The following is a 56,233-nucleotide window of genomic DNA, read 5'->3' on the forward strand; positions in this document are numbered from 1 at the left end:
AACATCGACCCGGGTCCGCTGCGTACCCGCGGAACGTTCGTCGTTTGAGGAGACGCCCCGGAGGGACCCCGGACCCCCACCCACCGGGCAGGCGCACACCCCACGGGGCAAGCCGCACCAATTGAGCCCGTCCGGCGATTGAGGACGGAACCCTGCGCCCCGGACCCGGGCGAACCACAGAGGGGCCCGCGCCCCGGACCGGGGAGCAGCACGGGCCCGCCCCGGACCGGGGCGCGCAGAACCACCCCGCCCCCACATACGGCACACTGGACGTTTGGCCGGTACACGGCCACCCCGCCGCAGAAAGGGCCGAAGCGCGTGACCGGACCCCTCATCGTCCAGAGCGACAAGACGCTGCTCCTCGAGGTCGACCACGAGCAGGCCGACGCCTGCCGCCGTGTGATCGCCCCCTTCGCGGAGCTGGAGCGTGCGCCCGAGCACATCCACACCTACCGGCTGACCCCGCTCGGGCTGTGGAACGCCCGCGCCGCTGGGCATGACGCCGAGCAGGTCGTCGACGCGCTCGTGAAGTACTCGCGCTACCCCGTACCGCACGCGCTGCTCGTCGACATCGCCGAGACGATGGACCGCTACGGCCGGCTCACGCTGTCCAAGCATCCGGTGCACGGGCTGGTGCTGACCTCCACGGACCGGCCGGTCCTGGAGGAGATCCTCCGGTCGAAGAAGGTCCAGCCGCTGGTCGGGGCCCGGATCGACCCGGACACCGTGGCCGTGCACCCGTCCGAGCGCGGGCAGGTCAAGCAGACGCTGCTGAAGCTGGGCTGGCCCGCCGAGGACCTCGCGGGGTACGTGGACGGCGAGGCGCACCCGATCGAGCTGGACGAGAACGGCTGGGCGCTGCGGCCGTACCAGCAGCAGGCCGTCGAGGGGTTCTGGCACGGCGGGTCCGGGGTGGTCGTGCTGCCGTGCGGCGCGGGCAAGACGCTGGTCGGGGCGGGCGCGATGGCGCAGGCCAAGGCGACCACGCTGATCCTGGTGACGAACACGGTCTCGGCCCGGCAGTGGAAGCACGAGCTGGTGAAGCGGACGTCGCTGACCGAGGAGGAGATCGGCGAGTACAGCGGTACGCGCAAGGAGATCCGGCCGGTCACGATCGCCACGTACCAGGTGCTGACGACCCGCAGGAAGGGCATCTACCCGCACCTGGAGCTGTTCGACTCCCGGGACTGGGGGCTCGTGATCTATGACGAGGTGCATCTGCTGCCCGCGCCCGTCTTCAAGTTCACCGCCGATCTCCAGGCGCGGCGCCGGCTGGGGCTCACGGCCACGCTGGTGCGGGAGGACGGGCGCGAGTCGGACGTCTTCTCGCTGATCGGGCCCAAGCGGTTCGACGCCCCGTGGAAGGAGATCGAGGCGCAGGGTTACATCGCGCCGGCCGACTGCGTCGAGGTGCGGGTCAATCTGACGGACTCGGAGCGGCTCGCGTACGCGACCGCCGAGACCGAGGAGAAGTACCGGTTCTGCGCGACGACCGCGACGAAGCGGAAGGTCACCGAGGCGCTGGTGCGCAAGCACAAGGGTGAGCAGACGCTGGTGATCGGGCAGTACATCGACCAGCTCGACGAGCTGGGTGAGCATCTGGACGCCCCGGTGATCAAGGGCGAGACGAGCAACGCCCAGCGCGAGATCCTCTTCGAGGCGTTCCGGCAGGGCGAGATCAGCGTGCTGGTCGTGTCGAAGGTGGCGAACTTCTCCATCGACCTGCCGGAGGCGACCGTCGCCATTCAGGTGTCGGGCACGTTCGGCTCGCGTCAGGAGGAGGCGCAGCGGCTGGGCCGGGTGCTGCGTCCGAAGGCGGACGGGCACGAGGCGCGGTTCTACTCGGTGGTCGCGCGCGACACGATCGACCAGGACTTCGCGGCGCACCGCCAGCGGTTCCTGGCCGAGCAGGGCTACGCGTACCGGATCGTGGACGCGGACGAGCTGCTGTCGGACAGCTCGGACAGCTGAGCGGGGCGGAGGGGGCGGGGCGTCGCGTTCAGCGCGTGCGGCGCACGCCCGCCTCCTCCGCGTACTCGCCGAGGACGACGACGCTGATCGCGGCCCGTAGGTAGACCTTGACGGCGCGCAGCGCGTCCGCGGCGCGGTGGGGGTGACCGGTGGCCGCCGTCGAGCCGTGCGCGGGGCCGGTCCTTCGTGGGTTCAGGGTGACGGTGCTCATGTCTTCCATGGTGCTCCGGTCCGGCCGCGCGGGCGTCGGTCCTCGGGTGGAAGCCCGTGGACGTGCCTCTACCCCTGTGGTCGCATGCCGTCCCCTACGGGATGGACCCGGGCGATATTCGTTCGCGCCGGGCGGGGGCGGCCGATACAATCGCCGGTCTGCCCGCCTCCCGCACCGTGGTACCGGCCGTCCGCAAGGGCGTGCGCCGGCAGCCGGGGGAGCGCCGCCGACCGGACGGAAACCGGCCGACAGCCGTGCGTACGCCCCGCGTGCGCACCAGTGATCGATCCCCGAGCGGACCGCGTCGCCCCCGAGCAACGGCCGGAGGCGAGGGGCGGTCCGTCGTCCTGCGTTGAATGCCGGAGGCAACACCGTGCCCGCGCACGAACAAGAAAGCGACACCACCACCGACCCCCTCGCCCATGAGCGCGCCCACCTCGCCGCGTCGCGCGCCGCGCTGCGCGCCATGCGTGAGGACGCCCAGGCCCTCAACATCCGTGACGTCACGGCGAACTGGGTGAACGCCGCAGTGCTCCAGGCCCAGATCGCCGACCGCATCAAGTCGCTCGCCGACCTCTCCCACACGCCGCTCTTCTTCGGGCGGCTGGACTACCTCCATGTGGTCGGGGCCGCGCAGGCGGAGGGCGCGGAGGGCGAGCAGTTCTACATCGGGCGCCGCCACGTCCACGACGCCGACGGTGATCCGATGGTCATCGACTGGCGTGCACCGGTCTCCCAGCCGTTCTACCGGGCCTCCCGCAACGACCCCCTGGACGTCGGTCAGCGGCGCCGCTTCGGGTACACGGGCGGTGAGCTGACCGCGTACGAGGACGAGCACCTCACCGATCCGACGGAGACCGCGCAGACCAGCAAGCTGCTCCAGGCGGAGATCGAGCGGCCGCGCGTGGGCCCCATGCGTGACATCGTCGCGACGATCCAGCCCGAGCAGGACGAGATCGTCCGCAGCGATCTCGGCGGCTCGGTCTGTGTGCAGGGCGGGCCCGGCACCGGGAAGACCGCCGTCGGCCTGCACCGGGTGGCGTATCTGCTGTACGCGCACCGCGAGCGTCTCGCCCGCACCGGCACGCTCGTCATCGGGCCGAACCGGTCGTTCCTCCATTACATCGAGCAGGTGCTGCCGGCCCTCGGTGAGCTGGAGGTGAAGCAGGCGACCGTCGACGACCTGGTGACGGCGCAGGTCGAGGTCCGGGGCACGGACGAGGCGCGGGCCGCCGTCGTGAAGGGCGACGCCCGGATGGCCGAGGTGTTGCGGCGGGCGATCCGTTCGCACGTGACGATGCCGGTGGAGCCCGTCATGGTGGTGCGCGGCTCGCGGCGCTGGCGGGTCCCGGCGTACGAGATCGAGGAGATGGTCCACGAGCTGCTGGCCCGCGACATGCGGTACGGGGCGGCGCACGAGGCCCTCCCGCAGCGCATCGCGCACGCCGTGCTGGTGCGGATGGAGGAGGCGGGCGAGGCGCCCGACGACCGGGTGCAGAACGCGGTGGCGCGCACCCCGGCGGTGAAGGCGGCCGTCAAGGCGATCTGGCCGGCGGTCGAGCCGTCGAAGCTGGTGCTGCGGCTGCTGTCGGACCCGGAGTTCCTGGCCGCGCACGCGGACGGGCTGCTGAGCGAGGACGAGCAGAAGACGATCCTGTGGACGAAGCCGGCCCGCAGCGTGAAGTCCGCGAAGTGGTCGGCGGCGGACGCGGTGCTGATCGACGAGGCGTCCGACCTGGTGGCGCGTACGCACTCGCTCGGCCATGTGGTGATCGACGAGGCGCAGGACCTCTCCCCCATGCAGTACCGGGCGGTGGGCCGGCGCTGCTCGACCGGCTCGGCGACCGTGCTCGGTGATCTGGCGCAGGGCACGACGCCGTGGTCGACGCAGAGCTGGGACCAGGCGCTGTACCACCTGGGGAAGTCGGACGCGGTGGTGGAGGAGCTGACGGCGGGCTTCCGTGTGCCGCGCGAGGTGATCGCGTACGCTTCCCGGCTGCTGCCGGTGATCTCGCCCGGCCTGGCGGCGGTGGAGTCGGTGCGCGAGTCGCCCGGTTCGCTGTCGGTGCGGGCGGTGGCGGGCGCGGACGCGCTGGACGCGGCGGTCGTCGCGGCGTGCGTGGAGTCACTGGAGCAGGAGGGTTCGACGGGCCTGATCGCCGCGGACGCGCGCATCCCGGCGCTCGCGCAGGCGCTGACCGCGGCGGGGCACAGCTACCTCTCGCCCGGCCAGGAGACGACCGCCGAGTCCCGTCTGACGCTGGTTCCGGCGTCGCTGGCGAAGGGCCTGGAGTACGACTACGTGGTGCTGGACGAACCGGCCGCGGTCGTCGACGGCGAGCCCGACGAGCGGACGGGGCTGCGCCGGCTGTACGTGGCGCTGACGCGTGCGGTGTCCGGGCTGATCGTCCTGCACGCGGCGCCGCTGCCGCAGGAGTTGGCCTGACGCACGCGGTGCCGCTGCCGCAGGAGTTGGGCTGACGCACGCGGGGCCGGCGGCCGCCCCGCCCTGACGCACGCGGGGGTGGGGCGGTCGTCCGCCCCCACCCCCGCGTCCGGTCAGCCGGCCGTGCAGGCCCTCCCGTTCAGCTTGACCGTGCCCGGGTCGGCGGCCGCGCCCGTGACGCTGCTGTTGAATCCGAAGTCGACCGCCGCTCCCGGGGCGAGGGTGCGGTTCCAGGACAGCGGGGTGGCGGTGACCGTACGCCCGTACTGGTTGATCGCGGCGCTCCAGGTGTGGCTGAGCTTCTGGTCGCCGGGCAGCAGCCAGGTCAGGGACCACGGGGTGAGCGCCTCGGTACCGGTGTTCTTCACCGTGACCGTGGTGGTCGAGCCGGTGCTCCACGGGTGCGAGGAGTACGTGACGCGGCAGGAGCGGGCCGGGCCCGTCCCGTCACCGGCGTCGTCCAGGTAGGAGGCGACGAAGGCCAGCGGCGCGTTCCAGTTGATGGCGACCTCGTTGGTGGCGTACGAGCCGTTGTCGTCGAGGTAGCACATCGCCGCCGCGCAGCCGCCCAGCTTCTCGGCGGCCGCCGGGTCCCCGGAGGTGGGGGCGGTGAGGTTCGGCCCGCCCGCGAGGGAGCCGGCCGGCGGGTGGGGCAGGTCGGGGTCGCTCTGGTGCGCCCACACCCGGTGGTGCTGGTTCTGCGAGCTGCGCTCGCCGTATCCGGTGACGTAGGACTGGTTGAGCGGGTTGCGCCCGAACAGGTAGTCCGCGCCGCGCAGCACCGCGTCGCGGTACTCGGCCTTCCCGGTGAGGTCGGCGGCGGTGGCGAGCACGATCATGTTGTTGAGCACCTGGCTGTTGGAGCCCCAGGCGTAGTTCTGGCCGGCCGGGGCGTACGGCACGCCGTACAGCTGGTCCTCGGTCTGCTGGGCGTAGCGTCCGGCGGCCGTGGTGACCACGGAGCGGACCTGGGCGAGCTGGTCGGCGGTCAGACCGTTGGGCACGGTGGCCAGGGTGAGGACGCCGAGTCCGGCCGTCCCGCCCCACCACATGCCGCCGTCGGCCGGGAACGCCGCGTCGGTGTCGCCGTGCAGCGGGGAGCCGAGGAGGGCCTGGCGGTAGGTGTCGGCGCCGGTGGTGGTGAAGAGTTCCGCGGCGGCCCAGTAGAACTCGTCGGAGACGTCGTTGTCGCTGTAGGTGCCGCCGCCCGTGCCGTCGGCGGGGTCGGCGAGCACGTCCGGGTGGGCCTTCGCCGCGGTCCACGCCGTCTCGGCGGCCGTACGGCACCGGGTGGCGAACTGCGCGTCGTACGGGGCGAAGAGCCGGGCGCACTGGGCTGCCGTGGCGGCGAGGTTGAGGGTCGCGGCGGTGGACGGCGGGTGCAACTCGCGCTGCTGGGGGTCCAGATGGGGCATCATCGGCAGTCCGGTCCACTGGGCGTCGTGCACCTTGTGGTGGACCATTCCGGCGAGCGGCTGCCCGGCGGGGACCTGCATGCGCATGAGGAAGTCGAGCTCCCAGCGGGCCTCGTCGAGGATGTCCGGCACCTGGTTGCCGTGCTCGGGCACCCGCAGCGCGCCGTCGCCGAGTTCGGCGGACTCCGCGCTGTCGGCCGTCAGGGTCCGCTCGTAGGTGTCCATCAGCTCGGCCACGGCGATGCCGCCGTTGACCACGTACTTGCCCTGGTCCCCGGCGTCGTACCAGCCGCCCCGCACGTCGAGCCGGTAGTTGCAGACACCCGGCTGACAGGGGACGTTCGTGTCGCCCTTGTTGGGCGCGACGTCGAGGTGCCCGGCCGGGCGGGCGTACTGCTCGCCGACGAGGTCCGCGTCGATCGCGATGCCGCTGCGGTTCTGGTAGAAGTACGCGAGCGAGTCGCCGCGCAGGGTGTCGTACAGATCGCCGCGGATCGAGAAGGGCTCGCTGACCTGCCCGTCCGCTTCGACGGTGTAGCCGTCGCCGGTGGTGGTAACGTCGCTGAAGTCGAAGGTGTGCACGTTCTGCCGCGAGGTCGGGTCGACGCCGCCGGGGACGGTCGTGCCGGTGGCCGCGGTCGATCCGTCGGCAGACTTGAGCGTCCAGGGCAGCGGCTCGGTCGCGTCGGTGACCAGGGTGCCGTTCTTCGGGCCCTGCGGGAGGTAGCCGACCTGGTTGACGCGGACGGGCGAGCCGGTGTCGGGCACGTACACGGGCGGTTCGGCGCCGCCGCGCAGGGACACGTCGTCGAGGCAGAAGGTGGCCGCCTCGTCGCTGCCGCCGATCTGGAAGGCGAGCTGGGCGGCGTCGCGGTCCGAGGTCGCGGTGAAGACGTGGGTGACGGGGGCCGCCTCCGTGCCGATCTGGTCGGTCGCGGACAGGTCCGTGGTCCACGGGTCGGTGGCCATCTGCACATTGGTGTGGATGGACAGCGGGGTGGTGGAGGTGGCCGTGTAGGTGAGGCTGTACGTCTCCCCGGCCACGAGCGGGATGTCGTTCTGGCCGACGATCACGTCCCACGGGTTGGCCGTTCCGGCCGGTACGTCGGTGCAGAGCCGGCCGTCCGTGACGGCGGCCGCGGTGTTGGCGGTCCACCACCAGGGCGCGGTACCGGCGGCGAAGTCACCGTTGGTGATCTGCTCCGGGGCCGGGTCGGCGTCCTCGGCGACGGCGCCGGGGGCGGTGAGGACACCGCCGAACAGTGCGGTGAGGGCGAGTGTCCCGAGCACACGGCGCCCGCGCCGGGCGCGGGCGCGACCGGTGGGGGGCAGGGGCGGAGAGGCGTTCACCGGGGGCCTTTCGGTTGGGGAAGGGTGGCGGTGCTTCGCGCGGCGGACAGGAGTGGGAACGCTCCCATAGGCAGTGAGCACAGCCGGGGAGACGCCGTGGGAGCGTTCCCACACCGCCGTGTCGCCATTGTGAAGCCGGGGGTCTTTGTTGCGCCAGGGTCATGACAGCACCAGCCTGACGGGACCGCGCTCGCACACCGGTGGCCCGGTACGCCGTGTCCGGGCTCCCACGCAACGGGCGGGGGCGGGACGCCGTCTCCGGCATCCCGCCCCCGCCCGTGTGAGCCCGCGTGCGACCGCTCTACGCGTCGAGCACGTTCCGCCACTCCCGCACCGCAGCGATGTCCGGGAGCCCGCGTGTCCCCGCTCTACGCGTCGAGCACGTTCCGCCACTCCCGCACCGCGGCCACGTCCACCGGCCCCGACCAGCCGCCCGGCCGGGCGGCTCCGCCGATGTGGAAGGCGTCGATACCCGCGTCCAGCAGCTCCGGCAGGTGTTCCAGCCGGAGGCCGCCGCCGACGAGGATCTGCGGCTCGTACCCCGGCTCACCCTTGCGCGCCGCCTCGGCCACCAGCGTGGGGACGCCCTGGTCCACCCCGGCGGGGGAGCCCGCGGTGAGGTACGTGTCCAGGCCCGGCAGGTCGGCGAGGGCCTTGCGCAGCGCGTCGCGGTCGGCGGTGCGGTCGATCGCGCGGTGGAACGTCCAGTTGCAACCGTCCAGTTCGGCGACGATCCGCTCGACCGCGACGAGGTCGGGGTGGCCGTCCGCGTCCAGGAAGCCGAGCACGAACTCGTCCGCGCCCTCCGCCCGCAGCTCGCGCGCCTTGCGTACGAGTACGCCGACGTCGCCGGCCGCGAAGCCGTCCGCCACCCTGAGCATCACCCGCAACGGAATGTCCACCGCCGCGCGGATCGCCGCGAACGTCGCGCAGGACGGGGTGAGGCCGTCCGCCGCCATGTCGGTGACCAGCTCAAGCCGGTCCGCACCACCCGCCTGGGCAGCGACCGCGTCCTCCGCGTCGAGAGCGATCACCTCCAGGACTGCACGGTTGCTCATGGGAACCCAATCCTCCAGGAGACATCTATAGGTCTAGTCCAATGCCAGCCTACGGGGCGGTAGGCGGGGGCGCAGCCTCACCGTGCACGTGAACATACGCGAGGCCGGGCGCCCGGCAGGTGACCGGCGGCGCGGATCAGGCCTACCGGACGGATCACCCTTGCCCCGGCATAGGGGCAGGGGGTATACCTGGAGGGAGAAGATACCCCCAGGGGGTATAAGCGCTCGGCTGAAGGAGGCCCTGTGTCCGCGCAGACCGCAGCTACCACCGGCACCACTGCCCCCAGTGGCCCCACCGGTACCGGCGTCGCCGCAGAGGTCGAGCTCGCCATCGGCGGCATGACCTGCGCCTCGTGCGCGGCCCGTATCGAGAAGAAGCTCAACCGGATGGACGGGGTCGAGGCCACCGTCAACTACGCCACCGAGAAGGCCAAGGTCAGCTACCGGGGCGAGGACGTCTCCGTACAGGACCTCATCGCCACCGTCGAGAAGACCGGCTACACGGCGCACGAGCCCGCTCCCCCGGTACGCACCGGCGACGCCCCCACCGAGGCGGACGAGGCGGACGAGCTCCGCCCGCTGCGGCAGCGGCTGCTCACCGCCGTCCTGCTCGCGGTGCCGGTCATCGCGATGTCGATGATCCCCGCGCTCCAGTTCGACAACTGGCAGTGGCTCTCGCTCACCCTCACCGCCCCCGTCGTCACGTACGCCGCCTGGCCCTTCCACCGCGCCGCGTGGACCAACGCCCGGCACGGCGCGGCCACCATGGACACGCTGATCTCGGTCGGCACGTCGGCCGCGTTCCTGTGGTCGGTGTGGGCCCTGTTCTTCGGCACCGCCGGGATGACCGGCATGACGCACCCCTTCGAGCTGACCATCGGACGCAGCGACGGCGCCGGCAACATCTACCTGGAAGCAGCCGCCGGAGTCACCGCGTTCATCCTGGCCGGGCGCTACTTCGAGGCCCGCTCCAAGCGGAAGGCGGGCGCCGCGCTGAAGGCGCTGCTCGAACTGGGCGCGAAGGAGGTCACCGTCCTGCGCGACGGCCGTGAGGTCACCGTGGACACCGCCGCCCTCCGGGTCGGGGACCGGTTCCTGGTCCGCCCGGGCGAGAAGATCGCCACGGACGGCACCGTGGTGGAGGGCGGTTCGGCGGTGGACGCGTCGATGCTCACCGGTGAGTCCGTGCCCGTCGAGGTCACGGTCGGCGACCCGGTGACCGGCGCGACGCTGAACGCGGGCGGCCGGCTCGTCGTGGAGGCGACCCGGGTCGGCGCCGACACCCAGCTGGCCCGGATGGCGAAGCTGGTCGAGGACGCGCAGAACGGCAAGGCGGCGGCGCAGCGGCTGGCCGACCGGATCTCCGCGGTGTTCGTCCCCGTCGTGATCGCGCTCGCGCTCGGCACGCTCGGCTTCTGGCTGGGCAGCGGGGAAGGCCTGACGGCCGCGTTCACGGCCGCCGTCGCCGTACTGATCATCGCCTGCCCCTGCGCCCTGGGCCTGGCCACCCCGACCGCCCTCATGGTCGGCACCGGACGCGGCGCCCAGCTCGGCATCCTCATCAAGGGCCCCGAGGTCCTGGAGACCACCCGCCGCGTCGACACCATCGTCCTCGACAAGACCGGCACCGTCACCACCGGCCGCATGACCCTCCAGACCGTCCACACCACCCCCGGCACCACCGAAACCGACGTCCTGCGCCTCGCCGGAGCCCTGGAACACGCCTCCGAACACCCCATCGCCCAAGCCGTCGCCACCGGAGCCACCGACCGCACCACAGCCCCCCTCCCCACCCCCGACGACTTCACCAACCTCCCCGGCCTCGGCGTCCAGGGCGTCGTCGAGGGCCACGCCGTCCTCGTGGGACGGGAACAGCTGCTGGCCGAGTGGGAGATCCACCTGCCCGCGGAACTGGGCCGTCGCAAGGCCGACGCGGAGGCCGCGGGCCGCACCGCGATCGCCGTCGCCTGGGACGGCGAGGCCCGCGCGGTCCTGGAGGTGGCCGACGCGGTGAAGGACACCAGCGCCGAGGCGATCGAGCGGCTGCGCGCGCTCGGCCTGACGCCGATCCTGCTGACCGGCGACAACCGGGCGGTGGCGCAGGCGGTCGCGGCCGAGGTCGGCATCGAGGAGGTGTACGCGGAGGTCATGCCGCAGGACAAGGTCGACGTCGTCAAGCGCCTCCAGGGCGAGGGGCGTTCGGTCGCCATGGTCGGGGACGGCGTGAACGACGCGGCCGCCCTCGCCCAGGCCGATCTGGGTCTCGCGATGGGCACGGGCACGGACGCGGCGATCGAGGCCGGCGACCTGACCCTGGTGCGCGGGGACCTGCGGGCGGCCGCGGACGCGATCCGGCTGTCCCGGAAGACGCTCGGCACCATCCGTACGAACCTGTTCTGGGCCTTCGCCTACAACGTGGCCGCGCTGCCGCTGGCCGCGGCGGGTCTGCTGAACCCGATGATCGCGGGTGCGGCGATGGCGTTCTCTTCGGTGTTCGTGGTCGGCAACTCGCTGCGGCTGCGGGGGTTCCGGGCTGGGGTGTAGGCCCCGCGGCCTGCCCGTCCGTCGGGCGGCCGGGCTCAGCTTCCGACCGGGAGCCGGGCCTCAGGCCGCCCGTTGCCGCGTCCGCGAGCGAGACGCTCCTCCAGCCGCGCCCGGCGGTCCGGCCACTCGTCCGCCGTCAGCGAGAAGATCGCGGAGTTCCGCAGCCTCCCCTCCTCACCCGGCGCCGACGACCGTGACCAGTTCCGCAGCACGCCCTCGAAGCTCGCGCCCACCGATTCGATCGCGGCCCGGGAGCGGCTGTTGCGAGCATCCGTCTTCAGGTCGACGCGCGCGACGCCCCACGCCTCGAAGGCGTGCCGGAACAGCAGGTACTTGGCCTCCGTGTTGATCCCCGAGCCCTGGGCGGAGGCGGCGAGCCAGGTGAAGCCGACCTCGATCGCGCTCAGCGTGTCCTCGTCCAGCCAATGCCGGGGCTCCCAGTACGCCGTGACCCCGACCGCGCGGCCCGACGCCCGGTCGATCTGCGCGTACGGACACAGTTTCCCTGAGGCGGCGCGGGCGAGCTGGGCGTCGATGTACCCGTCGACCTCACCGCGGCCGGGCACCCAGGTGAACCGGTACGAGCTCCGGTCCTCCTGGGAGGCCACCGCCAGATCCTCGGCGTGCCGGTGCTCCAGCGGCTCCAGGCGCACGCGCGCACCCTCCAGAACCGGCCCTGCCAGCGCGAATGCCATCGCCCCACCCATCCCGTCGCACGGACACCTCGCACGCGGACGCGGGTCCGCGTAGGGAGCGTTCCAGAGGTGCCCGGCCGTTGTCGCGCCAATATCACCTGCCGGGACGGCCGGCGGGCACCCCCACGCCAACGGGGCTTGGGCGCCCCCACGTTGTCAGTGGCTGAACTTACGATCTCCGCATGACCGACTGGATGGATCCATCGATTCCCGGCTACGAGGTGAACCTCGTGTTCTCCCGGGGGCTGTCCGTGGACGCCCTCACCACGGGACTGCGCGAACTGCGGCGGGAGCCGCTGGCGCAGGGCGAGGCGGGCGGGTGGGCCTGGGTGGCGCACGAGATGCTCAACCCCGAGATCGACGACTACGACGAGGTCGACTACGGGCGCGTCTGCCCGCAGGGGGCGGAGCTGGTGGTGTTCGTGACGGAGCCCTGCAGCGCCAAGGCGCACGGACCCCACTTCCACTACCTCCGCGACGGGCGCACGGTCCTCTTCTTCAGCTTCGAGGACATCGGGCAGCGGGTCGGCGAGAACCCCGATCACCTGTCGGCCGAGCTCCTCGCCGCGAACCTCATCGGCCCCGGGGCGGAGTGCGTCCAGGGGGAGACCGACGACGGCCACGACTGCTTCGACCACCACTACGACGACGAGAACCGCCTGGTGAAGACGGTCGCGGACTACTTCGGCCTGCCCTCGCCCCCGCTCGTCCTGGCGGTGGCCGCCCGGTGAACCCGGTCATCGCCCCGGACACGTACGTCATCTACGCCAGAGGCCTGGACCTGCCCACGCTCACCGCCGTCTGCGCCGACGCGACAGGACCCGCCGACGCGCGGGGTGCGTCGGACGGCTGGGCCTGGATCACCTACGCCGCCGCCCCCGGGCGCGGAGCGGCGGTGGCGGACCTCGCCCGCGACCTGACCGGATTCCGCTACGACGAGCAGTTCGGCGGGCCCGGGCGCGTGGACACGGTGTTCCTGGCCTCCACACCCGCGTGCGCCTGCCCGCACGGACAGAACTACATGGTTCCGCACTGCGACGACCACCCGTTCAACTTCGTGTACAACCGGGGCGGTTTCGGGCGGGTGTACTTCAACGTCGGCCGGCGCCGCGAGTCGCGACGCAGCGGCGACCTGCTGGTACGGGAGTTGCTGGCCGCCGGGATCGTCGGCCGGGAGACCCCCGCGTACGACGCCGATCCCGACTTCAACGCCGACGGCGCCGTGACGATGCGCATCATCGCCGACCACTTCGGGCTGCCCGCAACGACGTGACGGCCACGCCCACCGGGCCGGCTCCGGGGCTCACCCGCCCGCGCGCACGAACCGCACCACCGCCCCCGCGCCCGCCTGCGCCACGGCCGCCAGCGCGGGCTCGGGGACGACGGCCACCACCGGATAACCGCCGGTCGTCGGATGGTCGTTGAGGAACACCACCGGGCGGCCGTCCGGGGGGACCTGGACGGCGCCGAGCACCATGCCCTCGCTGGGCAGCTCACCCGTGCGGGAACGCTCCAGCGCCGGGCCCTCCGTGCGCAGGCCGATGCGGTTGCTCCGCACGGAGACGCGGTACTCCGCAGTGGTGAACATACGCAGAGCGGCGGGCGTGAACCAGGAGTGGCGGGGGCCGAAGTGCACCGGGAGTACGAGCCCGGCCGACGCGCCCGGCCACGGCACCGCGTCGACGGGTGCCGTCATGGCCGGGCGGGGCGGCCCCAGTGGCAGCACGTCCCCGACGCGCAGGGGTGCCGGGCCCAGCCCGGAGAGCAGGTCGGCGGATCTGCTTCCCAACACCGGCTCGGGCGCCACGCCACCCGCGAACGCCAGGTAGCAGCGCAGCCCGTGTACCGCGGGCCCCGCGTCCAGTACCGCTCCCGCCGGCACGTCCACCGCGGCGCCCCACGCCACCGGCCGCCCGTCCACAGCCACCCGGCACGGCGCTCCGCCGACGACTGCCCGCACCACACGGTCCGGGCGGACCGCGCAGCCGGTGACGGTGGTCTCCAGGACGGCGTCGGTGACCAGGTTGCCGACGAGTCGGTTGGCGAGCGCGGCAGCGGGTGCGTCGAGAGCGCCGGCGCGCCCGACCCCCAGATGGGCGAGTCCGGCGCGCCCCTCGTCCTGCACCGTGGTCAGAGCCCCGGCGCGGATCACTTCGAGGGACGCCGTCACCGCGCCGTCTCCACGAATCGCACCCGCACTCCCGGCGCCAGCAGTGCGGCGGGTTCGCGGTGCGGGTCCCACAGCGGGCCGGGGTCCGGCATCCGCCCGATGAGCTGCCAGCCGCCGGGGGACGGGCGCGGGTACACCCCGGTGTACGGGCCGGCCAGCGCCACCGCTCCGGCGGGGACCCGGGTGCGGGGTGTCGCCCGGCGCGGCAGGTGGAGGTGGTCCGCCAGTCCGGTCAGATAGCCGAAGCCAGGGGCGAATCCGCAGAAGGCCACCCGGAATTCTGTTTCGGTGTGGATGCGGGCCACGTCGGCGGTGGTCGCTCCCCATGCCTCGGCGACGTCGGCCAGGTCCGGCCCGTCGTAGACGACCGGCAGCTCCACGGTCCCGCCCGCGTCGCGGCGCGGCGGCGGTATGTGCCAGGTCCGCACTTCCCGGGCGAGCACGGCGGCGCCTCGCGCGATGCCGTCGAGCAGTACCGTCCGCTCGCCGGGCACTATGTCGCGCACATCCGGCAGTTCGCCCGCCGCGCGGCGCCGCAGCACCTCCGCGTGGAAGGCCTCCGTGTCCTGCCGGCCGTCCAGCTCGACGAGCAGCGCCCGTGGCCCTGCGGGCAGCACGACGAGCGGCGGACGGGCGCGGCGCCCCGTCCTCATGCGAACGCCCGTGACGCGACGCCGGCCTCTTCCGGCGCCGCCCCCACCCGAAGAGCGGGCGCGGCGGCGGCCGGGGTGTCGCCGTGGACGCACAAGGAGCGGGCGTCCACGGGTATTCGGCCGCCGTCGGCCGCGGTCACGCTCCGGTCCACGGCGAGGCCCACGCTGCGGCGTGCCCCGGATCGGCGTCGAGGTCCATGACCGCCACCGGCCCGCCCACCGTGCCTGGTCCGTCCGTCCTGCCGGGTTGCTGCGTCAGATTCGTCACGGGCGCACGGTAGTGCCCGTCCCGCCCCCTCTGTGCGGGCTGATTCAGTCGAACAGGCAGAGCTCGCGCTCCCGGACGCCCTCCAGTTCGTACCGCGTCCCCACCAGCGGGCGAGCCGCGCAGAGCCTGATCAGCGTCGCTCCGTCGCCCCGGTACCGGCCGGGGGCCCGGCCCTCCTGTTCCGCGCCGATGGTCAGCTCCTGCTCCTGGCCGCTGTCCGTGAGCTCCGCGACCAGCAGCGGCGTCTTCCGGCGCAGGGCGCGCGGGACGAGGAGGCGGAGTGCGTGCGGGAGCCCCGGGCCCTCGTACGCTCCGGGCAGCCCCCAGGCCGCGCGTACGTCCCCCGCGTGCACCCACTCCCCCAGCGCCACCGCGTCCAGCACGCCGCCCGCGGCGGCGATCGCGGGTCCGGCGTCGGTCATCCCGCGCTCCAGCTCGTCCACCACCTCGGTGTGCGTCCAGCCGGCCCGTTCGGCGATGTCCCGGTCGTTGCACTCGGGGCTGAACACGTCCGGCTCGAACCGGCTCTCCACCACCCGGCTCAGCACGGACCCGCAGTGCGCCACCACGTCCCGCACCGTCCAGCCGGGGCACGCGGTGCGCAGGGCGAAGTCGCTGTCCGCGGCGGACCGCAGCAGGGGGAGGAGCTCGTCGCGCTCGGTGCGCAGGAGGAGACCGGGCAGCTCGGGATCACGTTCGTCAGCCATGGCCCCAGCCAACCACCCCCGCCGCCGCCGGACTTGGGGTTCGGTGAACCGGACCCCGGCCATCCGGCGGCCCGACGCCCTACCCTCGGGTTCATGGACGACATGGACCGGACCCCTGGCAACAGCGCGGCCGACGCGCTCCGCGGCCGCTGGCGCGACTGCCTCGTCGCGGCCCGGGGCGGCGACGAGGGCCCCGACCCGTTGCCGTACGCCGACCACCTCCTGGCGCGGTGGGCCGAGCCTCAGAGGCGGTACCACACCACCGCCCACCTGGCGGCGGTCCTCGACCACGTCGACACGCTCGCCGGTCATGCCGCCGACCCGGACGCGGTGCGGCTGGCCGCCTGGTTCCACGACGCGGTCTACCGGCCCGACCGCTCCGAGAACGAGGAGCGCAGCGCCGCCCTCGCCGAGCGCGCCCTGCCCGAGGCGGGGGTGCCGGCCGCGACGACCGCCGAGGTCGCCCGCCTGGTCCGGCTCACCGTCTCGCACGACCCGGCCGACGGCGACACCGACGGCGAGGTCCTGTGCGACGCGGACCTGGCGATCCTCGCCTCACCGCCGAAGGAGTACGCGCGGTACGCGGCGCAGGTGCGTGAGGAGTACGGCTTCGTCCCCGACGAGCTGTTCCGGGAGGGCCGGGCGGCGGTGCTGCGGCAGCTCCTGGAGCTGCCGCGGCTGTTCCGCACGCCGCACGGGGCGGCCGAGTGGGAAGCGCGGGCCCGGCACAACCTGGGGACGGAGCTGGAGCTGCTCACGCATTGAGCGGACGCCCTGCCCCGGCCCGCCGCCGGGCCGGCGGCGGGCCGGCGGCGGGCCGGCGGCGGGCCGGGGGCGGGGAATGACAGGGACGCTTCCGCTGTTGGCACCTGTCATGCCCGAATCTCCCGCCAGCCGTTCCCGCATGCCCCTGGCCGTGTACATTCTCGGCCTCTCGGTCTTCGCCCTCGGCACGAGCGAGTTCATGCTCTCCGGGCTGCTGCCCCCCATCGCCGACGACATGAACGTGTCGATCCCGCGCGCCGGGCTCCTCATATCCGCCTTCGCGATCGGCATGGTGATCGGCGCCCCGCTGCTCGCCGTGGCCACGCTCCGGCTGCCGCGCCGCACCACCCTCATCGCGCTGATCTCCGTCTTCGGCCTCGGGCAGGTCGCGGGTGCGCTCGCGCCCACGTACGAGGTGCTCTTCGTGTCCCGGGTGGTCAGCGCCTTCGCCTGCGCGGGGTTCTGGGCCGTCGGGGCCGCCGTCGCCATCGCGATGGTGCCGGCGAACGCGCGGGCCCGGGCGATGGCCGTGATGATCGGCGGACTGTCCATCGCCAACGTGCTGGGTGTGCCGCTGGGGGCCTTCCTCGGGGAGAACCTGGGCTGGCGCTCGGCGTTCTGGGCGGTCGGCGCCGCGTCCGCCGTGGCGCTGGCCGGGGTGACGACGATGATCCCCCGCATCCCGCTGCCCGACGAGAAGCCGCAGCTCAAGCGGGAGCTCAGGATCTACCGCGACCGGCAGGTGTGGCTCTCCATCGTGCTGACCGCGCTCGCGGCGGGCGGGGTGTTCTGCGCGTTCAGCTATCTGGCGCCGCTGCTGACGGACGTCGCCGGGCTGGACTCGGGCTGGGTGCCGACCGTGCTCGCGCTGTTCGGGATCGGTGCGCTGGTCGGTACGACGATCGGCGGCCGGGTCGCGGACGCGCACCTCTTCGGGGTGCTGCTGAGCGGGATCGCCGCGTCGACGGTGTTCCTGGCCGCGCTGGCGCTGTTCGCCTCGAACCAGGCCGCGGTGATCGTGCTGTCGTTCCTGCTGGGCCTCTCGGCGTTCTACACCGCTCCGGCGCTGAACGCCCGCATGTTCAACCTCGCGGGCGCCGCCCCGACGCTGGCGGGCGCGACGACCACCGCCGCGTTCAACCTGGGCAACACCGGCGGCCCGTGGCTGGGCGGCACGGTGATCGACCTGGACTTCGGTTTCGAGGCCACCGCGTGGGCGGGGGCGGCGATGGCCGTGCTGGCACTGCTGACGGTGGTCGTCTCGCTGCGGCTGCAGCGCGCCCGCACCTCGTCGTCCCGGCTGGTGGCAGGCGCCCCGGCCGCCGCGTCGGGGAGTACGGCGGTGGAGTCGGCCGCCGCGTCGGGAAGTACGGCGGTGGAACCGGCCCCCGCGTCGGGGAGTACGGCGGTGGAGTCGGCCTGCACGACCGGCTGAGCGGGCTCAGCCGGGCGCGGGGCGGCCCTTGGGTCGGCGCAGGCCCGCCTCGGTGATCCGGCGGACCAGTTCCTTGGAGCCGATCTCCCGGGCCCCGGCCCGTACCGCGTCCTCGTACCGTGCTTCCGGTACGTCGTAGTGGTCCCGCTCGAAGGCGCGGGGCGGGCAGCCGATGGACGCCGCGAAGGTGTGCAGTTCCTCGAAGGACACATCGCTGACCAGGTGGGACCAGAGCCGCCCGTGCCCCGGCCAGTCCGGCGGATCGATGTAGACGGTCATGGCCGCAGTATCCCGCTGAGCGCACCGACCGGGGCCACGGCCACCGTCGCCTTCGTGCAGACCCAGTGCGGGTCCGGGCCCAGCTCCGGCTCGACGTCCAGGGCGTGCGGGTCGCCCGCGTCGCAGACCGGGCACAGCGGCCAGCGGCCGTACCGTTCCAGCAGCGCGTCCTGGACGTCCTGGGCGACGAGCCCGACGAGGAACTCCACCCCTTCCGGCCACTGCTCGACCCACCAGCGCCGGTGCGTCACCGCGTCCTCGACCAACGAGACGATCTGCGCCTCGGCGACGTCTCCGGCGGCCAGGTCGGCCATGACCAGTGCGCGGGCGGTGTGCAGTGCCTGCTCCAGGGGATTCAGCTCCATGCAGCCATTGTCCACCTGCCCGCCGCACACCCGTTCCTGTCCCGCCAGAGGTACGGACCAAAGGGGGGTTGACGGACACCGGGGTTGAAAATATCTTTCAAAGGTGACCAATGACCTGAAGGAAAGTTTCAGCGCGGATTCGCCGCCCGCCCCGGCCGCCCTCGCGGCGAAGGTGCGGACGCTCGCGCCGTCCATGACCCGCTCCATGCAGCGGGTCGCCGAGGCCGTCGCCGGCGACCCGGCCGGCTGCGCTGCCCTGACGGTCACCGGTCTCGCCGAGCTCACCGGCACCAGCGAGGCGACCGTGGTGCGCACCGCCCGCCTCCTCGGATACCCCGGGTACCGCGACCTGCGCCTCGCGCTGGCCGGTCTCGCCGCCCACCAGCAGTCCGGCCGCGCGCCCGCCGTCACCGCGGACATAGCGGTCGACGACCCGATCGCCGACGTGGTCGCCAAGCTGGCCTACGACGAGCAGCAGACCCTCGCCGACACGGCCGCCGGGCTCGACACGGTTCAGCTCGGCGCTGCCGTGGCCGCGGCCGCCACCGCCCGCCGGATCGACATCTACGGCGTGGGCGCCTCCTCGCTCGTCGGCCAGGACCTGGCCCAGAAGCTGTCCCGCATCGGCCTGATCGCGCACTCCCACATGGACCCGCACCTCGCGGTGACCAACGCCGTGCAGCTGCGCTCCGGCGACGTGGCCATCGCGATCACCCACTCCGGTTCGACGGGCGACGTCATCGAGCCGCTGCGGGTCGCCTTCGACCGCGGAGCGACGACGGTCGCGATCACCGGCCGCCCCGACGGCCCGGTCACCCAGTACGCCGACCACGTACTGACCACGTCCACGGCCCGCGAGAGCGAGCTGCGGCCGGCCGCCATGTCGAGCCGGACGAGTCAGCTCCTGGTCGTGGACTGCCTGTTCATAGGGGTCGCCCAGCGTACGTACGAGACGGCCGCGCCGGCCCTGGCCGCCTCCTACGAGGCGCTGGCCCACCGCCACAACCCCCGCACCCGCTGACGCGCACCACACACCCGCAGAACCGTACGAGTTCGAGAAAGCAGAGCCGCTCTCCATGACCTCCCTCACCGACGCCGACGCCTCCACCCCCGACGGATACGGCGAACTGCGCGCCCAGCTCGCCACCCTCACCACCGAGGCGTTCCGCCCCGAGCTCGCCGAGATCGACCGGCTGGCCACCGCCGAGATCGCCCGGATCATGAACGCCGAGGACCGGACGGTCCCGGCCGCCGTCGCCGAGCGGCTGCCCGAGATCTCCGCCGCGATCGACGCCACCGCGGCCCGCATGGCCCGCGGTGGCCGCCTGATCTACGCGGGCGCGGGCACCGCGGGCCGGCTCGGCGTGCTGGACGCCAGCGAGTGCCCGCCCACCTTCAACACCGATCCGGCCGATGTGGTCGGTCTGATCGCGGGCGGTCCGTCCGCGATGGTCACCGCCGTCGAGGGCGCCGAGGACAGCAAGGAGCTGGCCGCCGCCGACCTCGACGCGCTGAACCTGACCGCCGACGACACGGTGGTCGGCATCTCCGCCTCCGGCCGCACGCCCTACGCCATCGGGGCCGTCGAGCACGCCCGGGCCCAGGGCGCGCTGACCCTCGGCCTGTCGTGCAACGCGGACTCCGCGCTGGGCGCCGCCGCCGAGCACCCCCTGGAGGTCGTCGTCGGCCCCGAGCTGCTCACCGGCTCCACCCGCCTCAAGGCCGGCACGGCGCAGAAGCTCGTCCTCAACATGATCTCGACGATCACGATGATCCGGCTCGGCAAGACGTACGGAAACCTCATGGTCGACGTGCGCGCCTCCAACGAGAAGCTGCGCGCCCGTTCCCGGCGGATCGTCTCGCTGGCCACCGGTGCCTCCGACCCCGAGATCGAGGCCGCGCTCGCCGCCACCGACGGCGAGGTGAAGAACGCCATCCTCACCATCCTCGGCCAGGTCGACGGACCCACCGCCGCCACGCTGCTGTCCGCGTCGGACGGCCACCTGCGTGCCGCGCTCGCCGCCGCCCCCCGTACCACCTAGGGGCTTCCGTTCGGGTCAGGCCGGGCTCGCGGGGCATGGCACGCACATCTGCGGCGTTGTCGTCAATCAGCAACGCTCCGCGTTGCCTCAATCCTCCGCCTTGCAGCTGCACGCACCATGCCCCGCTCCCTGATCCGGCCTGACCCGAACGGAAGCCCCTCCCCCCGCTCCACTCCGCTCCCCCGCACAGCAAGGCACCACGCACCATGGCTACAGAAGACAAGAACCGCGCCACTGCCGCCGCGATCCTTCCGCTCGTCGGTGGCGCCGCGAACGTCAGCTCCATCGCCCACTGCATGACCCGGCTCCGGCTGGGCCTGCACGATCGTTCGCTCGTCCAGGACGAGGCACTGAAGGCCGTGCCCGCCGTCATGGGCGTAGTCGACGACGACACGTACCAGATCGTTCTCGGTCCCGGTACGGTCGCCCGCGTCACCCCGGAGTTCGAGAAGCTGGTCGAGGAGGGCAAGGCCGCGGCACCCGCCCCGGCCCCCGCCTCCGTCCCGCTCACCGCGGAGGAACTGGCCGCGCAGGGCGCCGAGATGAGGGCGGCCCGGAAGGCGAAGAACGCCACGCCGTTCAAGCTGTTCCTGCGCCGGATCGCCAACATCTTCGTGCCGCTGATCCCGGCCTTGATCGGCTGCGGCATCATCGCGGGCCTCAACGGCCTGCTGGTGAACCTGGGCTGGCTGACGTCCGTCACCCCGGCGCTGGCGGCGATGGCGTCCGGCTTCATGGCGCTCATCGCGGTCTTCGTCGGCTACAACACGGCGAAGGAGTTCGGCGGCACGCCGATCCTCGGCGGTGCGGTCGCGGCCATCATCGTCTTCCCGGGTGTCGCGAACATCGAGGCGTTCGGCCAGAAGCTCTCCCCGGGCCAGGGCGGTGTCCTCGGCGCCCTGGGCGCGGCGGTGCTCGCGGTGTACGTGGAGAAGTGGTGCCGGCGCTGGGTGCCGGAGGCGCTGGACGTCCTGGTCACCCCGACCCTGACGGTCCTGGTCTCCGGACTGGTGACGATCTTCGGCCTGATGTACGTGGCGGGCGAGGTCTCCACCGCGATCGGTACGGCTGCCGACTGGCTGCTCTCCAACGGCGGCGCGGGCGCGGGTCTCGTCCTCGGCGGCTTCTTCCTCCCGCTGGTCATGCTGGGTCTGCACCAGGCGCTGATCCCGATCCACACCACGCTGATCGAGCAGCAGGGCTACACGGTCCTGCTCCCGATCCTCGCCATGGCCGGTGCCGGTCAGGTCGGCGCGGCCATCGCGGTCTTCTTCCGCCTCCCGCGCAACGAGTCGATCCGCAGGACCATCAAGTCGGCTCTGCCCGCGGGCTTCCTGGGCGTCGGTGAGCCGCTGATCTACGGCGTCTCGCTGCCGCTGGGCCGCCCGTTCATCACGGCGTGCGTGGGCGGTGCGTTCGGCGGCGCGTTCGTCGGCTTCTTCAACCAGCTCGGCGACGCGGTCGGCTCCACCGCGATCGGCCCGTCCGGCTGGGCCCTGTTCCCGCTGCTGGACGGCAACCACGGCCTGGGCGCGACGATCGCGATCTACGCGGGCGGCCTGCTCGTCGGCTACCTGGCCGGCTTCGTCGCCACGTACTTCTTCGGCTTCAGCAAGGACCTGCTGGCGGAGTTCAACGTCTCCCAGGAACCGGCCGCCTCCCCGGTCGCGGCCACCGGCCCGGCGGCTCCGGCAGTCGGCGCCACCGGACCGGACCCCACCGCGAAGGAACCCGCGGGGGTCTGACGGACCACGGAACCACGCAAGGGCGGCCACCCCGCGGGGTGGCCGCCCTTGTGCCGCTGTGCGCCTCAGACCGGAAAGGCGTCCGTGGACAGCGTGACGTCGAAGGGCGCCGGCAGGACGAGCGGTTTGCCGAACGGCACCGGGTCGGAGCGCTTGTACGTACCGTCCTCGTTGGGCTCCGTGAACAGCGTGGCCATCGCCCCGCGCGTGTCGAATCGGTCGATCAGCAGGTACAGGGGCACACCTCCGCGCGCATAGGCGCGGTACTTCTTCGTACGGTCCTCGCGGGCGTTGCCCTTCGACGTGATCTCGACGATGAGCAACGCCTCGGAGGCGTCCACCGGATCGCTGGTCTCGGAGTCGGCGGTATCGATCAGCTCGGCCGGCATGACCACGAGATCGGGAACATACAGCTTGTCGAGGGGAGTCACGTGCACCCCCAGCGTCTGGTAGATCTCCAGCTCATCGGGAAGATTCGTGTAGAGGCGGCGCTGCACTTTGGCGGCGATACCGTGGTGATGCGCATGCGGCGGCGGTGCCAGGACGATGTGCCCTTCGTCGATCTCGGCGCGCCATCCTTCGGGCACGTCCAGTTCCTGCCAGGTGCGCAGCAGGTAGTCCCACGGGCGGCCTTCAGGTTCCTGCTGGTGCTCGACCATCGCGGCGGCCATCGCGGGTCCCTTCTCCTGAAGCCTGTCCTGTCCTGTCCTGTCCGGGGAGCGTAGATCGACGGTTGCGCGGCGCACGGCCGCATTCCTCAGCGTCCCACGATCGTGTGAGCGGCGCACCGAACACACCGCGTGCCGCTCACCGATCCGCAGCGGCGGCCTCGACGGGCCGCTCCGTCCGCACGGTCACGAGGGCGATCCCCCCGCAGCACACCGCCAGCAGCAGGAGTTCGGCGGCCGAGGGGGCGGGGGCGGTCCCCAGGGCCCAGTCGCCGAGGCGGACGGTGAAGGGGACCGCCAGTTGCACCGCGGCCGTGAAGACCGGGCCGCGGCGCAGGATGAGCCGGTGCTGTACGACGTAGGCGGGCGCGTAGACCAAGCCGCCCAGCACCACGATGCCGCCCGCCGCAGCGAGCGTGGGGGGATGCGCGATCAGCGCGGGCAGGGCCATCGGGAGCAGCAGACAGGTCGCGGCCGCGAGGAGCACCGGCAGCACGGCGAGCGGGGACTGCCCGGACAACCGTCGCCGGTAGAGGAATCCGTACACCGCGAAGGCCACGGTGGCGGCCGCCACCGGCAGCAGCCCCACGACGTCCAGGTCGTCCGCGTCCGCCCCCAGCGCCGCGTATCCGACGGCCGCCACGCAGGCCAGGACCGCGCCCGCCGCCTTGCGGGGCCCTGACCGTTCTCCGAAGAACAACGCGCCGACCGCCACCGCGGCGCACGGCAGCAGCGCGACGACGAGGTTGGCGAGCGAGGTGCCGATGCGCGCGATGGACAGGAGCGTGCCGGCCGCGTACCCGGCGAAGCCGAGCAGACCCAGCAGCCAGACGGTCCCCGGCCGCGCCGCCGCCCGCCGCAGATCGGCCCTGCCGTCCGGGGTGGTAGCGGCGACGACGGTCAGGACGACACAGCACACGGCGGTCCGGCCCACCGCCACGGTCAGCGGTTCCGTGCCGGTGACCAGGGCGCCGGAGAGCAGCCAGGTCCCCGCGAGCAGCAGCACGAGTACGACCGGCATCGCGGGCCGCCTTTCCACGACGAGGGCGAGGTGGGAGAGGAGAAAGGGAAGGGAAGGAGGGAGGGAGGGGGGACGAGAGGCTGCCGGAGATCAGCGGACGGCCGGTGCGGCCACCGGAGATCAGCGGACGGCCAGTGCGGCCACCGGAGATCAGCGGGCGGCCAGTGCGGCCACCGGAGATCAGCGGGCGGCCGGTGCCTGGTTCCTGATCATCTCCACCAACGCCCGGTGCGTCTCCCGGTCCGCCGCCGCGACGAGTCCGCCGGCTCCGGTGTGCAGCGGCTGGCCGTGGATGCCCGTGACCACACAGCCGGCGGCTTCGCACAGCGCGATCCCGGCGGCGAAGTGCACGCTGTCGCGCAGATCCCCGTCGGTGACGTACGCGGCCCTGCGGCCGGCGGCGACCCACGCCACGGCCAGCGTCGTGGAGACGACGCGCGGCCGGAACCGTTCGGCGAACGCGGGGGCGGCGAGGAGGTGCACCGCCCGGAAGTCCGGGGCGTTGGGGAAGGGGGCGTCGAGGTTGACGTCGACCAGGCTGGAGCCGGGCGAGGGGGCGAGCTCCTCGTCCACGCCGGCCCGGCGGACGCGGGCGCGCGTGCCGTCGGTCCAGAACACCTCGCCGCTGAACGGGTCGGCGGACGCGGCCGCCGTGATGCCGGGTCCCTCCCGCAGGGCGACGTTCACCGCGACCAGCATGTTCTGCACGGCGTAGTTCAGCGTGCCGCACAGCGGATCGACCAGCCATCTGCGCCGCGCGCCGTCCGCGCCGGTGTGTCCGCTCTCCTCGCCGGTCACGGCGTCATCGGGCCGGGCCGTCCGCAGCACGTCGAGGATGGCCTTCTCCGCGGCGAGGTCGGCAGCCGTCGCGAAGTCGCCGCCGGACTTCTCCGTACGCGGCAGCGACGTCCCGTACATGTCGCGCACCACCGCCGCTCCCGCTTGTGCGGCTCTGACGGCCAGTTGCGCATCGTTTTCCGTGTCCATGCTCACCATGCCCGCAGGCTATCGGCGGCTGTCGCCGGCTCTCCCCGGCAGGCCCCCGGGCCGCCCCGTGTGCTCACCGGGGCAGTTGCCCCTCGCGGTTGATCTCCGTGACCCGCGCGCGCAGGACGAGCCCCGGCGACGCCGGGTGCACGAAGTCCGGTGGACAGTCCCATTCCGCGCCCCCTCCGGGTGGCCGCAGCTGGACGTACGGCCCGACCCGCCCCATCACCCGGCCCACCCGGCCGTCCCGCACGTCGACGACGAAGGACCCCCGTCTCGGCATGCCGGCCTCCGGACGCTCACCGCCCTCACCCGCCATGACCGGCCGCCTTCCCGCACCGCGCCCTGTACCGCTCCTTCATCTGCATGATCCATCCTTTCCACGCTGAGTAACCGAAATGCATACTCAGCGTGCCCATTCTTCCCCCGCCCAGGAAGAGGCGCAGATCCAACAACCGCACCTGCCGGGCCCGCGGGCAGAGCCCGAGCAGCGGCGCCGCTCGCCCCACCACCCGCTGACGGCTCCCACTCGCCCCCGAGGCGGCTCCCGCCCGCAGCGCCCACCGCACACTCACAGCCCCGTCGCCCCCGCGGATACACCGCGGGGCCGACGGGGCTGCGAGTGGCTCGCTGGTTCGCCGGCTCGCTGGTTCGCCACGAGCGGGCGGGCAGCGCCCGCATCCGCGCGCCTACCGGACCAGAGCCACGACGAACAGTGCGAAGGCGAGCACGAGGACGCCGACACGCGCGTAGTGGAACCGGTCCCAACGCCCCACCTGCTCCTTCCAGTCGGCGGGCGCGCCCTCGTCGGACCAGGTCGCCACCCGCGAGTTGATGGGCACGAGCAGCAGGATCGACATCACCACGCTCACCACGAGCAGGGCCGCACCCGTCGCGACGAGCGGGGCGCCCGCATCGCCCCAGGTCGTCGCCGACCACACCGCTCCCAGCACGACCGAGCCGATGTACCAGAACGGCATGACCTTGCCGAGGAGGCGCGCCCCGTCGCTGCGGGCGCCGAGCCCGCCGTCGTCCGGGAGCCGGTCGAGGATCGGGTTGACGAACACCGCCACCGCGAACTCCACCCCCACCATGAGTCCGACGACAACGATCGTGACCACAGCCATGACGTCCTGCATGTCCCCTCCAAGTCCAAGGCCGAATTCTAGCGGTGCTAGATCCTGATGCGATGCTAGCCATAACGACGCTCCATTGTCTAGCGCTGCTAGAATCTCTCCATGCCGGTACACGCCCGAAGGGAACGCGAGCGGGCCGCCCGCCATGGGCTGATCGTCGCCGCAGCCCGCGAGCTGGCCGAGGCCGGCGGCTGGGACTCCGTGACGACGCGTCGGCTGGCCGAGCGCATCGCGTACAGCCAGCCCGTGCTCTACAGCCACTTCCGGGGCAAGAACGAGATCGTGGGCGCGGTCGCGGTGGAAGGGTTCGCCGAGCTGACGACCGCGTTGCGCGCAGCCGTTCCCGACGGGCTCAGCGGCCGGGAGGCGGTGAGGGAACTGGCGCACGCGTACGTCGGCTTCGCGGCCCGCAATCCCGCCCTCTACGACGCCATGTTCATCCTGGAGAACGGTCTCCCGTTCGCCGAGGAGTCCGCACCCGCGCCGCTGCACGAGGCGTTCGATGCCCTGCTGGGCCCCCTGGTCGCCGATGCGGGAGGCCGTGAACCGGAGCTGTCCGTCGAGACGTTCTGGGCCTCGCTCCACGGGCTGGTCACGCTCATGCGCGCCGGACGCCTGCCCACCCACCGGGGCGCCGACCGCCTCGCGCTCCTGGTCGACCGGTTCTCCCCACCCCTCCCCCGCGACAACGGCGAGTGCGGGTGCGGGTGCGGGTGCCGGCTTCGCCCCGCCGCACCCGCCGCACCCGCCGCACCCGCCGCACCCGCCGGCTCCGGAGCACCCACCGCGCCCCCACCGCGACAGAGGTGAGGGACGAGATCCGGCCCGGCGGCTGGAGATTCATCAGGCGCGCCACCGCCAGAAGCCCGGCCAACGCCGACACGCGAGGTGAACGGTGACGTCGGCGCAGAGCTCGACCGTCTCGGGCGGGACCACCACTCGGACCGTCGCAGCTCCGTACCCGGCCGATGCATCGCGCGCTCCGGAGGGGTCTCCTCACGCGTGGCGCCCCCGGCTAGACGGCCCCTGAGGCCCCCTCCAGCACCTTGCTCAGCCGTAGCGCCGTGTCGAGGTTGCAGCGCCCCAGGTCGACGAGCCCGGCCGGCTCGTCACCCGCGCACGAGACCGGGTCGACCCGCAGCGACGGCAGGGTGACCCCGACTCCCGCGAACCCTTCCCGCAACCGCGCCACCAACTCCTCGGCCTCCCGCACCCTGCCCGCCGCCGCCCTGCGCCGCTCCGTAGTCGTCATGATCCATTCCTTCCACGCTGAGTCACGTCGATGCATACCCAGAGTGGCCGTCCCGTCGTTAGCCTGAAAGAGGTGCCGTTCCGACAACCGCACATGTGTCACAGGGAGTTGCCATGCCGGGTCCCCGGAAGCTCGATCCCTCCTCCTCCCCGCGCGCCCTCCTCGGCGCCGAACTCCGCCATCGAAGAGAGAAAGCCGGTCTCTCCCAGACCGACCTCGGCGCCCCGCTCTTCGTCAGCGGCTCGTTCATCGGACAACTGGAGTCCGGGGTCCGGCGCATGCAGATGGACCAGGCGGAGAAGTTCGACGAGTTCCTGGGCGCGGACGGGTTCTTCGTACGGAATTGCGCGGCGTTGCAGAAGTCGAAGTACCCCGAGCACTTCGCCGAGGCCGCCGAGGCGGAGGCCCGTGCGGAGGCCATCCGGGAGTACGCGCCCCAGCTCATCCCGGGCCTGTTGCAGACGGAGGCGTACGCGCGAGCGGTGTTCCGGGAGTATCAGCCGACCGCTGTCGAGAGCGCGATCGACGAACTGGTGGCGACCAGGCTGGAGCGCGCTCAGCTTCTCGTCGATCCAACAGTCCCCCTGTTGTGGGTGGTTCTGGACGAGGCGGTCCTCCGCCGGAGGGTGGGCGGCCCGGAGGCGATGGCGGAAGCACTTCGCCATATCGCCGGGCTGGTCAGGCAGCACCGGATCATCGCTCAGGTGCTGCCGTTCTCGGAGGGCGCCCACATGGCGCTGGGAGGAGCCCTCAAGTTGATGGCGTTCCCGGATGCTCCGCCGCTCGCGTATCTACAGGGCCTGGGTACCGGGCAGTTGCAGGACGATCCGTCCACCGTACGGCAGTACGAACTGACCTACGATCTACTGGTGGCCGGCGCGGTCTCACCAGCAGCGTCCCTGGCCTTGATCGAGTCGGTGGCGGAGGGTTACGACCATGAAGTTGAGTAGTTCTCACTACGACCTGTCCACGGCGATCTGGCGCAAGTCCTCGTACAGCGGGGGTGACGGCGGCGACTGTCTGGAGGTCGGCTCCTGGCGCAAGTCCTCGTACAGCGGCGGCAGCGGCGGCGACTGCCTCGAAGTCCTCGATGGCCACCCCGACGTCGTCCCCGTCCGTGACTCGAAGGTCTCCGGCGGCCCCGCCCTGGTGTTCCGGGCGGCCGCCTGGTCGACCTTCGTGGCCGGGCTGAAGCGGGCGTAAGCGCGGACCGGGCCCGGGGCTTGGCACCCCCGGGCCCGGGTCCGGGCCTCTCGTCGCGGCGGGTGCGTCAGCCGCCCACGTACGCCGCCAGGTGCTCGCCCGTGAGGGTGGAGCGCGCCTCGACGAGGGCTGCGGGCGTGCCCTCGAAGACGACCTTTCCGCCGTCGTGACCGGCCCCGGGGCCGAGGTCGATGATCCAGTCGGCGTGCGCCATCACGGCCTGGTGGTGTTCGACGACGATGACGGACTTACCGGAGTCGACGAGCCGGTCGAGCAGGCCGAGCAGTTGCTCGACATCGGCGAGGTGGAGGCCGGTGGTCGGCTCGTCGAGGACGTAGACGCCGCCCTTGTCGCCCATGTGCGTGGCCAGCTTGAGGCGTTGCCGTTCGCCGCCGGACAGCGTGGTGAGCGGCTGGCCGAGACTCAGGTAGCCGAGGCCGACGTCGGCGAGCCGGTCCAGGATGCGGTGCGCGGCCGGCAGGTGCGCCTCGCCCGCGCCGAAGAACTCCTCGGCCTCCGCGACCGACATCGCGAGCACCTCGCTGATGTCCCGGCCGCCGAGCTTGTACTCCAGGACCGAGGGCTGGAACCGCTTGCCCTCGCAGTCCTCGCACGGGGTGGCGACCCCCGCCATCATCGCCAGGTCCATGTAGATGACGCCGGCGCCGTTGCAGGTGGGGCAGGCGCCCTCGGAGTTGGCGCTGAACAGCGCCGGCTTGACGCCGTTCTCCTTGGCGAACGCCTTGCGGATGGGTTCGAGCAGTCCGGTGTACGTCGCCGGGTTGCTGCGCCGCGAGCCGCGGATCGGGCTCTGGTCGATCGAGACCACGCCCTCGCCCGCCGGGATCGAGCCGTGGACGAGCGAGCTCTTGCCGGAGCCGGCCACACCGGTGACGACGACGAGCACCCCGAGCGGGACGTCGACGTCGACCTTGCGCAGGTTGTTCGCCGTCGCGCCGCGGATCTCCAGCGCCCCGGTGGACTCGCGTACCGTCTCCTTGACCGCCGCCCGGTCGTCGAAGTGGCGGCCGGTGATCGTGTCACCGGCCCGCAGCCCCTCGACGGTGCCTTCGAAGCAGATGGTTCCGCCACCCGAACCGGCGCCGGGGCCCAGGTCCACGACGTGGTCGGCGATCGCGATCGTCTCCGGCTTGTGCTCGACGACGAGCACCGTGTTGCCCTTGTCGCGCAACCGCAGCAGCAGGTTGTTCATCCGCTGGATGTCGTGCGGGTGCAGACCGATCGTGGGCTCGTCGAAGACGTACGTGACATCGGTGAGCGAGGAGCCGAGGTGGCGGATCATCTTGACGCGCTGCGCCTCGCCGCCCGACAGGGTGCCCGCCGGCCGGTCCAGCGAGAGGTAGCCGAGGCCGATCTCCACGAACGAGTCGAGGGTCTGCCGCAGTGCGTCGAGCAGGGGTCCCACCGACGGCTCGTCCAGGCCGGCGACCCAGGTGGCCAGGTCCCTGATCTCCATCGCACACGCGTCGGCGATGGAGATCCGCTTGATCTTGGAGGAGCGGGCGCCCTCGCTGAGGCGGGTGCCGTCGCACTCGGGGCAGGTGGTGAAGGTGACCGCACGCTCCACGAACGCCCGGATGTGCGGCTGCATCGCCTCCTTGTCCTTGGCCAGGAACGACTTCTGGATCTTGGGGATGAGCCCCTCGTAGGTGAGGTTGACGCCGTTGACCTTGACCTTGACGGGCTCCCCGTAGAGGAAGTCCCGCAACTCCTTCTTCGTGTACTTGGCGATCGGCTTGTCCGGGTCGACGAAGCCGGACTGGGCGTAGACCTGCACGGTCCACTGGCTGTCCGACTTCCAGCCGGGGATCGTGAACGCGCCCTCGGAGAGCGACTTGCTGTCGTCGTAGAGCTGGGTGAGGTCGATGTCGGAGACCGAGCCCCGGCCCTCGCAGCGGGTGCACATGCCGCCGGTCTTGTTGAACGTCGCCTTCACTGTCTTCTTGTTGCCGCGCTCGACCGTGATCGCGCCGCTCGCCCGGACGGAGGCGGTGTTGAAGGAGTACGCGCTGGGCGGGCCGATGTGCGGCTTGCCGAGCCGGCTGAACAGGATGCGCAGCATCGCGTGGGCGTCGGTGGCGGTGCCGACCGTGGAGCGGGGGTCGGCGCCCATCCGCTGCTGGTCGACGCTGATCGCGGTGGTCAGCCCTTCGAGTACGTCGACCTCGGGCCGCGCCAGCGTGGGCATGAAGCCCTGCACGAAGGCGCTGTAGGTCTCGTTGATCAGCCGCTGCGACTCCGCGGCGATCGTGCCGAACACCAGGGAACTCTTGCCGGAGCCGGAGACACCGGTGAACACGGTCAGCCGGCGCTTCGGGATGTCGACGCTGACGTCCTTGAGGTTGTTCACGCGCGCGCCGTGCACGCGGATCAGATCGTGGCTGTCGCCCACGTGCTGGGCGGGCGACTGCGCGTCGTCCGCCCTCTTGGCCCTGGCCATCGTGTCTCCATCCGTGGGCGGGGCCGCCCTCGCGGTCCCGTCGGCGTCGCCCGGCCCGGTCGGCCGGCTTCCTGCGGATCACAGCTGTGGTCGTGGGACGGCTCAGCGCGGGCGGAGGACCGAGCGCATGCTGACGTCCACGGCCGTCACGTTATTGCGGCTTCTTCGCCGGCGCTTCTCGATTCCTGATGGGTCGTGTCACCTGCTTCTCCAGGCACGACGGCACCCCCGCCCCGGCTCGCCCCGCCCCGGCCTGCCCCGCCCCGGCCTGCCCCGCTCCGGCCTGCTCCGCCCCGGCCTCCTCCGCCTGGCGCCGGTAGACGCTGGGCGAGACCCCGACCAGTTCCGTGAAGCGGCTGCTGAAGGTGCCCAGCGAGGAGCAGCCGACCTCGAAGCAGACCTCGGTGACACTGAGGTCGCCGCGGCGCAGCAGGGCCATCGCCCGCTCGATGCGCCGGGTCATGAGGTAGCCGTACGGGGGCTCGCCGTAGGCGCGCCGGAATTCCCGGCTGAGATGTCCGGCGGACATGTGCACACCGCGGGCGAGCGCCTCGACGTCCAGCGGCTGCGCGTACTCCCGGTCTATGCGGTCGCGTACGCGGCGGAGCCGGGCGAGATCGCTCAAGTGCTGTGCAGGATCGGTTCTGCTGGTCACCTGTGAAATCGTGCCACGCCGGGCCGCGGATTACCCGGCGTTGCCACAGGTCGCGTCGTCCTCAGGCGGACTGCTCCTCGCCCTCCTCGGCGGGCGCGTGGCGGGGCATGAGGAACAGTGCGGGCAGGCAGGCCGCGGTGATGGCCAGGACGGTGACGAGGCTGACGGTCATGGCGTGGGCCGGTGCGCCGCTGTGGAAGTAGACCGTGGTGACGGTGGCCGATCCGATGCCCGCGGCGATCTGCTGGATGGCGCTGAGCGAGCCGCTGGCGCTGCCCGCCTCGTCGGGGTCGATGCCGCCGAGAGCGATGTCGAAGATGGTGCCGAAGCAGGCGCCCATGCCCATGCCGGTCACCAGGACGGCGGGGGCCAGGTCCCACAGGCTGAGGTCGGTGCCGTGGGCCGTGACGAGGGCGAGCATCCAGCCGCCTCCGGCGAGGGTGATGAGCATGCCGATGAGGATGAGGGTGCGTCCCAGCTTCTTGATAAGGGCCATGCAGCCACCCGCGGCGATGATGATGCCGATGGTCAGCGGCAGCAGTCCGAGTGCGGTGTCACCGGGCGAGGAGTGCAAGGCCCCCTGCATGAACAGGGACATGACGTAGACGAGTCCGCTGGTGACGGCGAAGTACAGCAGGCCGACGATCAATCCGGACGTGAAGCCGCGGTTCTTCATGAGTGACGGCTTGATCAGAGGGCTCGCGGCCGTCCGCTGGCGGCGGGCGAAGAGGACGAAGAACGCGGCGCCCACGACGAGGCTGACGACGGGCACGGGCCCCCATCCGCCGCCGGACCCCTCGATGAGGCCGAAGAGCAGGCCGAACATGGTCACGCCGAGCAGCGCCGCGCCGGTCCCGTCGACGGTGACCGAGGCGTCGTGGCCGGTACGGGGCAGCAGCCGGGCGGCCATCACGGTGCCGGCCGTGCCGAGCAGGATGTTGACCAGGAAGACAGGACGCCAGGACAGGTCCGCGATGTCCGCGTCGATGACGAATCCGGCCAGGATGGGACCGCCGACCGTCGCCACCCCGAGCAGCGGACCGAAGAGGCTGAACGCCTTGCGGAGCATGTCGCGGGGGAAGGTCTTGGTCATGATCGCCATCCCCTGCGGGATGAGCAGAGCGCCGAAGGCCCCCTGCACGGCGCGGGCGACGATCATGAGCGCGGGGTCGGGCGAGAGGCCGCAGACGGCGGAGGCGAGCGTGAAGCCGGTCATCCCGATCAGGAACAGCCGTCGCTGGCCGAACTTGTCGCCGAGGCGTCCGCCGATGACGAGCAGGACGCCCATTGACAAGGCGTAGGCGGAGCCGAGCCATTTGATCAGGGATTCGCCGCCGCCCAGGTCGTGCTCGATGGTGGGCGCGGCGATGTTGGTGACCGTGGAGTCGATCATGTCGAGCGCGTCGGCGACCAGGACCAGACCGAGGATCAGCCACATGGCCGCTCTGGTCGGCGAGGTCCGTGCGGGCTCTCGTGCGGTGGCGGACGTGGTGTCGGTGCTTGCGGACATGGCAGCCATCTCCTTCGTACGGGCTCAGGGAGGTTCGAAGAGGTCCTCTTCAAGGTAGCGAACATGTTCGCCACGAACAAGTTCGTAGCGAACGCGTTCGTGAGGATTTACCCGAAGGAAGGAGAGCGAACGCGTTCGTGGGAAGTCACGCGAGTGGGGGGCGAACGCGTACGTCACGGCTTTGTTCGGCCGGAACGCGTTCGTTACGGTGGGCCGCATGGACAACCCCTCCGGTCAGCACCAGCGCAGTCGCCGGGAACGCCCCGCCAAACCCGCCCTCTCCCGGTCCGGCATCGTGGCGACGGCGGTCGCCATCATGGAAGCCGAGGGTCTGGGCAAGGTGACCATGCGCCGCCTGGCACAGGAGCTGGACACCGGCCCGGCCTCGCTGTACGTCTACGTGGCCAACACCGCCGAGCTGCACGCGGCGATCCTCGACGAGCTGCTCGGCACCCTGCGCATGCCGGACGGCGGCGACTGGCGCGAGCGCCTGGAGGGCCTGCTCACCGCGTACACCGACACACTGTTCGCCCACCCCGGCCTGGCCCGTTCCGCCCTGGTCACCCGCCCCAGCGGCGCGCACTACCTCGGCCTGATCGAGTCGCTGCTCGGCCTCCTGGACGAGGGCGGCGTCCCGCCCGGCCAGGCCGCCTGGGGCGTCGACATGCTCCTCCAGTACGCCACCGCCACCGCCGCCGAACAGGCGCTGCGCGATCAGTCCACCCACGCCCAGGACGAGTGGGACGCCCTCACCGGCGCCGTCCACGGAGCGTCCGCGCTCACCCACCCGCACCTCGCGGGCCTCGCCGCGCAGCTGGTCTCCGGCACGGCGGAGCAGCGCATGTCGTGGGGCATCACGACCCTGGTCAACGGCATCCGGGACACCCCCGTCCCGGCCGGGGACACCGTCGAGGACGCGCACATCTGATCCCCCGCCCGCACCGCCCACCCCGGAGCTCAAGCGCCGGACCGGACCGGCTGGGACGAGAGCCGTCGGGCCTGGTCAAGCGCCGGACCGGCTGAGGACCGAGAGCAGTCGGGGCCCTCGGTCCTCAGCCGGTCACGTGTCGCGGCGCTTCCCGCACTCGCCGTCCGGCGTCACCACGTCCCCGGGGCGGGCGGTGGGACGACGGGCGGGCGGTCGTCGCACGTGATCGTGTTGGGCAGCAGCCAGGGGGCGAGCCAGCCGCCGTCGTTGCCGCCCAGGTCCGTGAGGGAGAACTCCGAACCGGTCGCGGGGAAGTTGAACGAGCCGCAGTTGTTGACGCCGACCGCGCCGACGTGGCGCGCGTCCACGTTCTCGAAGGTCGCCCCGCCCGCCGCGCGGGCGCTCACCACCGAGGTGCCGGTGCCGTCGGCCTTGATGTCCTTGAAGTGGACGCCCTTGATGACGTAGCGGTCCTTCACCGCCCAGTCGGACACCAGCATGATGGCGTTGTAGGTGCTGTCGAGGAAGTCGGTGCCGGTGACCTGGATGTCGGCGGCGTCGATGCTCCTGTCCAGGGCGAAGATCCAGAGCGCGCCGAGCCCGATCTTCCAGTTCAGCTCGTACGTACCGGCGCGCACCGTCGTGTTGGCCGTGAGGTTCAGCTTCCCGGCGAAGGGCTCTGCGCCGAAGCGGGAGCCGACGTGCAGGGCGCTGCCCTCGCGGACAGGGTCGGCGACCAGGTTGTTCGACACGGTGGCGTCGGTGCCGCCGTAGACCGCGATGCCGTTGGCGAGGACCGGAGTCTGGACGGTGTTGTGGTCGAAGGTGTTGCGGGCGTTCGGGGTCTTCTCGGACCACATCGCCAGACCGTCGTCGCCGGAGTTGCGTACGAAGGTGTGGGTGACCCGCGAATCGGTCACCCCGGTGTGGAAGTTGATGGCGTCGGCGATCTGGTCGACGATGACGGTGCCGGTGATCCGCAGGTGGGACATCGGGCCGTCGAACCACATGCCGACCTTGGTGTGGCTGATGTGCAGGCCCTCGATGGTCGAGTCGCTCATCGCGCCGCCGATGCCGTTCACCTGGTCGGTGTCGATGCGCGTGCGTACGTCGCCCTCGATGGCGAAGCCGGACAGGTGGACGTCGCGGCTGCCGCCGTCGGCCGCGTCCTTTCCGTAGAAGCCGACGCCGGTGTGGACCGAGCCGTCGGCGGACGGGCTGTCGAGCGCGGTCTCGCGGCCCTTGATCTTCGTGTACCAGTTGCCCGCGCCGGTGATCGTCACGTCGTCGACGACGATGTGCCGGTCGACCCGGTACGTACCCGGCGGGATGTACACCGTCTGGTGCGTGCGCCGGGCGAACGCGATGGCCTTGTCGATCGCGTCCGCCGCCTCACGCCGGCCGATCGGATCGGCCCCGAAGGCGAGGACGTTGACGGCGAACGGCTCGACGTGCGGACGGCCGACGAGCTCCGAGTCCAGCAGGTCGACCACCGTCCAGGCGGCCCGGCTCCCGGCGGGGGCGGTGAGCCGTACGGTGTCGCCGGCGCGGTACGTCCGGCCGAGCAGGAGGCGCTGCTCGTCGTAGAAGTGGCTGGGCCGGAAGGGCTTCGCGACGACCGGGGCGGGGGTCGTGGCGGCGGGCACGCAGGAGCACTCGGTGATCCACCAGTCGGGGTGGAGCAGCCCGGCGTCCGGGTCGTCGGAGAACGGGTACTGGTTGTACAGCCAGGAGTACTGCGAGGTCAGCGTCATCGCGGAGCGCTTCTTGCCGTTCACCGCGACGTCGAGCGGTGCGGTGATCCCACCGCCGCCGGGGGCGTCCGGGATGCTGTAGCGCACCGTGATCGCGTTGGCCGCGCCCGGCAGCGTGAACTCGACGTGCTCGCCCGGCTCCAGGCGCACCGCCTTACGGCCGGACGCCTCGGACGGGAGCGTGTACGCGGTGCGGTCCGGGCCGATGACCGTGCCGTCGGTGGCCGCGTTCTCGGCCTCCTGCTCGGCGAACGCCACCTTCGCGCCCCGGCCGGCCACGAGCGCCGGGTCGAGGGCGGCCCGGGTGACGACGGGGGACGGGGCGGCGGCGGGGCGGGCGACCGCGGGCGTACCGGTCAGCACGCCGAGGCCGACGGCGGCGGCGGTCATCGCGGCGAGCGCGGCCGGGTACCGCCCTGTTCGGCGCGGTCTTCGCGCCCTCGCTCCGACACCGGTGAACTTCCGTGACATCGCAGGCCCGTTTCTCTGAGGAGGGGTGAACGACCGGGACGTCCGGATGGGTCGGCCGCCGAGAAGGTGAGGCGACAGTAGGACCCGCACGTCTCCGCCCACAAGGGTCCTGCGAAGAGATTTCTCAGCCTTGCCGCATAACTGCAACTCGCCATCGCTTTCTTGCGTACGTGAGCCGAGTCGTTGCGAGGCGCGCGGGAGTCGCAGGCGCTTCGGGCCAGGGGAAGTGACGTGGGCGCGGCAGCTGCGGCGGGGGCGGCCTCACGTACGCGAGGGCGCGGGGCACGCCCCTCGCTCGCTCCACGCCGAATGTGCGCGGGACGTGGCGTCGGCCCCCATGGCCCGACGCCCCGACGCCCCGATGCCCCGACGCCCCGAGGCCGGCTCCGCCGCGCGGCTCCGGCCGCCGGGTTCGCGGCCCGGGGCTCAAGCGTCGAGATCCGAGCGCTCTTTCAGCGGAAGGGGTGGAGGGATTGCTTCCCACCCACCCTCCCTGCCTGGCGGGTTGACTTTTCGCGACCGACTTGCGACGGAGGGTAGCGACGCTCTAGCGTCAGCCCCGACACGACGGCCCCCGCCGGTGCGCAAACACCGAGCAGGGGCCTGACCACTTCGATCCAGAGGCGATCTCATGGCTGTCAGCCAGTTTAATGCCGCCCCCCTCCCCCCACCCGGCCCCGCCCCCAACCCCGTCCCCGTCCCCACGCTCGACCACCCGATGGCGAACCCCGGCTACGGCAAGCGTTCGGCACCGGACCAACGCCCCCGCACCGGCCATGACTTCGCGCACCTCCTCCCCCGCGACGCGGCCGTCGCCTCGTACATCGACGGGCTGTGCGACGGTGCCGACATCTCCGTGAAGACCCTCGCCAAGGCCCTTCCGTACGGGCAGTGCGCGATCCGGACCACGCTGAACCGGCTCCAGGAGGCAGGTCATCTGCGCCGGGGCAGTGAGTGCGTGGTGACCGAGGAGGTGCTGCTCTGGGTGACGCGTACGTTCTTCTCCCGTACCGCCCGCGACGACGCGTGGTGGGCGGCTTTCACCCGGGGCGACGTACCGCCTAAGCCGCAACGGCCCGTCCGCTCCCGTTCGTTCACCCTGCTGGCCGCGCTCGGGCGCACGGCCCCCGCGCTGTCGCTGTCCGAGGCGCACTGCGTGGCGCTGGAGCCGCAGGTCAGCCGGTGGCTGGAGCGTGGGGCCACCGAGGCGGAGGTGCTGCACGCCCTGACCGAGGGGCTCCCGGCGCGGGTGCATCACTCCGCCGCGTTCGTCCGCAGGAGGCTGCTCGACAAACTGCCGCCCGAGCGCGTGCTCCCGTCGCCCCGCCAGGTCGTCCTGCGGACCCTGGAATGCGGCGAGTGCCGCTCCCCCGGCAGCCCGGAGTCCATGGTGGGCGGCCTGTGCGCCCCCTGCCGCGGTAACCCGTCACCGGCTCCCCGTGGTCCGCGGGACGCCGTGCCCGAGCAGGGCGTACGGGCCAGGGTGAGCGAGATCCGCGCCGGGCTGACGCCCCGGGACGAGCGGCCCGGGCGGTAACCGCCGGCCCGTCGCACCACGGCGTCGCACCGTCGCGTGTCCGCATCCGCGCCTTCCGCGTGACGTCCGCTCCTGCGTCGTTGCCCAGGTACGGCAAGGGGCTGAGTCCGTGCGGTCCGGCCGAGGACCGCATGGCTGTCCCCCGCACCCATGCCCGATGAGCGGGTGCGGGGGACAGCGTCCGTGCGGAGAGGGTCAGTGGCCGGCGACCCTCCTGCGTCGCATCCACCACGTCAGCGCGCCGCCCACCACGGCGAGCGCCACGGCCGCTCCGGTGATCAGGCCGACCGGCAGGTCGTTCCCGGTGTGGGCGAGGCCGCCCCCGGGGCTCTTGGCCGGCGGGGTGGTGGCGTGGTCACCGGGTGTGGACGGCGTCGGCGTCGGGGACGACGGTCCGTCCGTCGGCTTCGTGCCGCCCGTACCGGTCGGCGACGGCGTCGGCTTCGGGTCCTCCGGAGTCGTCGGCTGATCCGCCGTGCTCCCACCGAGGTAGGCCGTGTCCGTGTCCTGGTAGGTCACCTGGGCCTGCACGGAGGTCTTGGTGGTCCGGTCCAGTCCCTTGTGCTCGGTGTCGAACTGGGTGCGGGTGATGTTCTTCTTCGGTGCCTTGGAGAAGTCGACCCCGCCCATGGACAGGATCCACACCTTGCCGTCGTAGACGCGCTCGAACTTGTAGTCGCCGTTCTTGAACGAGTCGACGTACTTGTCGTAGACGGTCTTCTTGTCCCAGTCCTTGTTCTCGCCCCTGAGTGGCCACCGCTTGACGTCATCGCTGTTGATGATCTTGCGGAAGTCGGTCGCCTCCACCGCGTCCTTGCGGCGGATGTACTCCGCCGCCACCCGCGAGGAGTAGACGCGGCGCAGGTCGGCGTAGGGCTTGTCCTCGTTCACCCGGCGTTCGAGCTCCGGCCGGATCATCGTGCGGATCAGCGACTCGGCCTGCTTGGTCTGCGCCTCGGTGAGCTTGCACCCGCCCTGCGGCACGTCGGGCCCGGTGGGGACCTCCATGTTGACCTGCAGCGGCGCGTCGAGGATGTAGACCCCGCCGTCCTGCTCGCGGATCTTCGCGGGCTTCGGGGTGATCCACTGACGGATGACGGGCAGGCACGGCATGCCCTCCGGGGTGCGGGGCACCGCCTTCCAGAAGGTCTCCCCCCGCTCGTACTTGTCCGGGTTCATCGCGTCGGCGTAGTCGTGCTTGAGCGTCAGGTCGGACTCCAGCAGGACGCGCCCCGCGTCCGTCTTCGCGAACTCCTTGTCCATGATCACGTCGGGCCGGATCGGGTTGAGGTTGACCCAGAACTTGTCCGGGGTCAGGGCGAGCCAGGTGAAGAAGGCGTCCGAGGCGAGCTGCAGCTTGGCGTCGCCGCCGTAACCGGGCTCCGTGTCCGGGTCCTTCACGTAGTCGGCCTTCATCGAGTAGTCGAGACCCTTGCCCTTGACGGGCGTCCCGACGTAGTTGATCTCCATGGTGGAGAAGTCGATGCCGCCCGGCCCCCGGCCGAAGTAGCCGCCCCGGTTGTTCTGGTTGTACTGGGCCTGGAGCCGGCGCGCCTCCTCGACCGTCTTGCCGGAACGCAGGGCCTCGTCGATGATCGGTCCCCGGCCGCCCTTGAGCGGGTCGGGGTTGAAGCGCTTGTCGTAGTTCGTGTAGACGTTCGGCTTCTGGGTGCGCTCGATCGCGTTGGACCGACGCTCGTTGACCCCGGCCTGGGTGCGGTTGGTGTTCCGGTCCCGCTTGAGATCCTCGTCGAACTGCTGGATCTGCCGCTTGGTGGAGTCCTCGGTCTTCGCGCCCGTCACGTACCGGAACGTCGACTTCGGCCGCTCCTTGGCTATCTGCCGGTCGGCGACCAGCTGATCCTTCTCGATCTTGCCGTTGGACTTGGTCTCGACCTTGAGCTCGGTGCGGCGCTGGTGCATGTCGACGACGCGGGTGCGCTTCTCCCCGGTCTCGGGGTCGGTGTACTCGATCGTGTCCTGGCACCACCAGTCGGGGCCGACCATGTTGTACTTCTTGACCATGCGGGCCTCGAACGCCTCACCCCGGCGCGGGTTGCCGTGGTTGCCGATGTAGCGCACGTCGAGGAAGCGCTTGAAGTCCTTGTACCCGTTGGCCGACTCGTACTGGCTGTTGTAGCGGGCGTAGATCTCCATGACCTTGTCCGCAGGGTTCTGGGACTTGTTGTAGACCCGCTGCCACTTGCGGTAGTTCTTGCCCGCCGCCGTGCGCTGCGCATCGGTCGGCGGCTGCACCCCGTCGTACGCCTTGGCCGGGTTGTCGTACGTGTAGTTCTCGTCGGTCGGCCACGCGTCGTACGGCAGGTTCGCCGGCGGCCCCGAGTCGGCCGGGGTGGACGGGAACTTCTTGTTCAGGTACTTCTCGTCGCACCGCATCGGCTTGACGTTGGGCGCCTTCGCGGCCTCTGCCTGGTCAAGGGCAGGAAGGCCGGTCAGGGTCAGGGCCGCCGCGGCGGTGACGGCGAGCGCCAGGCGCGCCCACACGCGCCGAGGGCGCACTGGATGATGGATTCGGATACTCACTGACTTCTCCCCGTGGAGCGGCGCCGTTGGTTCCGAAGCCAACTGGTCTGAGTGCGCCGTCCGTTGACCAATCTAGGGGCGGGCCTGTGAAAATCCACGGGTTAAGTCAGCATGTCCCCGCCAAATCTCCGCACTTTCGTACCGTTACGTTCAGAAGGCGCCGCCGTCCTCGAAGCCGTCCGGCTCCCCGATCCAGGTGTCCTCCAGATCACCGGCGATCGCCTCGGTCCGCCGGACGCGGAACACCGACAGCGTGCGGCCGGCCCGTGGCAGCGGGGCCGTCCGCCCCAGGGCCAGCCGCACCAGCCCGTCCCAGGCGAAATCCCCTGGCTCGTCGTCGAGTTCGATGGACTTGCGTGCCAGATCACCGGGACCGATACCGAACGCCTCGACGACGTCCCGCACGCGGCCCTCACGGTCCCAGTCCCCCTCGCCGCTCCACCCGGCCGCGAACAGCCGTACGCCGTCGGGGTGGTGGATGACATGGGCGCGGTAGGCCACGGGGTGGTCGATCCTCGCCGAGCCGATGACGACCGCGCCGGGGAAGCGCGCGGCCAGCGCCTGCGCCTGCTCGGCGAGGGGGAGGGCGCCCCCGGTGGCCACCAGGGCCGGATCGTTGACCTCGGTCACCGCCCCCCAGCATCCGACGCCGACGAGGTCGAGATCCGCACGGGTCGCGAACGGCATCCGCTCGACCGCTTCGATCCGCCCCGACTCCTCCACCACCGCGTCGACCGTGCCGAACGACGCGGCGAACTCCCGTGCGCGCGCCGGGTCGTGGGCGGGGAGTTCGCCGTCCCCTTGCGGAAACGGCCGCTCGACGACCGTGAGCCGGAACTCCCCGTGCCGCGCGATGTCCGCGTCCGGCGGGTACTCCCAGAGGTCGTCGTAGCTCATCGGGTTCCTCCGCGATCGGGGACGAGACAGAACAGGACAGGAACGAAAGACCCTAGGCGGGGCCCTGCCGAGGAGCAACCGGCCCGCCCACCGCCGGGCAGGGCCGACCCCGCATCCGCGTGCACGGTGACGCGCACCGGCACGAACTGCCGTGCGTCGAGCGAGGGTTCGGCCGTACCCGGTACTCGCGCAGCGGTACGTCCTTCCGCGCTTCCAGCGTGCCGTGCTCACGGCCCCGGCGGCCGGGCTCATACCCGGGTAGCAGGCACCGCCCGGCCATATGAGCACCCGGGTAGCAGGCACCGCCCGGCCGAATGAGCACCCGGGTATCACGCGCCAGGGGCGCTGCGCCGGGCATCGTGGGGGCGTCAGCCGCACACGGCGCCCGTCGCGCACCGCGAGCCGTGCCGTGCCGTGCAGTGCCGTGCCGTGCCGTCCGAACGGGGAGTTTCAGGTGACCGCAGTCCCGCCCACGCGTACCCACGCTCACAGCCGCCGGCAGGTGCTCGCCACCGGGCTCGCCGCGTCCGCCCTGCTGGCCGCGTCCGCCGTACCGTCAACCGCCGTACCGTCCACCGCCACGCCGTCGGCCGCCCCAGGACGCCGCACGCGCAACACCGCCGCGGGCCCCGCCGCGGGGGCCGCGCTGCCGGCCGCCGGGTTGCCGCGCCCCACCGGCCCGTTCGACGTCGGGGCCCTCGCCCTCCGCCTCGTCGACCGCACCCGGACCGACCCGTGGGCGACGGACGTGCCGTACCGCGAACTGATGGTCAGCGTCCGCTACCCGGCCGCGCCCGGCGGCTCCGCGCCCCGCGTGCCCCAGATGGCGGCCGCCGCGGCCGTCCACTTCGGGGGGCCCGAGGGGGCCGCCGTCCTGAATCTGGGCATGGCGCCGGGGACGGTCGACTGGGGTGCCACGCTCAGCCACGCCCACCGGGACGCGCCCGTGCACCCGCGGGCCGGCCGGCTGCCCGTCGTCCTGTACTCCCCCGGGCTGGGCGACCCGCGCACCTGGAACACCACGCTGGTGGACGACCTGGCGAGCCAGGGCTATGCCGTCGTCACCGTCGACCACACCTACGAGGCCACCGAGGTGGAGTTCCCCGGTGGCCGCATCGCCCCCATGCGGATCTTCGACGGGGCCCCGCCCACCGATCCGGACGCGGTCAGCGCCCTGCTGCACAAGGTCGTGGCGGTGCGCGTCGCCGATACCCGGTTCGTCCTCGACCGGCTCCCGGAGCTGAACCGGACGCGCTTCGGGGACGTACTCGATCTGCGGAGCATCGGGATGTTCGGCCACTCCGCGGGTGGCTTCACCGCGGCCCAGACCATGCACGACGACCGCCGGATCCGGGCGGGCGTCAACATGGACGGGCAGATGGACTACGTCGGCGGGGAACTGCCGGACGGGAGCCGGCTGAGCACGGTGGCGCTGGAGGGCCTCGACCGGCCGCTGCTGCTGATGGGGACGGAGAGCGAGGGCTCGGGCGACTACCGCCGGCAGCCGTCCTGGGCGGCGTTCTGGCAGCACACCCGTGGCTGGAAGGCGAACGTCACCCTGACCGGGTCGCGTCACGCCTCGTACACGGACGCACAGGTGCTGCTGCCTCAGCTGGCCCGGCAGGGCGTGGAGCCCGGCGGCGGACTGGCGGCCGTGGTCGGGACGGTGCGGCCGGACCGGGCGGCCGCCGCGTCGCGGGCGTATGTGACGTCGTTCTTCGGACGGTGGCTGCGCGGCCATGACGACCACCTGCTGGACGGACCCGCGGACCGCTTCCCGGAGATGGTGTTCACCCCGTAGTGGACGCGAACGGCACCGGCCCCCGGGGATCTCTCCCCGGGGGCCGGTGCCGTGTACTGCTGTGCGGGACCGCTGATCCGTCAGGATCAGAAGTCCATGTCACCGCCCGGCATGCCGCCCGGAGCGGCCGCGGCGGCCTTCTCCGGCTTGTCGGCGATGACGGCCTCGGTGGTGAGGAAGAGCGCGGCGATGGACGCGGCGTTCTGCAGGGCGGAGCGCGTGACCTTCGCCGGGTCGAGAATGCCCTCGGCGATCATGTCGACGTACTCGCCGGTCGCGGCGTTCAGGCCGTGACCGATCGGCAGGTTGCGCACCTTCTCGACGACGACGCCACCCTCGAGACCACCGTTGACGGCGATCTGCTTGAGCGGAGCCTCCAGCGCCAGCTTGACGGCGTTGGCGCCGGTCGCCTCGTCACCCGAGAGGTCCAGCTTCTCGAAGACGGCCGAGGCCTGGAGCAGAGCCACGCCACCACCGGCGACGATGCCCTCCTCGACGGCGGCCTTGGCGTTGCGCACCGCGTCCTCGATGCGGTGCTTGCGCTCCTTGAGCTCGACCTCGGTCGCGGCGCCGGCCTTGATGACGGCCACGCCGCCGGCCAGCTTCGCAAGGCGCTCCTGGAGCTTCTCGCGGTCGTAGTCCGAGTCGCTGTTCTCGATCTCGGCACGGATCTGGTTGACGCGGCCCTGAACCTGGTCGCTGTCACCGGCGCCGTCGACGATCGTCGTCTCGTCCTTGGTGATGACGACCTTGCGGGCGCGGCCGAGCAGGTCGAGACCGGCGTTCTCCAGCTTGAGGCCGACCTCCTCGGAGATGACGGTGCCACCGGTGAGGATGGCGATGTCGCCGAGCATGGCCTTGCGGCGGTCACCGAAGCCCGGAGCCTTGACGGCGACGGACTTGAAGGTGCCACGGATCTTGTTGACGACCAGGGTCGACAGGGCCTCGCCCTCGACGTCCTCGGCGATGATCAGCAGCGGCTTGCCGGACTGCATGACCTTCTCCAGCAGCGGAAGGAGGTCCTTCACGTTGCTGATCTTCGAGTTCACGATCAGGATGTACGGGTCGTCCAGGGACGACTCCATGCGCTCCATGTCCGTGGCGAAGTACGCCGAGATGTAGCCCTTGTCGAAGCGCATACCCTCGGTGAGCTCCAGCTCCAGACCGAAGGTCTGGGACTCCTCGACGGTGATGACGCCTTCCTTGCCGACCTTGTCCATGGCCTCGGCGATGAGCTCGCCGATCTGGGTGTCGGCGGCGGAGATGGAGGCGGTCGAAGCGATCTGCTCCTTGGTCTCCACGTCCTTGGCCTGCTCCAGGAGGGCGGCGGAGACGGCCTCGACGGCCTTCTCGATGCCCCGCTTGAGAGCCATCGGGTTCGCACCCGCGGCCACGTTGCGCAGGCCCTCGCGGACGAGTGCCTGAGCGAGAACGGTGGCGGTGGTCGTACCGTCGCCGGCGACGTCGTCCGTCTTCTTGGCGACCTCCTTGACCAGCTCCGCACCGATCTTCTCGTACGGGTCCTCCAGCTCGATCTCCTTGGCGATGGAAACACCATCGTTGGTGATCGTGGGGGCGCCCCACTTCTTCTCGAGGACGACGTTGCGACCCTTGGGGCCAAGGGTGACCTTGACGGCGTCGGCGAGCTGGTTCATGCCGCGCTCGAGACCGCGCCGGGCCTCCTCGTCGAACGCGATGATCTTGGCCATGTGAAGTGGTCCTCCCGGACAGGGGTGGATTTCTCCGGACCGAGAGGCGCCCGCGACGGACGGCCTGCCTGCCTGGCGGTTCCTTGCTCCACCAGACCTGCGGGCCTCACCGGCCCGGTCCAAGTTCTGTCACTCTCACCTGGAGAGTGCTAAGCCCAATGATTAGCACTCGACCCCCGAGAGTGCAAGCGTCCCCCTCCGGAGTGTGGACAACCGCGGGAGCCGTCCGGGTGGCGCGGAACGCGCGGAGGGCCCGTACCCCAGGGGTACGGGCCCTCCGTGCGTGAGTAGTGTCGATGGCCGACCGCGTGGTGACGGGCTCAGCCGACGGCGAGCTTGACCATGTCCGCCTGCGGCCCCTTCTGGCCCTGCGAGATCTCGAATTCAACTCGCTGACCCTCTTCGAGGGTGCGGTACCCGTCCATCTGGATCGCACTGTAGTGGACGAAAACATCCGCACCACCGTCGACCGCGATGAAGCCGTACCCCTTCTCCGCGTTGAACCATTTGACGGTGCCCTGAGCCATGCCTAACTCCCCTATTACTGGCCCTTGCACAGGACCGCACTTCGCGGGCCCGGGTCAGAACTCACCCTCCGACAGGAGAGGGTGTGTGCGCCGGAACGCGTCGACCGCGGCTGAATGTATCTGCCCAACTGCCCTCTGCAACAGGTCAATCGGACGAGAATTCTGAGCAGCATCGATCGCCCGAATATGAGGAAGTCATGAGATTCCAGGGCAAGTCGGGCCAGGCAAAGGCGACTTATGGCGCAAGGAGCTCGGGTACTTTGGCTGCATCTTGTCGGGGCCGGGCGCATTCTCATATGCGGGCGGCACGGGCAGCGGAGGGGGCTTCCCACACTCTACCGCGCTCAACCATGCAGAATTGCCCCCTCCGCTTCTCTCGCAGAGGGGGCAATTCCGGTGACGCGGTGAAGTCGGGCCGGCGTGGCCCGGGGCTCAGCAGCCGCCGGCGACGGCCGGGATGATCGAGATGCCGGCGCCGTCCGGGGTGACCGCGTCCAGGCCGCCCTCGAAGCGCACGTCGTCGTCGTTGACGTACACGTTGACGAAGCGGCGCAGCTTGCCCTGGTCGTCCAGGACGCGGGCGGCGATCCCCGGGTGGTCCTTCTCCAGGGACTCGATGACCTGGGAGAGGGTCGCGCCCTCGGCCGGGACCTCGGCCTGGCCGCCCGTGTAGGTGCGGAGGATGGTGGGGATACGGACCTTGACGCTCATGGTGGGTGCCCTTCCTGAAGTCTCGGGTGGTCGAAGGCTTCTCAGCCGGTGGCGAGGCCTGCGGCGCGGAAGGCGTCCAGGCTCGGGCGGATCGTGGCGGTCGCCTGCGAGGTGGCGGCCACCGCGTCCAGCGTCTTGAGGCCGTCACCGGTGTTCAGGACGACGGTGGTGAGCGCCGGGTCGAGCACGCCGGCGTCGATCAGCTTCTTCGTCACGCCGACCGTCACGCCGCCCGCCGTCTCGGCGAAGATGCCCTCGGTGCGGGCCAGCAGCTTGATCGCGTCGACGATCTGCTCGTCGTCGACGTCCTCGACGGCGCCACCGGTGCGGCGGGCGATGTCCAGGACGTACGGGCCGTCGGCCGGGTTGCCGATCGCGAGGGACTTGGCGATCGTGTTCGGCTTCTGCGGCCGGACGACGTCGTGGCCGGCCTTGAAGGCGGCGGAGACCGGGGAGCAGCCCTCGGCCTGGGCGCCGAAGATCTTGTACGGCTTGTCCTCGACCAGGCCGAGCTTGATCAGCTCCTGGAGGCCCTTGTCGATCTTCGTGAGCTGCGAGCCGGACGCGATCGGGATGACGATCTGGTCGGGCAGCCGCCAGCCGAGCTGCTCGCAGATCTCGTAGGCGAGGGTCTTGGAGCCCTCGCCGTAGTACGGGCGCAGGTTGACGTTGACGAAGCCCCAGCCCTCGCCGAGCGGGTCGCCGATGAGTTCGGAGCAGAAGCGGTTGACGTCGTCGTAGTTGCCCTCGATGCCGATCAGTTCACCGCCGTACACCGCGGCCATGACGACCTTGCCCTGCTCCAGGTCGTGCGGGATGAACACGCAACTGCGCAGACCGGCACGGGCGGCGGCGGCGCCCACGGCGCCGGCCAGGTTGCCGGTGGAGGAGCAGGACAGGGTGGTGAATCCGAAGGCGCGGGCGGCCTCGACGGCGATCGCGACGACGCGGTCCTTGAAGGAGTGCGTCGGGTTGCCGGAGTCGTCCTTGACGTACAGACCGCCGGTGACGCCCAGCTCACGGGCGAGGTTGTCGGCCTTGACCAGCTTGGTGAAGCCGGGGTTGATGTTGGGCTTGTCCGCGACGTCGGAGGGGACCGGCAGCAGCGGCGCGTAACGCCAGATGTTGTCGGGTCCGGCCTCGATGCGCTTCTTCAGCTCGTCCGGGGAGCCGCTCGGAAGGTCGTACGCCACTTCGAGCGGCCCGAAACAGGACGCGCAGGCGAAAATGGGGCCGAGTGCGAATCGCTCCCCGCATTCGCGGCAGGAAAGCGCCGCGGCGGGTCCGAGGTCCACAGCAGATTCGGTGGGTGCGGCAACAGTCTCAACAGCCATGATGGCGAGGCCCTTTCTCCTCATCTTCCTCGCGACGCATTTCGTCACGAGACGGAATTGGCACCTTCCCCACCGGACCTCGCGGTCGGCGGGAGGGTTGCCGGGACTTCAACGGGCCGTTCCCTCAGTCCCTCTGGATGAGCGCTGTGGCACTGGACCATGGATCCAGGCGTTTATCGGCGGACGGACCCCGGCATGCGACGGCCATCTGCGTTGTTCAAGACTGTAACCGAAGCATCGGACGGTTGAGATAGTCGTCCGAACCGCGAGATGGATCACATACAGGGAGTATCGACCGTGCTGGAAGAGGTCGAACGCTGGCTGACCAGGCGTTCCTGGTCAGCCGCCGACCGTCCGCTGGAGCGGCTGCTGGAGGCCAGGAAGGACGCGCACGGACCGGCCGTGAGTGTCGTCCTGCCCGCGCTGAACGAGGCGGAGACGGTCGGGGACATCGTCACGACGATCCGGCGCGAGCTCATGGAGAAGGTCCAGCTGGTCGACGAGCTGGTGGTGATCGATTCCGGTTCCACGGACGCCACCGCGCAGGTCGCCCGCCGGGCGGGCGCCCGGGTGGTCCACCGGGACGACATCCTGCCCCGCGTCCCGGCCGTCCCCGGCAAGGGCGAGGTGCTCTGGCGGTCACTGCTGGTGACCGGCGGCGACATCGTCTGCTTCATCGACGCGGACCTGAAGGACTTCTCGGCCGACTTCGTCTCGGGCATCGTCGGCCCGCTGCTGACCGACCCCTCGGTGCAGTTCGTCAAGGCGATGTACGACCGCCCGTTCGGCGACACCACGGGTCAGGGCGGCCGGGTCACCGAAATGGTGGCACGCCCGCTGCTCAATCTGCACTGGCCCCAGCTGGCCGGTTTCGTCCAGCCCCTGGGAGGCGAGTACGCCGTGCGCCGCTCGCTGCTGGAGCGGCTGCCGTTCCCGGTCGGTTACGGAGTGGAACTGGGGCTGCTGGTCGACGCCCTGCACACGGTCGGCCTGGACGCCCTCGCCCAGGTCGACGTCGGCGTCAGGAAACACCGCCACCAGGACGGCCAGGCGCTCGGCCGGATGGCGGCCGCCATCTACCGGACCGCCCAACTCCGCCTCTCCCGGGGGCATCTGGTCCGCCCGTCGCTGACCCAGTTCGAGCGCGGCGAGCACGGTTTCGTCCCGCACACGTACCCGGTGGACACCGAGGAGCGGCCGCCGATGCGGGAGATCGAGGAGTACGTTTCCCGCCGCGCCGCGTGACGTGGCCTGACTTCGCACGTTTGGGCGGTTCGTGATCGGGCTAGATTCCGCAACATGGTCTCCGCGCACGCCCCCCAGCCCGCTGCCCAGGTACTCGTCGCGTCCAACCGCGGCCCCGTCTCGTACGCGCTGCGCGAGGACGGTTCCCTCGACGCCAAGCGCGGCGGGGGCGGACTCGTCTCCGGCCTGAGCGCCGTCGACGACAAGATGTGGGTGTGCGCCGCCCTCGGGGACGGCGACCGGGAGGCGGTGCGGCGCGGGGTCGGCGAGCCGGGCGTCCGGATGCTCGACATCGACGCGGACGTGCACGCCGACGCGTACAACGGCATCGCCAACTCGGTGCTCTGGTTCGTCCACCACCTGCTCTACCAGACCCCCGTCGAGCCGGTCTTCGACGCGGAGTTCCGCCGGCAGTGGGCCTCCTTCGAGACGTACAACCGGGCCTTCGCCCAAGCGCTCGCCGAGGAGGCGGGCGAGGGCGCGGCGGTCCTCGTGCAGGACTACCACCTGGCACTGGTGCCCGGCATGCTCCGCGAGCTCCGCCCCGACCTCAGGATCGGCCACTTCTCGCACACCCCGTGGGCGCCGGTCGACTACTTCCGGCTGCTGCCCGACGACATCGCCGCACAGTTGCTGCACGGCATCCTCGGCGCCGACCGGGCGGCCTTCCTGACCCGCCGCTGGGCGGACGCGTTCATCGGCTGCTGCGCGGAGATCCTCGGCGGCACCGGCCGCACCCGGATCGGCGTGCACGGCCTCGGCGCCGACGCGGACTTCCTGCGCCGCCGCGCCCACGAGGCGGACGTGGACGACCGGATGGCGGCACTGCGCGAGCAGGTCGGCCCCGGCCGGAAGACGATCGTGCGGGTGGACCGTACGGAACTGTCCAAGAACATCGTCCGCGGCCTGCACGCCTACCGCGCCCTGCTCGACGAACGGCCGGAGTGGCGCGGGCGCGTCGTCCACATCGCGTTCGCCTACCCCTCGCGGCAGGACCTGGCGGTCTACCGGGAGTACACCGCCGAGGTGCAGCGCGTCGCCGACCGGATCAACGAGGTGTACGGGACGGCGGACTGGAACCCGGTCGTGCTGCACGTCAAGGACGACTTCGCCCGCTCGCTCGCGGCGTACCGGCTGGCGGACGTGGCGCTCGTCAACCCGATCCGGGACGGGATGAACCTGGTCGCCAAGGAGGTGCCCGTCGTCTCCGACCACGGCTGCGCGCTGGTGCTGTCGCGGGAGGCGGGGGCGTACGAGGAGCTGGGCACGGACGCGGTCACGGTGAACCCGTACGACGTGTCCGCCACCGCCGAGGCCCTCCACGAGGCCCTGACGATGGCGGACGACGAGCGGGCGGCCCGCACGAAGCGGCTGGCCGCGGCGGCCACCGCGCTGCCGCCGCAGCAGTGGTTCCTGGACCAGCTAGAGGCGCTGCGCCAGGGCTGACAGGAACTCCACGACGGCCCCCGGCCCGGCCAGTGGCAGGTCGGCGCGCTCCGCCAGCTCGGGGACCTCCACGCCGCTGCAGACCAGCAGGCCGGGGGTGCCGTCGGGGCCTTCGGTGCGGAGCTTGTCGACGGCGGCGTACGCGGCGAGGTCGCCCAGGTCGTCACCGGCGTAGAGCACGGAGCCGGCGTCGCTCTCCCGGACGTACCGGGTGAGGGCCACGCCCTTGTCCATGCCGGACGGGCGCAGCTCCAGGACCATGCGGCCGGGTTCGACGATCAGGCCGTGCCGGGCGGCGAGCTCGCCGAGGGGCCCGCGCAGGGCTTCGAAGGCGGCCTGCGGGTCGGCGGCGCGGCGGGTGTGGACGGCGAGCGCCTGGCCCTTCTCCTCGATCCAGGTGCCGTGCCAGGAGTCGAAGCGGTCGAGCACGCCGGGGAGTTCTGCCCGCACGGCGGCGACACCGGGGTGCGGGGCGGGGGCGCGGACGGTGCCGGAGACGGCGTCCCAGCGCTCGGCGCCGTAGTGGCCGAGGACGATGAGCCGCTCCAGTCCCGGGACCCCGGCGAAGCCGCCGTAGCGGACCGCGACGCCGGCCGGGCGGCCGGTGATCACGGCGATCGAGGCGACCTTGGGGGCGAGTGCGGCCAGTGCCTCGACGGCGCCGGGGTGGGCACGGGCCTGTTCGGGGTCCGGGACGATGTCGGCGAGCGTTCCGTCGAAGTCGAGGGCGATGACGGCGCGGTCGGGCCGGGCGAGGAGTGCGGCGAGGCCCTCCTGGCCGGCGGGGGTGACCGGGTCCGGCAGGGGCGGGGTGTGCGGGTTGCTGCCCATGGGGCGAGCCTATCGGCGGTGGGCCCGGCGGGGCACCCGCACCCGGGGGTGGCCGGGCCCCCGCGCCCGCCCCCGCCCGTCACCGGCGTCCGGCGCGGGGCCCGGAGCGGGGCCCGGAGCGGGGCCCGGAGCGGGGCCCGGAGCGGGGCCCCGAGCGGCGTCCGGCGCGGGGCCCGGAGCGGCGTCCGGCGCGGGGCCCGGAGCGGCGTCCGGCGCGGGGCCCGGAGCGGCGTCCGGCGCGGGGCCCGGAGCGGCGTCCGGCCCCGGGTCCCCGCTCGTCACCGGCGTCCGCGCCTGGCCTCGCGTACGCGCCGCAGGCGGTTGACCGTCACCGGGTCCGCCTCCAGTGCGCGGCGGTCGTCGAGCAGCGCGTTCAGCAGCTGGTAGTAGCGGGTCGGGGAGATGCCGAGCTGTTCCCGGATCGCCCGTTCCTTCGCCCCAGGACCCGACCACGACTGCCGCTCGACCGCCAGGACGGCGCGGTCCCGGTCGGAGAGTTCGGCCTCGGGGGCGGGCTCGGCGGGGCCGTTCGGGGGGAGGGCGGTCATATCAGCCAATATATGGCGCGGTCGCGGGCCGCTACTCCGCGCTCTCCGCCGCCGTGGCCTCCTGCGCGATGTGCTGCAGCACGCTCTCGGGGTTCGCGCCCGGCTCGACCGCCTTGCCGATGTTCTGCTTGATCGACTCGCTGACGGCGGCCCAGGACGTCTTGCCGACCGGGTAGAACTCCGCGTTGGGCAGCGCGGCCAGGAACTTCCGCAGCGGCTTGAACTTCGGATCGGTCTCCATCGCCGCCGACGCGCTGTCGGTGACCGGCAGCAGGTCGTACTTGTCGGCGAACTCGATCACGTTCTTGTCGCTGAACATGAAGTCGAAGAACTTGCCCATCTCGACCCGGTGGCCGTTCTGCTTGAACCCCATGATCCAGTCGGCGACGCCCATCGTGCCCTCGACGGGCCCGTCCGTGCCGGGCAGCTGGACCATGCCGACGTCCACGCCCTGCTTCTTGGCCTCCTCCATCAGGGTCGGATGCCCGTTGAGCATGCCGACGTCGCCCTTGGTGAACGCCTCGAAGGCCTTGGCCCGGTCGAGCTTGCCGGGGGCGACGGGGCCGACGAGGCCCTTGTCGACGAGGTGCGACTTCAGCCAGTCGAAGGTGTTGACGTTCTCGGACGAGTCGATGTCGTACGAGCCGACGTCGTCCGTGTAGCCACCGCCGCCGCTGAGCAGCCACATCATGGTCTCGGCCTGGGACTCCTCCTGCCCCAGCGGCAGCGCGAACGGGTACTTCACCCCGCGCTGCTTGAGCGCGGCGGCGTCGTCGGCTATGTCGTCCCAGGTCCGCGGGGCCTTGAGGCCCGCCTTGGAGAAGAGGCCCTTGTTGTAGAAGAGCAGCCGGGTGCTGGCCACGAACGGCAGCCCGTACTGGATGCGGCTGTACCGGCCGGCGTCGGCGAGCACCGGCAGGAAGTTGGACTGGGTGGGGATGCTGAGCATCTGGTCGGCGGAGTAGAGCTTGCCGGCCTTGGCGTAGTCCGCGTACGCGCCGATCTGCGCGATGTCCGGGGCCTTGCCGTCCTTCACCATCTCGGCGACCTCGCGGTCGATGTCCGTCCACGGGAGGACGGTCACGTCCACCTTGATGCCGGGCTGGGACGCCTCGAAGCTGCGGGCGACCCCGTCCCAGTACGTCTGCGACTTGTCGGCCTCGCCGGTGCCGTAGTCGGCCGCCACCAGTTTCAGCGTGACGTCGCCCGAGCCGCTGTCGGCGCCGCACCCCGTCAGCACGGCCGTCATCCCCAGTGCGGCGACAGCCGCCGTCAGTCCCAAGTAGCGCCGCTGCACAGCCCAGTCCGTCCTCGTCTATTGCGCATCCGCGTCACCCACGTCGGCGTGGGGCCCTCCGGATGAGCTGCGATTTTGCACCACCCCTGGCACAGAGGTCTACACCAGGAGGGTTTCGCTTCCGCAACACAGCAGCATTGCACGGGACGCGGAGCGACTGCTAAGGAGGTCTCGGCCTGGCAGCGCCAGGCCCGCTCCCTCCGTCGATCCAGACGTTCCGTGTCCGTACGCCTCCGGTGCCGCCGCACCGCCCCGGCCCACCGCCCAGCCACAAGGAGCCGTCCAGCATGTCCCGTACCGCATCAGAAATCGCCACCCAGCCCAGCTGCTGGCGCCGTGCCGCTCAGGCGGGCGCGGCCTTCGACGGGCTGCCGCGTCCGGGCGAGCGGGTCGCCGTGACCGGGTGCGGCACCTCCTGGTTCATGGCCCTCACGTACGCCGCGCTGCGGGAGGCGGCGGGCCAGGGCGAGACGGACGCGTACGCCTCGTCGGAGTTCCCCGTGGGGCGGGCGTACGACCGGGTGGTGGCGATCACCCGCTCCGGCACGACGAGCGAGGTGCTGGCCCTCCTGGGAGGCCTGCGCGGCACGGTGCCCACCGTCGCCCTGACCGCCGACCCGAAGACGCCGGTCATGGAGGCCGCCGACACGGTGGCCGTCCTGGACTGGGCGGACGAGGAGTCGGTCGTCCAGACCCGGTTCGCCACCACCGCGCTCGCCTTCCTGAGGGCCGGCCTGGAGGCGGCGGGCCCCCTGCCGGCCCGGGTGAAGACGGTCGCCGAGGCCGCCGTCGACGCGGAGCTGGCGGTGACCGAGCCGCTGGACGAGACGGTGGTCGCGGCCGAGCAGTGGACGTTCCTGGGACGGGGCTGGACCTACGGCCTCGCGCTGGAGGCCGGGCTGAAGATGCGTGAGGCGGCGGGCGCCTGGACCGAGTCGTACCCCGCGATGGAGTACCGGCACGGCCCCATCGCGATCACCGGGCCGAACCGCGTGGCCTGGGTCTTCGGCGCACTGCCCGAGGGGCTGGCCGGCGAGGTCGCGGCGGTCGGCGGGACGCTCGTCGCCCACCGGTCCGCGGACCCGATGGCCGACCTGATCCGGGCGCAGCGGCTCGCGGTGGTCCTCGCGGAGTCGAAGGGGTACGACCCGGACCATCCGCGCAACCTGTCGCGCAGCGTGATCCTCCCGGAGTAGGTGCGGCGCGAGGGGCGGCCGGCGAGCGGCCCGCGCCCGTCGCCGGCGGGTCACCGCGTTCATTTTGTATGGATGCTCAACAAACAGCGATAGTGGACTAGACCTTTTCGGTCCGCCGGGCGAAACTGTTTCCCGTGAAACACGTCATCGCCCTCGATGTGGGCGGCACCGGAATGAAGGCCGCACTGGTCGGGGCCGACGGCGCCCTGCTGTACGAGGCGCGGCGCGCGACCGGCAGACAGCGGGGGCCCGACGCCGTCGTGGAGTCGGTCCTCGCCTTCGCGGCGGATCTGCGCGCGTACGGCGAGGAGCACTTCGGCGAGAGCGCCGTCGCGGCCGGAGTCGCGGTGCCCGGCATCGTCGACGCCGAGAACGGGGTCGCCGTCTACGCGGCGAACCTGGGCTGGCGCGACGTACCCATGCGCCGGCTGCTCGGCGAACGGCTCGGCGGCGTACCCGTGGCCCTCGGCCACGACGTCAGGACCGGCGGCCTCGCCGAGGGCCGGATCGGCGCGGGCAAGGGCGCCGACCGCTTCCTCTTCGTGCCGCTGGGCACCGGGATCGCCGGAGCCATCGGCATCGCCGGCGCCATCGAGGCGGGCGCCCACGGCTACGCGGGCGAGATCGGCCACATCGTGGTCCGGCCGGACGGCCCGGACTGCCCCTGCGGCCAGCGCGGCTGCCTGGAGACGCTGGCGTCCGCGGGCGCGGTCAGCCGGGCCTGGGCCGCCGCGTCCGGCGACCCGCAGGCCGATGCCGCCGACTGCGCGAAGGCCGTCGAATCCGGCGACCCCAGGGCCGTCGGGGTATGGCGCGACGCCGTCGACGCGCTCGCCGCCGGACTGGTCACCGCGCTCACCCTGCTCGACCCCCGCACCCTCATCATCGGTGGCGGTCTCGCCGAGGCCGGGGAAACCTTGTTCACACCACTCCGTGCGGCCGTCGAGGAACGCGTCACGTTCCAGAAGCTGCCCCACATCGTCCCGGCGGCCCTCGGGGACACCGCCGGATGCCTGGGCGCAGGGCTGCTCGCCTGGGATCTTCTCTCCACGGAGGTATCCGCCTGATGGCCGGACGCGCAGACAGCACCGTTCTCGCAGGCGCCCGGGTGGTGCTCCCCACCGGGACCGTGGAGAACGGCCGGGTGAGCGTCGAGGGCGCCCGCATCGCCGGCAGCCCGGCGGAAGGCGCCCCGACCGTCGACCTGTCCGGCCACTGGATCGTTCCCGGCTTCGTGGACATGCACAACCACGGCGGCGGCGGCGCCTCCTTCACCTCCGGCACCGTGGACGAGGTGCTCACCGGCGTCCGCACCCACCGCGAGCACGGCACCACCACCCTGGTCGCCTCCACCGTCACCGGCGAGATGGACTTCCTCGCCGAACGGGCCGGCATCCTCTCCGAACTGGTCGAACAGGGCGACCTGGCGGGCATCCACTTCGAGGGCCCCTTCATCTCCCCGTGCCGCAAGGGCGCCCACAGCGAGGGTCTGCTGCGCCACCCGGACCCGGCCGAGGTGCGCAAGCTGATGGACGCGGCGCGCGGCACCGCGAAGATGTTCACGCTCGCCACCGAACTGCCCGGCGGCATCGAGTCCGTACGGCTGCTCGCCGAGCACGGCGTCATCGCCGCGATCGGCCACACCGACGCCACGTACGAGCAGACCGTCGAGGCGATCGACGCCGGCGCCACCGTCGCCACGCACCTCTACAACGCGATGCCGGGCATCGGCCACCGCGCGCCCGGCCCGATCGCCGCCCTTCTGGAGGACGAGCGGATCACGGTCGAGCTGATCAACGACGGTACGCACCTGCACCCGGCCGCCCTGGAACTCGCCTACCACCACGCGGGCGCCCACCGCGTCGCGCTGATCACCGACGCCATGGACGCGGCCGGCTTCGGTGACGGCCAGTACCAGCTCGGCCCGCTCGCCGTCGAGGTCAAGGACGGCGTCGCCCGGCTCGTCGAGGGCGGCTCCATCGCGGGCTCCACCCTCACCCTGGACACCGCTTTCCACCGGGCCGTCACCATCGACCGGATCCCGGTCGGCGACGTGGTGCAGTCCATCTCCGCCAACCCGGCCCGGCTCCTCGGCGTGTACGACAGGGTCGGCTCGCTGGAGCCCGGCAAGGACGCCGACCTCGTCGTCCTGGACGAGGACTTCCGGCTCAGGGGCGTCATGCGCCAGGGCGAGTGGATCGTCCGGCCGCCGGCCGTCCGGCCGTCCGCCCCCGTGGGCGGACCCTCCGCGTAACGAAGAGACGGCGGTTGGTCCCGAGGTCTGGGCCGACCGCCACCTCTTTGGCATGATCGTCCGAGAAAAGAGCAGGGAAAGCGCGTTCTTGCTGGACGTGTGTTCGAAAATGGCACCGTCCGCCCGCGCGGCAGGCAGGACTTTCGGCACGCGCCCCGAGATCCGCGCCCACGGATCGAGGAGGCGGCCGA

At 71.9% G+C, this 56,233-nt stretch carries 49 protein-coding genes, 2 pseudogenes and 1 riboswitch; of the genes and pseudogenes, 21 read left to right on the top strand and 30 right to left on the bottom strand.

Going from position 1 to position 56,233, the window contains the following annotated elements; all coding sequences use genetic code 11:
- Positions 1-318: 318 nt before the first annotated feature.
- On the top strand, positions 319-1,971 hold the full coding sequence (locus tag ABZ454_RS22380; RefSeq protein WP_359540192.1) for a DNA repair helicase XPB: 1,653 nt from the start codon (positions 319-321) through the stop codon (positions 1,969-1,971).
- Between the two features lie 28 nt (positions 1,972-1,999).
- Here ABZ454_RS22380 and ABZ454_RS22385 read toward each other — a convergent pair whose 3' ends face one another.
- On the bottom strand, positions 2,000-2,182 hold the full coding sequence (locus ABZ454_RS22385) for a hypothetical protein (protein WP_356325822.1): 183 nt from the start codon (positions 2,180-2,182) through the stop codon (positions 2,000-2,002).
- Between the two features lie 373 nt (positions 2,183-2,555).
- On the opposite strand from ABZ454_RS22385, the gene ABZ454_RS22390 reads away from it, so the two are divergent.
- Complete coding sequence (locus ABZ454_RS22390; RefSeq protein ID WP_359540196.1) at positions 2,556-4,628, top strand: ATP-binding domain-containing protein; 2,073 nt, start codon at positions 2,556-2,558, stop codon at positions 4,626-4,628.
- Positions 4,629-4,741: 113 nt separating this feature from the next.
- Here ABZ454_RS22390 and ABZ454_RS22395 read toward each other — a convergent pair whose 3' ends face one another.
- Positions 4,742-7,333: a glycoside hydrolase family 9 protein gene (locus ABZ454_RS22395; protein ID WP_359540198.1), complete on the bottom strand. Its 2,592-nt coding sequence runs from the start codon at positions 7,331-7,333 to the stop codon at positions 4,742-4,744.
- 428 nt (positions 7,334-7,761) lie between these two features.
- Positions 7,762-8,451, bottom strand: coding sequence for a copper homeostasis protein CutC (locus tag ABZ454_RS22400; RefSeq protein ID WP_356325818.1), 690 nt, complete (start codon positions 8,449-8,451; stop codon positions 7,762-7,764).
- A gap of 330 nt (positions 8,452-8,781) precedes the next feature.
- Here ABZ454_RS22400 and ABZ454_RS22405 point away from each other — a divergent pair, with 330 nt between their 5' ends.
- Positions 8,782-10,995, top strand: coding sequence for a heavy metal translocating P-type ATPase (locus tag ABZ454_RS22405; protein ID WP_359540500.1), 2,214 nt, complete (start codon positions 8,782-8,784; stop codon positions 10,993-10,995).
- A 35-nt stretch (positions 10,996-11,030) separates the two neighbouring features.
- On the opposite strand, the gene ABZ454_RS22410 is transcribed toward ABZ454_RS22405, so the two are convergent.
- The gene (locus ABZ454_RS22410; protein WP_359540202.1) at positions 11,031-11,690 is read right to left on the bottom strand and encodes a GNAT family protein; all 660 of its coding nucleotides are present in this window, start codon (positions 11,688-11,690) and stop codon (positions 11,031-11,033) included.
- 182 nt (positions 11,691-11,872) lie between these two features.
- On the opposite strand from ABZ454_RS22410, the gene ABZ454_RS22415 reads away from it, so the two are divergent.
- Together ABZ454_RS22415 and ABZ454_RS22420 are read left to right on the top strand one after the other, a co-directional pair.
- Positions 11,873-12,421 carry a hypothetical protein gene (locus tag ABZ454_RS22415; RefSeq protein WP_359540204.1) on the top strand — a complete coding sequence of 183 codons (549 nt, stop codon included), beginning with the start codon at positions 11,873-11,875 and terminating at the stop codon, positions 12,419-12,421.
- On the top strand, positions 12,418-12,963 hold the full coding sequence (locus ABZ454_RS22420) for a hypothetical protein (RefSeq protein ID WP_359540205.1): 546 nt from the start codon (positions 12,418-12,420) through the stop codon (positions 12,961-12,963). Before ABZ454_RS22415 ends, ABZ454_RS22420 begins: the two co-directional genes overlap by 4 nt.
- A gap of 30 nt (positions 12,964-12,993) precedes the next feature.
- Here ABZ454_RS22420 and ABZ454_RS22425 read toward each other — a convergent pair whose 3' ends face one another.
- The 5 genes and pseudogenes from ABZ454_RS22425 to ABZ454_RS22445 form a co-directional block, all read right to left on the bottom strand.
- Positions 12,994-13,860 (bottom strand): biotin-dependent carboxyltransferase family protein, encoded by an 867-nt coding sequence (locus ABZ454_RS22425; RefSeq protein ID WP_359540208.1) that lies wholly within the window; start codon positions 13,858-13,860, stop codon positions 12,994-12,996.
- Positions 13,857-14,513, bottom strand: coding sequence for an allophanate hydrolase subunit 1 (locus ABZ454_RS22430; RefSeq protein WP_359540210.1), 657 nt, complete (start codon positions 14,511-14,513; stop codon positions 13,857-13,859). The genes ABZ454_RS22425 and ABZ454_RS22430 overlap by 4 nt, the downstream gene beginning before the upstream one ends.
- Positions 14,510-14,686, bottom strand: a pseudogene (locus tag ABZ454_RS22435) (LamB/YcsF family protein); the annotation flags it as partial. The gene ABZ454_RS22430 and the pseudogene ABZ454_RS22435, both read right to left, overlap by 4 nt.
- Positions 14,650-14,781 (bottom strand): hypothetical protein, encoded by a 132-nt coding sequence (locus tag ABZ454_RS22440; RefSeq protein ID WP_359540212.1) that lies wholly within the window; start codon positions 14,779-14,781, stop codon positions 14,650-14,652. The gene ABZ454_RS22440 and the pseudogene ABZ454_RS22435, both read right to left, overlap by 37 nt.
- A gap of 44 nt (positions 14,782-14,825) precedes the next feature.
- The gene (locus ABZ454_RS22445; RefSeq protein WP_356325375.1) at positions 14,826-15,488 is read right to left on the bottom strand and encodes a maleylpyruvate isomerase family mycothiol-dependent enzyme; all 663 of its coding nucleotides are present in this window, start codon (positions 15,486-15,488) and stop codon (positions 14,826-14,828) included.
- 93 nt (positions 15,489-15,581) lie between these two features.
- Here ABZ454_RS22445 and ABZ454_RS22450 point away from each other — a divergent pair, with 93 nt between their 5' ends.
- Both ABZ454_RS22450 and ABZ454_RS22455 read left to right on the top strand, forming a co-directional pair.
- Positions 15,582-16,253 carry a hypothetical protein gene (locus ABZ454_RS22450; RefSeq protein ID WP_359540214.1) on the top strand — a complete coding sequence of 224 codons (672 nt, stop codon included), beginning with the start codon at positions 15,582-15,584 and terminating at the stop codon, positions 16,251-16,253.
- A 139-nt stretch (positions 16,254-16,392) separates the two neighbouring features.
- Positions 16,393-17,688, top strand: coding sequence for a Cmx/CmrA family chloramphenicol efflux MFS transporter (locus ABZ454_RS22455; protein WP_359540216.1), 1,296 nt, complete (start codon positions 16,393-16,395; stop codon positions 17,686-17,688).
- 6 nt (positions 17,689-17,694) lie between these two features.
- Here the strand turns inward: ABZ454_RS22455 and ABZ454_RS22460 are convergent, their stop codons facing one another.
- Together ABZ454_RS22460 and ABZ454_RS22465 are read right to left on the bottom strand one after the other, a co-directional pair.
- Complete coding sequence (locus tag ABZ454_RS22460; RefSeq protein WP_356325370.1) at positions 17,695-17,967, bottom strand: DUF4031 domain-containing protein; 273 nt, start codon at positions 17,965-17,967, stop codon at positions 17,695-17,697.
- Positions 17,964-18,332, bottom strand: a complete 369-nt coding sequence (locus ABZ454_RS22465) for a hypothetical protein (RefSeq protein ID WP_356325368.1) — start codon at positions 18,330-18,332, stop codon at positions 17,964-17,966. Before ABZ454_RS22465 ends, ABZ454_RS22460 begins: the two co-directional genes overlap by 4 nt.
- Positions 18,333-18,435: 103 nt before the next feature.
- Between ABZ454_RS22465 and ABZ454_RS22470 the strand changes: the two genes are divergently transcribed.
- The 3 genes from ABZ454_RS22470 to ABZ454_RS22480 all read left to right on the top strand — a co-directional run bounded on the left by ABZ454_RS22470 (position 18,436) and on the right by ABZ454_RS22480 (position 22,119).
- Positions 18,436-19,353, top strand: coding sequence for a MurR/RpiR family transcriptional regulator (locus tag ABZ454_RS22470; protein WP_359540218.1), 918 nt, complete (start codon positions 18,436-18,438; stop codon positions 19,351-19,353).
- Positions 19,354-19,408: 55 nt separating this feature from the next.
- On the top strand, positions 19,409-20,374 hold the full coding sequence (gene murQ / locus ABZ454_RS22475) for an N-acetylmuramic acid 6-phosphate etherase (RefSeq protein ID WP_356325364.1): 966 nt from the start codon (positions 19,409-19,411) through the stop codon (positions 20,372-20,374).
- A 206-nt stretch (positions 20,375-20,580) separates the two neighbouring features.
- Entirely contained in the window at positions 20,581-22,119 is a 1,539-nt protein-coding gene (locus tag ABZ454_RS22480; RefSeq protein ID WP_356325362.1) for a PTS transporter subunit EIIC, read from the top strand.
- Between the two features lie 65 nt (positions 22,120-22,184).
- Here the strand turns inward: ABZ454_RS22480 and ABZ454_RS22485 are convergent, their stop codons facing one another.
- The 5 genes from ABZ454_RS22485 to ABZ454_RS22505 form a co-directional block, all read right to left on the bottom strand.
- Positions 22,185-22,790: a Uma2 family endonuclease gene (locus ABZ454_RS22485; protein WP_359540221.1), complete on the bottom strand. Its 606-nt coding sequence runs from the start codon at positions 22,788-22,790 to the stop codon at positions 22,185-22,187.
- Between the two features lie 136 nt (positions 22,791-22,926).
- Entirely contained in the window at positions 22,927-23,808 is an 882-nt protein-coding gene (locus ABZ454_RS22490) for a DMT family transporter (protein ID WP_359540224.1), read from the bottom strand.
- A 180-nt stretch (positions 23,809-23,988) separates the two neighbouring features.
- Positions 23,989-24,804: an inositol monophosphatase family protein gene (locus ABZ454_RS22495; RefSeq protein ID WP_359540225.1), complete on the bottom strand. Its 816-nt coding sequence runs from the start codon at positions 24,802-24,804 to the stop codon at positions 23,989-23,991.
- 64 nt (positions 24,805-24,868) lie between these two features.
- Entirely contained in the window at positions 24,869-25,114 is a 246-nt protein-coding gene (locus ABZ454_RS22500; protein WP_356325354.1) for a hypothetical protein, read from the bottom strand.
- 370 nt (positions 25,115-25,484) lie between these two features.
- A complete protein-coding gene (locus ABZ454_RS22505) occupies positions 25,485-25,934 on the bottom strand; it encodes a DUF1772 domain-containing protein (RefSeq protein WP_356319041.1) in 450 nt (149 codons plus the stop codon).
- 99 nt (positions 25,935-26,033) lie between these two features.
- Between ABZ454_RS22505 and ABZ454_RS22510 the strand changes: the two are divergent.
- Positions 26,034-26,600 (top strand): annotated as a pseudogene (locus ABZ454_RS22510) (TetR/AcrR family transcriptional regulator); the annotation flags it as partial.
- A gap of 346 nt (positions 26,601-26,946) precedes the next feature.
- Here the strand turns inward: ABZ454_RS22510 and ABZ454_RS22515 are convergent.
- Positions 26,947-27,183: a hypothetical protein gene (locus tag ABZ454_RS22515; RefSeq protein WP_356319040.1), complete on the bottom strand. Its 237-nt coding sequence runs from the start codon at positions 27,181-27,183 to the stop codon at positions 26,947-26,949.
- A 113-nt stretch (positions 27,184-27,296) separates the two neighbouring features.
- On the opposite strand from ABZ454_RS22515, the gene ABZ454_RS22520 reads away from it, so the two are divergent.
- Together ABZ454_RS22520 and ABZ454_RS22525 are read left to right on the top strand one after the other, a co-directional pair.
- Positions 27,297-28,133: a helix-turn-helix transcriptional regulator gene (locus tag ABZ454_RS22520; RefSeq protein ID WP_359540227.1), complete on the top strand. Its 837-nt coding sequence runs from the start codon at positions 27,297-27,299 to the stop codon at positions 28,131-28,133.
- Positions 28,120-28,386: a DUF397 domain-containing protein gene (locus ABZ454_RS22525; RefSeq protein WP_359540229.1), complete on the top strand. Its 267-nt coding sequence runs from the start codon at positions 28,120-28,122 to the stop codon at positions 28,384-28,386. The genes ABZ454_RS22520 and ABZ454_RS22525 overlap by 14 nt, the downstream gene beginning before the upstream one ends.
- Positions 28,387-28,453: 67 nt before the next feature.
- Here the strand turns inward: ABZ454_RS22525 and ABZ454_RS22530 are convergent, their stop codons facing one another.
- The 3 genes from ABZ454_RS22530 to ABZ454_RS22540 all read right to left on the bottom strand — a co-directional run bounded on the left by ABZ454_RS22530 (position 28,454) and on the right by ABZ454_RS22540 (position 33,012).
- Entirely contained in the window at positions 28,454-30,847 is a 2,394-nt protein-coding gene (locus ABZ454_RS22530; RefSeq protein WP_359540231.1) for an excinuclease ABC subunit UvrA, read from the bottom strand.
- 151 nt (positions 30,848-30,998) lie between these two features.
- Positions 30,999-31,502: a helix-turn-helix transcriptional regulator gene (locus ABZ454_RS22535; protein WP_359540232.1), complete on the bottom strand. Its 504-nt coding sequence runs from the start codon at positions 31,500-31,502 to the stop codon at positions 30,999-31,001.
- A gap of 61 nt (positions 31,503-31,563) precedes the next feature.
- The gene (locus tag ABZ454_RS22540; protein ID WP_359540233.1) at positions 31,564-33,012 is read right to left on the bottom strand and encodes an MFS transporter; all 1,449 of its coding nucleotides are present in this window, start codon (positions 33,010-33,012) and stop codon (positions 31,564-31,566) included.
- Between the two features lie 217 nt (positions 33,013-33,229).
- Here ABZ454_RS22540 and ABZ454_RS22545 point away from each other — a divergent pair, with 217 nt between their 5' ends.
- Positions 33,230-33,940, top strand: a complete 711-nt coding sequence (locus ABZ454_RS22545) for a TetR/AcrR family transcriptional regulator (protein ID WP_356319036.1) — start codon at positions 33,230-33,232, stop codon at positions 33,938-33,940.
- 170 nt (positions 33,941-34,110) lie between these two features.
- Here ABZ454_RS22545 and ABZ454_RS22550 read toward each other — a convergent pair whose 3' ends face one another.
- Complete coding sequence (locus ABZ454_RS22550; protein WP_359540235.1) at positions 34,111-36,165, bottom strand: glycosyl hydrolase family 28-related protein; 2,055 nt, start codon at positions 36,163-36,165, stop codon at positions 34,111-34,113.
- Between the two features lie 718 nt (positions 36,166-36,883).
- Between ABZ454_RS22550 and ABZ454_RS22555 the strand changes: the two genes are divergently transcribed.
- On the top strand, positions 36,884-37,702 hold the full coding sequence (locus ABZ454_RS22555; protein WP_359540501.1) for a hypothetical protein: 819 nt from the start codon (positions 36,884-36,886) through the stop codon (positions 37,700-37,702).
- 195 nt (positions 37,703-37,897) lie between these two features.
- Here ABZ454_RS22555 and ABZ454_RS22560 read toward each other — a convergent pair whose 3' ends face one another.
- A complete protein-coding gene (locus ABZ454_RS22560) occupies positions 37,898-40,207 on the bottom strand; it encodes a hypothetical protein (RefSeq protein ID WP_359540237.1) in 2,310 nt (769 codons plus the stop codon).
- 189 nt (positions 40,208-40,396) lie between these two features.
- Positions 40,397-41,143, bottom strand: coding sequence for a DUF6333 family protein (locus tag ABZ454_RS22565; RefSeq protein ID WP_359540239.1), 747 nt, complete (start codon positions 41,141-41,143; stop codon positions 40,397-40,399).
- 454 nt (positions 41,144-41,597) lie between these two features.
- Between ABZ454_RS22565 and ABZ454_RS22570 the strand changes: the two genes are divergently transcribed.
- Positions 41,598-42,944 (top strand): esterase, encoded by a 1,347-nt coding sequence (locus tag ABZ454_RS22570; protein WP_359540241.1) that lies wholly within the window; start codon positions 41,598-41,600, stop codon positions 42,942-42,944.
- A gap of 86 nt (positions 42,945-43,030) precedes the next feature.
- Here the strand turns inward: ABZ454_RS22570 and groL are convergent, their stop codons facing one another.
- The 4 genes from groL to thrC form a co-directional block, all read right to left on the bottom strand.
- Complete coding sequence (groL, locus tag ABZ454_RS22575) at positions 43,031-44,653, bottom strand: chaperonin GroEL (RefSeq protein WP_356319031.1); 1,623 nt, start codon at positions 44,651-44,653, stop codon at positions 43,031-43,033.
- Between the two features lie 320 nt (positions 44,654-44,973).
- Positions 44,974-45,180 (bottom strand): cold-shock protein, encoded by a 207-nt coding sequence (locus ABZ454_RS22580; RefSeq protein ID WP_003967346.1) that lies wholly within the window; start codon positions 45,178-45,180, stop codon positions 44,974-44,976.
- Positions 45,181-45,612: 432 nt separating this feature from the next.
- Entirely contained in the window at positions 45,613-45,891 is a 279-nt protein-coding gene (locus ABZ454_RS22585) for a MoaD/ThiS family protein (RefSeq protein WP_148019364.1), read from the bottom strand.
- Between the two features lie 41 nt (positions 45,892-45,932).
- On the bottom strand, positions 45,933-47,225 hold the full coding sequence (gene thrC / locus ABZ454_RS22590; protein WP_356319030.1) for a threonine synthase: 1,293 nt from the start codon (positions 47,223-47,225) through the stop codon (positions 45,933-45,935).
- Between the two features lie 17 nt (positions 47,226-47,242).
- Positions 47,243-47,369, bottom strand: a riboswitch (SAM riboswitch).
- A 153-nt stretch (positions 47,370-47,522) separates the two neighbouring features.
- Between thrC and ABZ454_RS22595 the strand changes: the two genes are divergently transcribed.
- Complete coding sequence (locus tag ABZ454_RS22595) at positions 47,523-48,470, top strand: glucosyl-3-phosphoglycerate synthase (protein WP_359540243.1); 948 nt, start codon at positions 47,523-47,525, stop codon at positions 48,468-48,470.
- Between the two features lie 54 nt (positions 48,471-48,524).
- Positions 48,525-49,916 (top strand): trehalose-6-phosphate synthase, encoded by a 1,392-nt coding sequence (locus tag ABZ454_RS22600; protein WP_356319028.1) that lies wholly within the window; start codon positions 48,525-48,527, stop codon positions 49,914-49,916.
- Here the strand turns inward: ABZ454_RS22600 and otsB are convergent.
- The 3 genes from otsB to ABZ454_RS22615 all read right to left on the bottom strand — a co-directional run bounded on the left by otsB (position 49,893) and on the right by ABZ454_RS22615 (position 52,544).
- Positions 49,893-50,747, bottom strand: coding sequence for a trehalose-phosphatase (otsB, locus tag ABZ454_RS22605; protein WP_359540247.1), 855 nt, complete (start codon positions 50,745-50,747; stop codon positions 49,893-49,895). The genes ABZ454_RS22600 and otsB overlap by 24 nt on opposite strands.
- 278 nt (positions 50,748-51,025) lie before the next feature.
- A complete protein-coding gene (locus ABZ454_RS22610) occupies positions 51,026-51,295 on the bottom strand; it encodes a DUF3263 domain-containing protein (protein WP_356319026.1) in 270 nt (89 codons plus the stop codon).
- 31 nt (positions 51,296-51,326) lie between these two features.
- On the bottom strand, positions 51,327-52,544 hold the full coding sequence (locus ABZ454_RS22615) for an extracellular solute-binding protein (RefSeq protein ID WP_356319046.1): 1,218 nt from the start codon (positions 52,542-52,544) through the stop codon (positions 51,327-51,329).
- A 335-nt stretch (positions 52,545-52,879) separates the two neighbouring features.
- Between ABZ454_RS22615 and ABZ454_RS22620 the strand changes: the two genes are divergently transcribed.
- From ABZ454_RS22620 to nagA, 3 genes are all read left to right on the top strand, one after another.
- Positions 52,880-53,788, top strand: coding sequence for a sugar isomerase (locus tag ABZ454_RS22620; RefSeq protein ID WP_359540249.1), 909 nt, complete (start codon positions 52,880-52,882; stop codon positions 53,786-53,788).
- Between the two features lie 134 nt (positions 53,789-53,922).
- Entirely contained in the window at positions 53,923-54,855 is a 933-nt protein-coding gene (locus ABZ454_RS22625) for an ROK family protein (protein WP_356319024.1), read from the top strand.
- Positions 54,855-56,042: an N-acetylglucosamine-6-phosphate deacetylase gene (gene nagA, locus ABZ454_RS22630; protein ID WP_356319023.1), complete on the top strand. Its 1,188-nt coding sequence runs from the start codon at positions 54,855-54,857 to the stop codon at positions 56,040-56,042. Before ABZ454_RS22625 ends, nagA begins: the two co-directional genes overlap by 1 nt.
- The last annotated feature ends 191 nt before the right edge of the window (positions 56,043-56,233 follow it).

Origin of the sequence: Streptomyces sp. NPDC005803 (assembly GCF_040630435.1) — a bacterium.
In the GTDB taxonomy this organism is placed as follows: domain Bacteria; phylum Actinomycetota; class Actinomycetes; order Streptomycetales; family Streptomycetaceae; genus Streptomyces.

Bases quoted from the DNA above. Each gene is read 5' to 3' on its own strand.
- ABZ454_RS22385 (WP_356325822.1), bottom strand. From the start codon at position 2,182: ATGAGCACCGTCACCCTGAACCCACGAAGGACCGGCCCCGCGCACGGC.
- ABZ454_RS22400 (WP_356325818.1), bottom strand. From the start codon at position 8,451: ATGAGCAACCGTGCAGTCCTGGAGGTGATCGCTCTCGACGCGGAGGAC.
- ABZ454_RS22410 (WP_359540202.1), bottom strand. From the start codon at position 11,690: ATGGCATTCGCGCTGGCAGGGCCGGTTCTGGAGGGTGCGCGCGTGCGC.
- ABZ454_RS22415 (WP_359540204.1), top strand. From the start codon at position 11,873: ATGACCGACTGGATGGATCCATCGATTCCCGGCTACGAGGTGAACCTC.
- ABZ454_RS22430 (WP_359540210.1), bottom strand. From the start codon at position 14,513: ATGAGGACGGGGCGCCGCGCCCGTCCGCCGCTCGTCGTGCTGCCCGCA.
- ABZ454_RS22445 (WP_356325375.1), bottom strand. From the start codon at position 15,488: ATGGCTGACGAACGTGATCCCGAGCTGCCCGGTCTCCTCCTGCGCACC.
- ABZ454_RS22450 (WP_359540214.1), top strand. From the start codon at position 15,582: ATGGACGACATGGACCGGACCCCTGGCAACAGCGCGGCCGACGCGCTC.
- ABZ454_RS22455 (WP_359540216.1), top strand. From the start codon at position 16,393: ATGCCCCTGGCCGTGTACATTCTCGGCCTCTCGGTCTTCGCCCTCGGC.
- ABZ454_RS22460 (WP_356325370.1), bottom strand. From the start codon at position 17,967: ATGACCGTCTACATCGATCCGCCGGACTGGCCGGGGCACGGGCGGCTC.
- ABZ454_RS22465 (WP_356325368.1), bottom strand. From the start codon at position 18,332: ATGGAGCTGAATCCCCTGGAGCAGGCACTGCACACCGCCCGCGCACTG.
- murQ (WP_356325364.1), top strand. From the start codon at position 19,409: ATGACCTCCCTCACCGACGCCGACGCCTCCACCCCCGACGGATACGGC.
- ABZ454_RS22480 (WP_356325362.1), top strand. From the start codon at position 20,581: ATGGCTACAGAAGACAAGAACCGCGCCACTGCCGCCGCGATCCTTCCG.
- ABZ454_RS22485 (WP_359540221.1), bottom strand. From the start codon at position 22,790: ATGGCCGCCGCGATGGTCGAGCACCAGCAGGAACCTGAAGGCCGCCCG.
- ABZ454_RS22490 (WP_359540224.1), bottom strand. From the start codon at position 23,808: ATGCCGGTCGTACTCGTGCTGCTGCTCGCGGGGACCTGGCTGCTCTCC.
- ABZ454_RS22495 (WP_359540225.1), bottom strand. From the start codon at position 24,804: ATGGTGAGCATGGACACGGAAAACGATGCGCAACTGGCCGTCAGAGCC.
- ABZ454_RS22500 (WP_356325354.1), bottom strand. From the start codon at position 25,114: ATGGCGGGTGAGGGCGGTGAGCGTCCGGAGGCCGGCATGCCGAGACGG.
- ABZ454_RS22505 (WP_356319041.1), bottom strand. From the start codon at position 25,934: ATGCAGGACGTCATGGCTGTGGTCACGATCGTTGTCGTCGGACTCATG.
- ABZ454_RS22515 (WP_356319040.1), bottom strand. From the start codon at position 27,183: ATGACGACTACGGAGCGGCGCAGGGCGGCGGCGGGCAGGGTGCGGGAG.
- ABZ454_RS22520 (WP_359540227.1), top strand. From the start codon at position 27,297: ATGCCGGGTCCCCGGAAGCTCGATCCCTCCTCCTCCCCGCGCGCCCTC.
- ABZ454_RS22525 (WP_359540229.1), top strand. From the start codon at position 28,120: ATGAAGTTGAGTAGTTCTCACTACGACCTGTCCACGGCGATCTGGCGC.
- ABZ454_RS22530 (WP_359540231.1), bottom strand. From the start codon at position 30,847: ATGGCCAGGGCCAAGAGGGCGGACGACGCGCAGTCGCCCGCCCAGCAC.
- ABZ454_RS22540 (WP_359540233.1), bottom strand. From the start codon at position 33,012: ATGTCCGCAAGCACCGACACCACGTCCGCCACCGCACGAGAGCCCGCA.
- ABZ454_RS22545 (WP_356319036.1), top strand. From the start codon at position 33,230: ATGGACAACCCCTCCGGTCAGCACCAGCGCAGTCGCCGGGAACGCCCC.
- ABZ454_RS22550 (WP_359540235.1), bottom strand. From the start codon at position 36,165: ATGTCACGGAAGTTCACCGGTGTCGGAGCGAGGGCGCGAAGACCGCGC.
- ABZ454_RS22555 (WP_359540501.1), top strand. From the start codon at position 36,884: ATGGCGAACCCCGGCTACGGCAAGCGTTCGGCACCGGACCAACGCCCC.
- ABZ454_RS22565 (WP_359540239.1), bottom strand. From the start codon at position 41,143: ATGAGCTACGACGACCTCTGGGAGTACCCGCCGGACGCGGACATCGCG.
- groL (WP_356319031.1), bottom strand. From the start codon at position 44,653: ATGGCCAAGATCATCGCGTTCGACGAGGAGGCCCGGCGCGGTCTCGAG.
- ABZ454_RS22580 (WP_003967346.1), bottom strand. From the start codon at position 45,180: ATGGCTCAGGGCACCGTCAAATGGTTCAACGCGGAGAAGGGGTACGGC.
- ABZ454_RS22585 (WP_148019364.1), bottom strand. From the start codon at position 45,891: ATGAGCGTCAAGGTCCGTATCCCCACCATCCTCCGCACCTACACGGGC.
- thrC (WP_356319030.1), bottom strand. From the start codon at position 47,225: ATGGCTGTTGAGACTGTTGCCGCACCCACCGAATCTGCTGTGGACCTC.
- ABZ454_RS22600 (WP_356319028.1), top strand. From the start codon at position 48,525: ATGGTCTCCGCGCACGCCCCCCAGCCCGCTGCCCAGGTACTCGTCGCG.
- otsB (WP_359540247.1), bottom strand. From the start codon at position 50,747: ATGGGCAGCAACCCGCACACCCCGCCCCTGCCGGACCCGGTCACCCCC.
- ABZ454_RS22610 (WP_356319026.1), bottom strand. From the start codon at position 51,295: ATGACCGCCCTCCCCCCGAACGGCCCCGCCGAGCCCGCCCCCGAGGCC.
- ABZ454_RS22615 (WP_356319046.1), bottom strand. From the start codon at position 52,544: ATGACGGCCGTGCTGACGGGGTGCGGCGCCGACAGCGGCTCGGGCGAC.
- ABZ454_RS22620 (WP_359540249.1), top strand. From the start codon at position 52,880: ATGTCCCGTACCGCATCAGAAATCGCCACCCAGCCCAGCTGCTGGCGC.
- nagA (WP_356319023.1), top strand. From the start codon at position 54,855: ATGGCCGGACGCGCAGACAGCACCGTTCTCGCAGGCGCCCGGGTGGTG.